This is a genomic window from Bradyrhizobium sp. WSM1253 (assembly GCF_000244935.1).
Taxonomy (GTDB): domain Bacteria; phylum Pseudomonadota; class Alphaproteobacteria; order Rhizobiales; family Xanthobacteraceae; genus Bradyrhizobium; species Bradyrhizobium canariense.
The window spans coordinates 4,809,933-4,865,353 of record NZ_JH600073.1 but is presented as its reverse complement, the minus strand read 5'-3'; the positions used below and the strand labels follow the sequence as shown (position 1 = coordinate 4,865,353).

The following is a 55,421-nucleotide window of genomic DNA, read 5'->3' as shown; positions in this document are numbered from 1 at the left end:
TCCTCCTCGCTCGGCACCACCGGGCGCAGCTTCAGGATCGGCGTCGCCACCTCGCCCGGCATCAGGCAACAGGCGCGCAAGCCGTTGACGCATTCGTCCATGTTGAAGGAATGGGTCAGCGCCAGCACCGCATGCTTGGTCGTGGTGTAGGCCGGGCCCGGCATTTTCGAGACGTGGCGGCCGGCCCAGGACGAGACGTTGATGATGGAGCCGTCCTGTTGCTTGCGCATCGTCGGTAGCACCGCGCGCATGCAATAGAGCACGCCGTTGAGATTGACCTGGACCAGCTTATCCCAGCCCTCCAGTTCCATGTCCTTCCAGCTGCGCTTGGGGACATTGATGCCGGCATTGTTGACCAGCAGGTCGATGCGGCCGTGCTTCGCGACGATTTGATCGGCAGCCTTCTGGGCGGCGGCGGCGACCGACACGTCCAGCGCGATGGCCTCGGCGGCGCCGCCCGCCCCGGTGATCTTCGCGACTACGGTATCCAGGGCGTCCTTGCGCCGGCCCGAGACCACCACCGTCCAGCCGTCAGCCGCCAGCGCCTCGGCGCCGGCCTCCCCGATCCCACTGCCCCCGCCTGTCACCCAGGCCACGCGTTTCCCGTTTTTGGTCATGCAAACTGTCTCCGTTGCTTCATCGGGGCGGTTTTTGCTAATCCAGCCCTCGGTTTTGACCGGCCTTGTCTGACGAGCCTTGTGGTCAAGCCTTGCGGTCGAGGAAATCTTGCATGAACCAAGCAGCCAACGCCAATCTGTTTTCCCGCCTGTTCGATGGCCTCGACGATCCGAAGCGCCTCGCGATCGAGACGCACGACGGAGGACGCATCAGCTATGGCGATCTGATCGCCCGGGCCGGGCAAATGGCCAATGTGCTGGTCGCGCGCGGCGTGAAGCCCGGCGACCGCGTTGCGGTTCAGGTCGAGAAATCCGTGGCCAACATCGTGCTGTATCTGGCCACGGTGCGGGCCGGCGCGGTCTACCTGCCGCTCAACACCGCCTATACGCTGAATGAGCTCGATTACTTCATCGGCGATGCCGAGCCCTCGCTGGTGGTCTGCGATCCCGCCAAGGCGGAGGGCCTCGCCCCCATCGCCGCCAAGGTGAAGGCGAAAGTCGAGACACTCGGGGCTGACGGCAAGGGCTCGCTGACGGACGCCGCCGACAAGGCGAGCAGCGAATTCGCCACGGTCCCGCGCTCAAACGACGATCTCGCCGCGATCCTCTACACGTCCGGCACCACCGGCCGCTCCAAGGGCGCGATGTTGACCCACGACAATCTGGCGTCGAACTCGCTCTCGCTGGTCAGCTTCTGGCGCTTCACCGACAAGGACGTGCTGATCCACGCGCTGCCGATCTACCACACCCACGGCCTGTTCGTGGCGACCAACGTGACGCTGTTCGCGCGCGCGTCGATGATCTTCCTGCCGAAGCTCGACCCTGATCTGATCATCAAGCTGATGGCGCGCGCCACGGTGCTGATGGGCGTGCCGACGTTCTATACCCGGCTGCTCCAGAACGCCGTGCTATCGCGCGAAACCACACAACACATGCGGCTGTTCATCTCGGGCTCGGCGCCGCTGCTCGCCGAAACCCATCGCGAATGGTCGGCGCGCACGGGCCATGCGGTGCTCGAGCGCTACGGCATGACCGAGACCAACATGAACACCTCGAACCCCTATGACGGCGAGCGCGTGCCCGGCGCAGTCGGCTTTCCGCTCCCCGGCGTCTCCGTACGCGTCACAGATCCTGAGACGGGCAAGGAGCTGCCGCGCGACGAGATCGGCATGATCGAGGTCAAGGGCCCGAACGTGTTCAAGGGCTATTGGCGCATGCCGGAGAAGACCAAGGCGGAATTCCGCGACGACGGCTTCTTCATCACCGGCGACCTCGGCAAGATCGACGCCAAGGGTTACGTCCACATTCTCGGCCGCGGCAAGGATCTCGTCATCTCCGGCGGGTTCAATGTCTATCCGAAGGAAATCGAGAGCGAGATCGACGCCATGCCCGGCGTGATCGAATCTGCCGTGATCGGCGTGCCCCACGCCGATTTCGGCGAGGGCGTCACGGCGGTGCTGGTCTGCAACAAGGGCGCCGATGTGACAGAGGCTGCGGTGCTGAAGGCGCTCGACGGCCGGCTGGCGAAGTTCAAGATGCCCAAACGGGTCTTCGTGGTCGACGAGCTGCCGCGCAACACCATGGGCAAGGTGCAGAAAAACGTGCTGCGGGATATTTACAAGGATCTTTACGCGAAGAAATAGGGGCTGTTGTTCGCTGCACTCTCGTCGTCATTGCGAGGAGCCCTTGCGACGAAGCAATCCAGACTACCGCTGCGGAAAGATTCTGGATTGCTTCGCTACGCTCGCAATGACGGATTTTGCGGCGGCTACTGCCCGCCTATCAAGCTCATCACAAACCGGCTGCCGACAATAAACAGATAGCACCCGAACGCGACCTCCAGCGTCCGCTTCGACATCGCATGCGCCGCCTTCACACCGAGCGGTGCTGTTACAAGGCTCATCGGCATCACCAGCACGGCGCCGATCAGGGAGACGTAGCCAAGCGCGAACGGGATTTGCAGGGCTGCAACGGCCGGGTAGCTGGCCGCCGCAGGCCAGCCAGCATAGATGTAGCCGAGCGCGCCGGGGATCGAGATCAGCACTGCGAGCGCCGACGAGGTCGCCACCGCCTGATGGATCGGGCGGCCGTAGAACGTCATCAGCAGGTTCGAGAACAATCCGCCGCCGATGCCCATCAAGGTCGACAAAATGCCGACGCAGAAGCCGTAGATTCGCATCAAGATGCCTTTCGGCAGATCATCGCCGAGTTTCCAGCTCTCGCGCGCGAAGATCAGCCGTACCGCGGCCGACCAGGCGACGGCGACGAACACGATCTTGAACAGCCGCTCCGGCGCGTAGCGCGCGACCACGCTGCCGGCGATGACGCCGATCAGGATCGGCAGCCACCAGACCCGAAGGATCGCAAGATCGACGGCGCCGCGCTTGTAATGCGCCTGGAACGAACGAATCGAGGTCGGAATGATGACGGCGAGCGAAGTGCCGATGCAGAGCGGCATGCGCACCTCCAGCGGCACACCGGCGATGCGGAAGCACTCGTAGAACACCGGCACCAGAATCGCGCCGCCGCCGATGCCGAACACGCCGGCCAAAAATCCGGAGAGCGCGCCGGTTGCGATCAGCAGCAGCGTGAGCTCGAGGATCTCCTTGATATCAAGTCCTGCAATCACCCCTGACCTGCCCCGGCGATGGCTCGCAACTTCTCCGATGCATCGCTCGGACAGCTGCCCGCAATGCTCTAGGCGATCTGATTTGTCGGGTCGACCGCCGCATCGGCGGTCTGGGGTGGGATGCAGGTTGCGCATATCCGCCCGTCTCGCGAAAAATCGGTGCGCTTTGCGGAAATTGAAAATTGCTCGCCGATCATCCCTGCCGGTCCGAACGTCATGAATGACTGGTTCGAACCCTGGTTGGCCTGCGGCGGCTTAGAGCCGTTCCAATAGTAATTTCAATGCGCCGCAGCTCTCCGACAAGGAATGAATTTTTGTTCTGTCTTTAGCCGGTGCGCCATGGCCCTGGTATACCAAGCGCCCGATTGGCCTTGTTACATCAAGGGCCTAGAGCTGAACCCAGGTTCGATTTATGGCGATTTGGTGATTGCGCAGGTGAAATCGACTCCGTAAATAGAGCCGACCTTTCGCGATCCCCGCGCGCCCCATGCTGGGCCGCAATAAAGCAATCGAAGCCCATGACCGCACGGATCGAACGACCGCTTTCGCCACACATGCAAGTCTACCGCTGGACGCTGACGATGGCACTTTCCATCGTCCATCGCGCCACCGGGATTGCCCTCTACGCCGGAACGCTGCTGCTGGCCTGGTGGCTGATTGCGACGGCCTCCGGCCCGGCCGCCTATAGCCACGTCCAGGCCTTCACCGGCAGCATCATCGGCCGGCTGATCGTGTTCGGATTCACCTGGGCGCTGATGCACCACATGCTCAGCGGCATCCGGCATTTCGTCTGGGACCTGGGCTACGGCTTCAAGGCCAATGAGCGCGAAGCGTTGACCTGGGGCGCGTTGATCGGCGGCATCGTGCTCACGGTCCTGGTCTGGATCATCGCCTACGCGATCGGAGGCGGCCGATGAGTTTCGACGAATCCCACGGCGCTCCGAAGGGCTCCTCCATGCGCACCCCGCTCGGCCGCGTGCGCAATCTCGGCGCGGCGCATTCGGGCACGTCCGATTTCTGGCGCCAGCGCATCACCGGCGTCGCCATGACGCTGCTGATGATCCCGGTGATCGTGATCGTGATGATGCTGCTCGGCCGCAACCAGGCCGGCGCCGCACAGATCCTCGGCTCGCTGCCGATCGCGGTGATCCTGCTGCTCTTCATCTTCGCCAGCGCCTGGCACATGAAGATCGGCATGCAGGTCGTGATCGAGGACTACATCCATAACGAGAAGCTGAAGCTCATCTCGATCATGCTCAACAACTTCTTCTCGTTCGCCGTGGCGCTCGCCTCGACCTACGCGATCCTGAAACTTTCCTCCGGAGTCTAACCCATGGCCACAGAGACCAATGGCAAGGGCAACGGCGCTCCCGCCACCAACGGCAAAGCCTATCCGATCGAAGACCACACCTATGATGTGGTCGTGGTCGGCGCCGGCGGCGCGGGCTTGCGCGCCGTGGTCGGCTGCAGCGAAGCCGGCCTCCGCACCGCCTGCATCACCAAAGTGTTTCCGACCCGCTCGCACACCGTCGCGGCGCAGGGCGGCATCTCGGCGTCCCTCGGCAACATGCACAAGGACGACTGGCGCTGGCACATGTACGACACCGTGAAGGGGTCGGACTGGCTGGGCGACCAGGACGCGATCGAATACATGGTGCGCAACGCGCCCGAGGCGGTCTACGAGCTCGAGCATTGGGGCGTGCCGTTCTCGCGCACCGAAGACGGCAAGATCTACCAGCGCCCGTTCGGCGGCATGACGCTGGACTACGGCAAGGGCCAGGCGCAGCGCACCTGCGCCGCCGCCGACCGCACCGGCCACGCCATGCTGCACACGATGTACGGCCAGTCGCTGCGCCACGCGGCCGAGTTTTTCATCGAGTTCTTTGCCATCGACCTGATCATGGACGACCAGGGCACCTGCCGCGGCGTCATCGCGCTCAAGCTCGACGACGGCACGCTGCACCGCTTCCGCGCCCAGTCCGTGATTCTGGCGACCGGCGGCTATGGCCGCGCCTATGCATCCTGCACCTCGGCGCACACCTGCACCGGCGATGGCGGCGGCATGGTGCTGCGCGCCGGCCTGCCGATGCAGGACATGGAGTTCGTGCAGTTCCACCCGACCGGCATCTACGGCTCGGGCTGTCTCGTCACCGAAGGCGCGCGTGGCGAAGGCGGCTATCTCGTCAACTCCGAGGGCGAGCGCTTCATGGAGCGCTATGCGCCCTCCGCCAAGGATCTGGCCTCGCGTGACGTCGTCTCGCGCGCAATGACCATCGAGATCCGGGAGGGGCGCGGCGTCGGCAAGAAGAAGGACCACATCTTCCTTCATCTCGATCATCTCGATCCCGCGGTGCTGGCCGAACGCCTGCCGGGCATCTCGGAATCCGCAAAGATCTTCGCCAATGTCGACGTGACGCGCGAACCGATCCCGATCGTGCCGACCGTGCACTACAACATGGGCGGTATCCCGACGAACTATCACGGCGAAGTGCTGACCAAGAAGGACGGCGACGACAACGCCATCATCCCCGGCCTGATGGCGATCGGCGAAGCCGCCTGCGTCTCCGTGCACGGCGCCAACCGCCTCGGCTCCAACTCGCTGATCGACCTTGTCGTGTTCGGCCGCGCCGCGGCGCTGCGCCTCGCCGAGAAGCTCACGCCGAACGCCAGCCAGCCGGAGCTGCCGGCGAATTCGTCCGACCTGGCGCTCGGCCGGCTCGATCATTATCGCTATGCCTCCGGCGGCACGCCGACCGCGAAGCTGCGCGAAGGCATGCAGCACGTGATGCAGAACAATTGCGCGGTGTTCCGCACCGGCGACATCCTGAGCGAAGGCCAGAACCTGATCGAGAAGGTCCATAGCGGCATCACCGACATCGCCGTGTCCGACCGCTCGCTGGTGTGGAATTCCGACCTGATCGAGACGCTCGAATTCGACAATCTGATCGCGCAGGCGGTGGTGACGATGAACTCGGCCGCCAACCGCACCGAGAGCCGCGGCGCGCATGCCCGCGAGGACTTCTCCGAGCGCGACGACAAGAACTGGATGAAGCACACGCTGGCCTGGCTGGAAGATTCCGGCAAGGTCAAGATCGAGTACCGCCCGGTTCACGACTACACCATGACCAACGACGTCCAGTACATCCCGCCCAAGGCTCGCGTTTACTAAACGGCGCGCATGTACTGAGCGAACAGCGAAAGCTTTATCGAAATGGTTGAATTCGCACTTCCGAAGAACTCCAAGATCAGCGGCGGCAAGACGTGGCCGAAGCCCGCGGGCGCGACCGAGGTCCGTGAATTCCGCGTCTATCGCTGGAATCCGGACGACGGCAAGAATCCGAGCGTCGACACCTATTACGTCGACACCCATGATTGCGGGCCGATGGTGCTGGACGGTCTGATCTGGATCAAGAACAACATCGACCCGTCGCTGACCTTCCGCCGCTCGTGCCGCGAAGGCGTCTGCGGCTCCTGCGCGATGAACATCGACGGCCAGAACACGCTGGCCTGCACCCGCTCGATGCACGACGTGAAGGACGGCGCGGTGAAGATCAATCCGCTTCCGCACCAGCCTGTCGTGAAGGACCTCATCCCCGACCTCACGAATTTCTATGCGCAGTACGCTTCGGTCGAGCCGTGGCTGAAGACGACCTCGCCGACGCCGCAGAAGGAATGGAAGCAGAGCCACGAGGACCGCGAGAAGCTCGACGGCCTCTACGAGTGCATCCTCTGCGCCTGCTGCTCGACCTCGTGCCCGAGCTATTGGTGGAACAGCGAGCGCTATCTCGGTCCCGCCGCGCTGCTCCAGGCCAACCGCTGGGTGTCGGATTCGCGGGATGAAGCGACCGGCGAGCGGCTCGACAATCTCGAGGACCCGTTCCGCCTCTATCGCTGCCACACCATCATGAACTGCGCCAAGGCCTGCCCGAAGGGCCTCAACCCGGCGGAGGCCATCGCGGAGCTCAAGCTCAAGATGGTCGAGCGCCAGATCTAGGCGTCATTCATGCTGCGATCCCCGGCCGGAACGGCCGGGGCATTCTACGGCGGGCGCGTCTTCCAGTAGATTTCGCCTCCGCCCCTGCGCGGGCAAGCCGACGAGTTGCAACCTCTGGTTCCAGCTACAAGCCGCTTCCTTCCCGGCGCGAAATTCAAGTAAGCTCTCCGGCGTGGGACCGGAGCGACCGTGCAGGGCGCACAACGCAATTCGCTGAGATTGCTGCAGTGGATGATGGCTGCGTCCCTGGCGCTGCCGATTGCACTGTTCGCGATCGCCGCCTCGATCTCCTACACCTCGACAAAAGATATTGCCGACCGCGAAATCGAGCGCACCCTCGATGTCGCGCACGAGCATGCGCTCAAGGTGTTCGAGACCATCGACCGCAGCCTCGCCGAGATCAACGAGGTGGTGCGCGACATGCCCGACGAAATCATCCGCTCGCGCGAACCGGCCCTGCACCGCCGCCTGAAGCAACTGACCGATTCGCTGCCGCAGCTCAAATCGGCATGGATCTTCGATGCGGACGGAAAGTCGCTGGTCAACAGCCTGGCATCGCCGCCGCCGGCGCAGAGCTTTGCGGACCGTGATTACTTTGCCGCCCATGTCGACCAGAGCATCGGCAGCTACATCGGCGTTCCCCTGACGCCGCGCCAGCCCTATCAGGGCGCGCGCTTCTTCGGGGTCAGCCGCCGCCGCAGCTCCGACGACGGCAGCTTCATCGGCGTGATCCAGGCCTCCGTCCTGCCGGAATATTTCGAGAGCTTTTATGCCAGGATCGGCTCCGATCCCGGCAGCTTCCTCGCCATGGCACGCACCGACGGTGTGGTGCTGGCGCATCTTCCGCGGCTGGACCGCGACCTCAGGCTCGATCCTAACGGGCCGGTTGGCCGCAGCATCGCAGCTCACCCCGAGCATGGCCTCATCACCATCGCCTGGCCATCGGACGAGGTCGAGCGGCGCATCGGCTACCGACGCATCGCCGAATACCCGATCTATGTCAGCGCGGGGCTGGAGACCTCGGCAATCCGCGCGCGCTGGTTCGCCACCATGGGCCAGCATCTGGTGTTCGGTATTCCCGCCACCGCGCTGCTGTTTCTGCTGCTGGCGTTCGCGTTCCGGCGCACCCAGCATCTTCAGGCCGAGGCCGCCGCGCGGCGCGAAGCCGAGGAGGCGCTCAAGCACAGCCAGCGCCTGGAGGCGCTCGGCCAGCTCACCGGCGGCGTCGCGCACGACTTCAACAACCTCCTGACCGTGATTCGCGCCTCTGTCGACCTGCTGAACCGGCCGCAGCTGAGCGAGGAGCGGCGCCAGCGCTACATCACCGCCATCGCGGACGCGGTCGGGCGCGCGGCCAAGCTGACCTCGCAGCTGCTCGCCTTTGCGCGGCGCCAGACCTTGAAGCCGGAAGTGTTCGACGTCGGCGCGCGGCTGCAGTCGCTGCACGACATGCTCGCGACGCTGCTCGGACCCGCGATCGAAATTGCGATGCGGCTGCCGGCCGAGCCCTGTCTCGTCAATGCCGATGCGAGCCAGTTCGAGACGGCGTTGATCAACATGGCGACCAATGCGCGCGATGCCATGCACGGCAAGGGCAGGATCGTTTTCGAGGTCGAGGCCGCGGCGACGATTGCGGACACGCGGGCTCCCGTCTCAGCCAACCCTGAGCTTTCAGGCAACCCTGAGCTTTCCGGCAAACATGAGCTTGCTGACAAACATGGCTTCGTCGGCATTGCCGTCAGCGACACCGGCATCGGCATTCCGGCTGCGAGGCTCGAGCGCATCTTCGAGCCGTTCTTCACCACCAAGCAGGTCGGCCACGGCACCGGTCTCGGCCTGTCGCAGGTGTTCGGCTTCGCCCGGCAGTCCGGCGGCGAGGTGACAGTCACCAGCGAAGTGGGCCACGGCAGCACCTTCTCGCTCTATCTGCCGCGCGTGGCGCCGCACCTGCTGCCGCAGCGGCAGGCACCGAACACGGCCCCGGCTGTGGCCGGTAGCGGCATGTCGGTGCTGCTGGTCGAGGACAATATCGAGCTCGCCAATTTCGCGGCCGACGGCCTCACCGAGCTCGGCTACAGCATCACGCTGATCGACAATGCAACTGATGCGCTCGCCGAGCTGGTCATGGAGCCCGATCGCTTCGATGTCGTTTTCTCCGACATCGTGATGCCCGGCATGACCGGGCTCGATCTCGCGCAGGCAGTCCGCGAGCGCGGCATCGGCGTGCCGGTCGTGCTGACCACCGGCTACAGCGAGGCGCTGTCCCAGGACGGCAAGGTCGATTTCGAGCTCGTGCAGAAGCCCTATGCGATCGATCAGCTATCGCGCGTGCTGCACCGGCTCGCGCGACGCCGGGTGCGCGACGGCGCCGCCGAATGATCCGACACTCGGAACCGAGTGGAACCTTTTGATTTAGCTTGCGTTATCCGGCCATGCAAAAGCCGGCCAGAAAGCGCGAATCGGGCAAGAAGCCGCCCATCGTCGAAATCGTCGGCGAGACCGGCGAGGAAGAGGCTCCGCCGCCGCCCGAGCTGGTCGAGCCCGACCCGGAGCAATCGCCCGAAGAGGCCGAGCAGGCCCGCAAGGACTACCTCCTCACCCGCTTCTGGATCAGCGCGCGCGGCTTCTGGGGCCGCAACGGCGACCGGCTGGCGTGGCCGTTTTCGATCGGCCTCGGCGTGCTGATCGTCCTGACGGTCGGCTTCCAATACGGCATCAACGTCTGGAATCGGGCGATCTTCGACGCGATCGAAAAACGCGAGGCGTCCACCGTCTTCCATCTCACCGCGGTGTTCTTCCCGCTCGCGATCGGCAGCATCGTGCTCGGCGTGGCGCAAGTGTTCGCACGCATGGGCATCCAGCGGCGCTGGCGGGCGTGGCTGACGGCCAGCGTGCTGACGCGCTGGCTCGGCAACGGCCGCTATTACCAGCTCAATCTCGTCAGCGGCGACCACAAGAATCCGGAATACCGGATCGCGGAGGATCTGCGCGTCGCGACCGATTCGCCGGTGGATTTCCTCGCCGGCGTGACGTCCGCGCTGCTGTCGGCCGCGACCTTCATCGTCGTGCTCTGGACCATCGGCGGCGCGCTCACCGTCACGCTCGCGGGATGGTCGGTGACCATTCCCGGCTTCCTGGTGATCGCCGCGATGCTTTATGCGGGAATCGCATCGGGCTCGATCCTGGTGATCGGCCGCCAATTCGTGCAGGTCTCCGAGGACAAGAACCAGGCCGAGGCCGATTTCCGCTACACGCTGACGCGCGTGCGCGAGAATGGCGAGAGCATCGCGCTGCTCGGCGGCGAGGAGGAAGAGCGCGACGGCATCGACCGCAACTTCACGAATGTACTGCGGCAATGGGCGCGACTGGCGGGCCAGCACATGCGCACCACGCTGGTGTCGCAGGGATCGAGTCTTGTTGCTCCCGTGGTCCCTCTCCTGCTCTGCGCGCCAAAATTCCTCGACGGCAGCATGACGTTGGGGCAGGTGATGCAGGCGGCTTCCGCCTTCACCATCGTGCAGAGCGCGTTCGGCTGGCTGGTCGACAATTATCCGCGGCTCGCCGACTGGAATGCCTGCGCTCGCCGCATCGCCTCGCTGATGATGTCGCTCGACGGCCTCGAGCGCGCCGAGCAGGGCGACGGAATCGGTCGCATCAAGCGTGGGGAGACCAGCAACGACGCCATGCTGGAGCTGAACGACCTCTCCGTCACGCTTGATGACGGTACCGCCGTGGTCGGCGAGACCGAGGTGGTGATCGAGGCTGGCGAGCGGCTCCTGGTGGCCGGCGAATCCGGCACCGGCAAGAGCACGCTGGTACGCGCCATCGCCGGGCTCTGGCCATGGGGTGGCGGCAGCGTCAATTTCCATCCCGACCGGCGGCTGTTCATGCTGCCGCAGCGACCCTACGTGCCATCAGGCTCCTTGCGCCGCGCGGTCGCCTATCCCGGCGCGGAAGATGACTGGACCGTCGAGGAGATCGGCGAGGCCTTGCACAAGGTCGGTCTCGACCATCTCAAGGACAAGATCGAGGAAGAAGCACCGTGGGACCAGACGCTGTCTGGCGGCGAGAAGCAGCGTCTCGCTTTTGCGCGGCTGTTGCTGCACAGCCCTGATATCGTCGTGCTCGACGAGGCCACCTCGGCGCTCGACGAGAAGAGCCAGGACAAGATGATGAAGATGGTCACCGACGAGCTGCCGAAGGCCACCATCGTCAGCGTCGCGCATCGTGTCGAGCTGGAGGCCTTTCACAGCCGCAAGATCGTGCTGGAGCGCCGCAAGGGCGGTGCAAAACTCGTCAGCGATATCGACCTGATCCCGCGCAAGGGCAAGCGCAAGCTGCTCGGGCGATTCCTGGGCCAGCGCAAGGCGCCGAAAAAGGCGGCGTGAGGCTAGCAGCTGTAGCCCGGATGGAGCGCAGCGCAATCCGGGACAGTCCATCGAGAGGCGAAACCCGGATTGCGCTGCGCTCCATCCGGGCTACCGACCCCTCGTGAACGATTGGAGTCCCCGGCAAAACCGGCTATGCATGCGCCGCTTGCAACGAGGACTTTGACTTGGCGACCGACAATGCCCCTTCGTCCGCGCCGTTCGGCGCGTTTGCGCCGAATGCGGCGCAGGCCGCGATCATTCGCCTCGCGACACAGTCGCGGCTGAAGCGCGGAGCGTTCCGGCCGTGGCTTTCGCGATTGGTGAACCTGCTGCGCAGTGGTCCCGTCGACGTGCAATACCAGGGCGCATCGTTCCGCTTCTATCACCAGGGCAGCGCGACCGAGCGCGGCGCGCTGTTCAATCCCGATTACAATCTCGACGAGCTCGACTTCCTGCGCCAGCACACCCCGGACGGCGGCGTGTTCGTCGATGTCGGTGCCAATGTCGGCACCTTTGCGCTGGTGATGGCGCGACAGGTCGGGCCATCAGGCAAAGTGGTCGCCATCGAGCCGCATCCGATGACGTTTGGACGGCTCTCGTTCAACCAGGCCGCATCGAAAGCGACGCAGGTGCGCCTGGTGCAGGCGGCCGCCGGCGACAGCGACGGCGAGCTGATGATCGAGAGCGGCGGCGGCAATCTCGGCGCCACGCATGTCGTCACCGGCACGGCCAGCGCGGAGGCGATCAAAGTACCCTCGCTGCGGTTGACGCGCATTCTCGACGAGGCCGGCATCACCAAGGTGGACGCATTGAAGATTGACGTCGAGGGCTTCGAGGATCGCGTGCTGATCGGCTTCTTCCGCGACGCGCCGCAATCGCTATGGCCGCGCGCGGTGGTGATCGAGCATTTGTCACAAAAGGAATGGCGGGACGATTGTATCGCTGACATGGTCGCGCGCGGCTTTGTGGTTGCGCGCAAGACGCGGAGCAATACGTTCCTGTCGCGCTGACGACGAACGACGGAGGTTGCGATGATCGACCATATGGGCTTCCCGGTCTCCGACTATGAGCGCGCCAAGGCGTTCTACGCCAAGGCATTGGCGCCGCTCGGCTACAGCCTGATCATGGAGGTCACGCAGGAGCAGACCGGACACGATCCGGCCGCCGGCTTCGGCGCCGACGGCAAGCCGGATTTCTGGATCGGCGGCGAGGGCGCGCTGAACAAGCCGGTGCATGTCGCGATTCTGGCGAAAGACCGCGCCACGGTGGATGCGTTCTACAAGGCGGCGATCGCGGCGGGCGGGCGCGACAACGGGCCGCCCGGGATCCGGGCGCATTATCATCCAACCTATTACGGCGCCTTCGTGCTCGATCCCGACGGACACAACATCGAGGCGGTTTGCCACGCGCCGGAATAGATAAAGTTCCTTCTTGCGGCCGGAACCTCGTTCCGCGCCCGCCGTTGTCGTCCCTTGCAAGAAGGAGCACGACATGGCCAACGACAATGCTCGCGACGTCGATCGCGATTTGGATCGCGTGTGGGATCTGATGAAGTCGATCGGATTCGCGATGCTGGTGACGCGCGATGGCGACAAGCTCCGCGCGCGGCCGATGAGCGCCTATCTCGATCGCAACGCGGACACGATCTATTTCCTCACCGACGCGCGGCGTCACAAGGACGATGAGATCGCGCGCAATCCGTCCATCAACCTGTCGTTCGCGGATGCGGGCAGCCAAAAATACGTGTCGCTGACGGGCACTGCCGTGGTCTCCAATGACCGTGCGAAGATCAAGGAGCTGTTCGCGACGCCGGCCAAGGCGTGGTGGGACTCTGCGGAAGATCCCAACATTCGCGTGCTCAAGGTCACGCCTGACGATGCCGAGTTCTGGGATTCGCCCGGCACGGTGATCTCCTATGTGAAGATGGCGGCCGCGGCGGTGACGAACACGCGGCCCGATCTCGGCGACAACCGCAAGGTCTCGATGTAATGCCGATCGAGCCGCCCGAGATTCCGCCGTCGACGCCGGGCACGCCCACCGAGCCGCCGCCGGGGATTCCGCCGGGCAATCCGCAGCCTGAAATCGCGCCGCCGGTGCGCGAGCCCGGCGCGCCGACGCCACCCGACGAACTGCCGGGCCGCATGCCTGAAGAGATTCCATCGCGCGGGCCGAACGGGCCGCTCACGCCGAATCCTGCGACGGATGCAAGTCCGCCGCGGGATCGCGCATGAGGCGAGGTATCACATCGGAGGCAATTGCAACCTGCGTCTGAATGCGCAATGAACGTCACTATAGTGAGGTGATTTGCGTGCAGAAATAAATCGCGCCGCGTCGGCTTCGTCCGCCACAATCCGGCCTAACGCGTAGCTGTTCATCCCAACACTTCGTCAAAGAACCTTCCGGGGAAGTTCACCATCATGACTAATCTTCGTTTCGTGCTGCTTGCCACCACGGCTCTGACCGCGATGCAGTTCGCAAGCTCCGCATCACATGCGCAAGGCGCGCCGCCGCTCGTGATCGCGCAGGCGCAGCCACAAGAGACCGGCCCTGACGGAAAACCGAAGGAGCCGCCGAAGGGAGCGCCCGCGCGCCCGGCTACACCGCCGCCTGCGGCGCCCGCGCGTCCGACCGCACCGCCGCCCGCAGCTGCACCGCCCCATCCGCCCGCGCCGCCTCCGCCGGCGGCCGCTCCGCAGCGCCCAGCAGCACCGCCGCCGCCTCCGCCGCCACCTGCGGCTCGTCCGGCACCGCCGCCGCCCCCACCGCCGCCTGCCGCCCCGAAGCCGCCTGCGCCGCCCCCGGCTGCGGCTCCGCAACAGCATGCGCCGCCTCCTGCACCGCCCGCGGCACGCCCGGCTCCCACGCCTCCAGCGCCGCCGCCCGCCGCGGCTCCGCAGCAGCACGCACCCACGCCTCCGCCGCCTGCGGCTCACCCGACACCACCGCCGCCACCGGCAGCAACTCCTCAAGGCCATCCCGCGCCGGCGCCCACGGGGACACCGTCGCCTGCGCCCGCGCCGACGGTGCGACCGGGCGCGCCCGCTCCGGCCGCCACACCTGCACCGACAAGTACACCTTCACCGACCGCGACTCCTGCGCCGACCGCGACGCCGGCTCCGGGCAGTAACGCCGCCGACTGGCCGTCCCGGTGCGCCGACCCCCGGCGGACGTGCGCCCTCGGCGGCGGGATCACCAACACCGGCTCCAGGCGCCACGCCCGCTCCAACGACGACACCGGCGCCAGGGGCCACCCCGACGCCGTCCGGCCGTCCGGGTCCCGCGCCGAGCGCAACGCCGGCACCGGGCGCAACGCCCGCGCCCGGCGCAACCCCTGCCCCGACAACGACGCCGGCCCCCGGTGGCGCCGTGACATCGCCCCCGGGACGCCAGGGTGGTGCACCCGCTGCTGGCGCGCCCGCTGCCGGAGCTCCGCCGACCCAGCCGCAGACAGCTGCCCCGCCCCGGCCGCCGGCTCCCCCCGCCGGCGCCGCAGCACCGAGCACCGTCCCGGGCTCGGCGGCTGCGACCCCGCCGCCCAACAGGGCGCAATACGCGACGCCCACGGTTGCGCCGGCCTTCCGCGCCGCGCCCACGACGACCACGCCCCTGCCGCCACCGCCGCGTCCGCCGCAGCGTGACCTGACACCGCTCGCGATCGGTGCAGGTGTCGTTGCCGGTGCCGTGATCGGCGCCACCATCGCCGACTACCGCAACCAGCGCCGCGAAAGCATCGAAGGCGGCCGCACCGTCTACACCGAGCCGGACCGCATCATCATCCGCGATCCGGGTGGGCAGACATACGTCCGCGGCAACGATCTCTATCGCTTCCGCTATGGCGCCCGCGACATCCGCACCGAGACTGTCGGCGCCGATACCCGCACCGTGGTGATCCGTCCCGACGGCAGCGAGATCGTTACTGTTGTCGGTCCGGACGGTCGGCTGCTGCGGCGAATCCGCAGGGACCCGGCCGGGCGCGAGCTCGTCATCATCGATAACAGCTACCGCGATCCGCAGTCGGTCGGCGGTTTCTATGTCGACGCTCCGCCGCCCGTCGTGAACATTCCCTACGATCGCTATATCGTCGATGCCGAGGAGGCGTCGCCGGACGTGATCTATCAGACGATGGTGGCGCCGCCGGTGCAGCGGATCAACCGTCGCTACACACTCGACGAGATCCGCTACAGCCCCAATGTTCGCATGCAGATGCCGAGCATCGACCTCAACACGATCAACTTCGAGACGGGATCGTGGACCATCCCACCAGACCAGGCGGCGAAGCTGCAGTCGATCGCCGACGGTCTTAACCGTGCGATCCAGGCCAACCCGCGCGTGGTGTTCTTGATCGAAGGTCACACCGACGCGGTCGGCAACGACGTCGACAATTTGTCATTGTCGGATCGTCGTGCGCAGGCCGCGGCCGAATTGCTGACCCAGCAATTCGGTGTGCCGTCCGAGAACCTGACGTCGCAGGGCTATGGCGAGCAGTACCTGAAGGAGCAGACGCAAGGACCGAGCGCGATCAACCGCCGCGTCACCGTCCGCAACATCACGCCGTTGCTCAACGGCGGCCAGGCTTCGCTGCCGCCGCCCCCGCCCGGCACCGCGCCGCCGCGGTAACGGCACGCACAAACGCAAATGGCCGGGAGCAATCCCGGCCATTTTTGTTTTGCTTGTAGGGTGGGTTAGCCGAAGGCGTAACCCGCCACTGTTCGTATCCGCAGAGACAGAAGAGGTGGGTTACGCTGCGCTAACCCACCCTACGCTTCAGCCCTTGTCGTTCTCCAGCCGGAAGATCTGCGAGCCTTCACTGCCCGACAGCAGGCCCGTGTCGCTGTAGAGCTTCAGCTTGGCGCGGGTATCGTTGATGTCGAGGTTGCGCATGGTGAGCTGACCGATGCGATCGGCCGGCGTGAACGCCGCGTCCTCGACCTTTTCCATGCTAAGCCGCTCCGGCGCATAGGTCAGGTTCGGGCTTTCCGTGTTGAGGATCGAGTAGTCGTTGCCGCGGCGCAGCTCCAGCGAGACCTCGCCGGTGACGGCGCGGGCGACCCAGCGCTGCGCGGTCTCGCGCAACATCAGGGCCTGCGAATCGAACCAGCGGCCCTGATAGAGCAGACGTCCCAGGCGCATGCCGCTGATGCGGTACTGCTCGATGGTGTCTTCGTTGTGGATGCCGGTGACGAGGCGCTCATAGGCGATGTGCAGCAGCGCCATGCCGGGCGCTTCATAGATGCCGCGGCTCTTGGCCTCGATGATGCGGTTCTCGATCTGGTCGCTCATGCCGAGGCCGTGGCGGCCGCCGATCGCGTTGGCTTCGAGGAACAGCGCGACGGGATCAGAGAAGGTCTGGCCGTTCAGCGCGACCGGCTGGCCTTCCTCGAATCGCACCACGACCTTCTCGGCCTTGACGTTGCAGTCGTCACGCCAGAACGGCACGCCCATGATCGGGTTGACGATCTTGATGCCGCTGTCGAGGCTTTCGAGATCCTTGGCCTCGTGCGTCGCGCCGAGCAGATTGCTGTCGGTCGAATATGCCTTCTCGGCGCTCATCTTGTAGGCAAAGCCCTGCGCCGTCATGAACGCCGACATCTCGGCGCGGCCGCCGAGCTCGTCGATGAACTGCTGGTCGAGCCAGGGCTTGTAGATGCGCAGGCCCGGATTGGTCAGCAGGCCGTAGCGATAGAAGCGCTCGATGTCGTTGCCCTTGAAGGTCGAGCCGTCGCCCCAGATGTTGACGCCGTCCTCCTTCATCGCCGCGACCAGCATCGTGCCGGTGACGGCGCGCCCCAATGGCGTGGTGTTGAAATAGGTGATGCCGCCGGTGGAGATATGAAAGGCGCCGGACTGGATCGCGGCGATGCCTTCATGGACGAGCTGCGTGCGGCAATCGACCAGCAGCGCTTTCTCCGCGCCGAACTCCATCGCCTTGCGCGGAATCTCGTTGTAGTCGGCCTCATCGGGCTGGCCGAGATTGGCGGTATAGGCGTAGCAGCGCGCGCCCTTCTGCTTCATCCAGAGCAGCGCCGCTGACGTGTCGAGGCCGCCCGAAAAAGCGATGCCGACTTTCTCACCCTTGGGCAGGCTTTTCAGGATCGTGGTCATGGGGCTTCCAATCGGTCTCGAAGGGCGGATGTCGTTTCACGGGTTGACCGCGCGAATATCAAATTTCGCGGGGCTCGGCACCCCTTTAATGGCTCAAACTGACGGCTCGGGCCCCGTCTTGCGGCCGAACAGGCGCTGGCGCAGCCGGTAGGCAGGCATGTTCAGGCGGGTCAAGGCGGCATCGACCGCCTCGTCCGAAAACCGGGTCCGCGGCCAGCGGTAAATCAGCGCGTAGGCAAACCAGATCACGACGAAGGTGACGAGGCCGGCGATCGACACGTCGGTGAAGAAGTGGCCGCCAAATGCCATCCGCAGGCCGCTGGTCACGAGGCCGAACACCACGGCTCCGGCATAAGCGAGCGGGCGCCACGGCGGCGGTGCCAATGCGGCCGGCGCCAGCGTCCAGAACGCGGTCGCGCCCTCGCCCGAGAAGAACGAGCAGTTGCGCGCGCAACCGCCGCGTGGGTCCCACCACGGCACGAATTGCTGGTCGCCGGCAAACTGCGTCACCACCACCGGACGCGGCCGGCCCCAATAGGACTTGAAGGCGAAATTGGTGAGGATGCCGGCCGACACGATGATCGTGACCAGCAGGAAGACGATCGCGCGCCCCGAGACCATCAGCGGCCGGTCGGGCTTGAACATCTTGACCACAAGCGCGACCAGCGCAGGCAGCACGAACGCCCAGGCAACCCACATCGCGGCGTCCCGCGCAAAGCTGGCCCAGCCGTTCAGCTTGAGCGGAAATGTCTTGGTCTCAGGGTCGAAGAACAGCGCGGCGAGCTTGAGATCAAGCTCGGGATAAAGGCCGAAAACGACGCCGATCACGAGCCACAGCGCCAGGGCAATGAAGAGTCCGGTCCGGTTCATGGCGCGCGGTTTAGCCGAGTGGGAAGGGGATGAAAACCCCGGAATCCGTCATTCCGAGCGAAGCGAAGCAATCCAGAATCCATCCGCGGCGATAGTCTGGATTGCTTCGTCGCTTCGCTCCTCGCAATGACGGCACCTCAATCCGGCCTTGAATTCGAGGGCAGCGGCGGAGGCGGCTTACGCGGCAGCGGCGGATTGCGCCAGGCACCGGCATTGCGACCGGCGATCAGCCAGTAGACGACACCGGCGACGATGCCGGCGCCGGTCATGATCTCGAGATGGCGGCGCACGATGCCTTCGAACTGCAAGGTGTCGGAGTGAAAGGGAATGAGGCCGAGATAGCAGGCGAGGCCGACGAGGCCGCCGCCGACGGCATAGGTGAGAGCACTGCGGATGTAGAGCGCCTCGGTGATCGCGACGATCACCGCCGCCGGCACAAGCGCAAAGCCAGAGACGAAGATGAAACCGAACCCGAGCAGGATGTCGATCGTGCCCTGATCGACGGGACCGGCGCCGAGATCGGCGAACTCCGGAAACAACAGCGCGATGACGACGATCATGCCGCCGACGAAGCAGGCGGCGAGAAAGCCGATGAAGATGACGATGAGGCGGCCGATCAAGGACATGCAGAGGAAGCCAACGTTACCGTCATTGCGAGCGACGCGAAGCAATCCAGAATGCGTCTGCGGAGGCAGTCTGGATTGCCTCGTCGCTGCACTCCTCGCAATGACGGGGAAGCAACACAGTGCACCTACCAAGCTAGTCTGTCATCGCCATGGCGCGCAGCGTCTGGCGTTCCCTGGCGGAGAGTTTTTCGGTCTCCGACTTCAGCTGGCCGCAGGCGGCGAGAATGTCGCGGCCGCGCGGGGTGCGCACCGGCGAGGAATAGCCCGCGTTGAAGACGTATTCGGAGAACTTTTCGATCTGGTCCCAGTCCGAGCATTCATAGGCGGTGCCGGGCCAGGGGTTGAACGGGATCAGATTGATCTTGGCGTGAATGCCCTTGAGCATCTTCACCAGCAGCTTGGCGTCATCGAGCGAATCGTTGACGCCCTTGAGCATCACATATTCGAAGGTGATGCGACGCGCGTTCGAGGCGCCGGGATAGTCGCGACAGGCCTGCAGCAATTCCTTGATCGGATATTTGCGGTTGAGCGGCACCAGCTCGTTGCGCAGCTCGTCGCGCACCGCATGCAGCGAGATCGCGAGCATGACGCCGATCTCCTCGCCCGCGCGCACGATGTTCGGCACCACGCCCGAAGTCGACAGCGTGATGCGGCGGCGGGAGATGCCGATGCCTTCGTTGTCGCCGACGATGAGCAGGGCGTCACGCACCGCTTCGAAATTGTAGAGCGGCTCGCCCATGCCCATCATCACGATGTTGGTGACGCGACGCGTACCGTCTTCGCGATCGGCCCAGTCGTTCAGACGATCGCGTGCGACCATCACCTGTCCCACGATCTCGCCGGCGGTGAGGTTGCGCACCAGGCGCTGCGTGCCGGTGTGGCAGAAGGAGCAGTTCAGCGTGCAGCCGACCTGGGAGGACACACACAGCGTGCCGCGATCGGTTTCGGGGATGTAGACGCACTCGACTTCATGCGCCCGCTCGACATTGTCGCCGCTCGGCAGCCGCAGCAGCCATTTGCGGGTGCCGTCGTTGGAGATCTGCTCGGCCACGACTTCGGGCCGGTCGACGGTGAAATGTTGCGCGAGCTCGGCGCGAATGCCCTTCGAGACCGAGGTCATCTCTTCGAAGTTCTGGGCGCCACGGAAATACATCCAGTGCCACAGCTGCTGCACACGCATCTTGCGCTGCGCCGGTGCAACGCCGATCTCGCCGAGGCGATCGGCAAGCTCGGTGCGCGACAGGCCGATCAGCGAGGGCCTCGCCGGCGGCACATAGGTTTCGAGCGGAGTCTTCTCCACCAGCGTTGCGTTGTGCGGCTCGGTCATCGGTTGCATTGAATGGCCTGATTAGGTGGTCGTTCCGGGATGGTCCGAAGGACCAGACCCGGAACCTCGAGATTCTCAGGTGCGCAATTGCGCACCATAGTTCGCGCTTCGCGCGCCCCGGAATGACGGGAGAAAGTCTAGTCCGCCCTATATAGCAACCGGAACCGCCGATTGCGACCTTATCGACCGCAGGCTTAACGCCTGCAATCCTGCGCGATCTTGTCGAGCGCCTGGGCGAGGCCCTTCAGCGAGAACGTGTCGGTGGTCTCGGTCCCCTTGGACGAGACGCCCTTGACCACGAGATCGGCGGATTTGCGCATGGCCTCGACCATCCGCTCTTCCTCGGCCGCATTCTTGATCCAGAGACCGTCGCCCTGCGAGTACATGGCGAAAGCGGCGCCACCGACCTCGACCGACGATTCAGAGCCCGGCTTCAGTGCGTAGCCGATCATGACCGAGACTTCGTTGTTGACCTTCTCCGCCGGGCGGGTGGAGACGAAGGCATAGGCAGGATCGCGCGGCCGATTCGGCGGGTTGGTCTTCGACGACGACGGCTTGGCCAGCGCGAAGCAGACCTTTTTGCCGTTGGGCGCGGCCGAATAGGCGCCCCAGGTGCCGAACTGACCAATCAGGGTTGGCTCTGCGCCGCCCGCAACCGCCGCGTGCGGAGCCACTGGCTTGCTCTCGGGCTTTGCAGCCGTCTTTCCAGTCGTATTGGTCGCCGGCGCAGCCGATTTCGGCGCGGCCTCTTTCGGTGCAGTTTTGGGCGCGGGCTGCGCCGTCTGCGCCCGCGCGGAATCGACGATTCCACAGGCCGCCACGCCCGTCATCAAAGCTAAAATCAGCACCCGCCACATGCTGGAGTGGTTCCCTCAATATTGTGACTGGAAGATGGCCCGGTCGCGCATTGTCCCCGCGGCAGGGATAGCCGGGAAAGTCCAATTTGGGAAGGCAGTTAGCGAAGGTCGAGGCGACTAGGCCCGGGATCGCGCCGCGCGTTGCTCCGCCCATTGCGCATCGGTCCAGCGCAACAAATCCTCGGCGCCTGAGCTGCGCAAATGCGCGCCACCGTCGATCACCACCATCTCGCCGTTGATGTAGCCGGCACGGTCGGAGACCAGGAAGCTGGCGAGGTCGGCAAGCTCGCGGTGCTCGCCGGCGCGTCCCATCGGGTTGCGCGCGGCCCACCCTTCGTCGCGACCCTCGGGGCGGAGCTGACCCGAGGCGCCCGCGGTCGGGAACGGTCCCGGCGCGATCGCGACGGTGCGGATGCCCTTCGGGCCCCATTCCACGGCGAGACTTTTGGTCATCGCCAGCACGGCCGACTTCGCCATCGCCGATGGCACGGTGAAGGCGCGGCCGGTGATGGTCGAGGTCGAGAGGATCGAGAGCACGACGCCGCCATGCTTGCCGTCGATCCAGCGCTTGCCGGCGGCAAGCGTGCAATACATCGCACCATGCAGCGTCGGCGCGAGGATCGCATCCGCGGCGCGGAATGAGAGATGCTCGCTCTGCGCAATGAAAGTCGCAGCCGCGTTATTGACGAGAATATCGAGCGGCGCCTCGCGCCAGATGGCGTCCATCATGCTCTCGACGGCGGTGCCATCGCGGATATCGCAGGCGATCGTCGCGACCTTGCCGCCGATCTCTTCGCGCATCTCGCTCGCCGCCGCCTCGAGCCGATCGACCTTGCGGCCGCAGATCACGAGTTCAGCGCCGAGCGCGAGGAAGCGGCGCGCCATCGCAGCACCGAGACCTGAACCGCCACCGGTGACGAGGATGCGCTTGTCCTTGAGCAGGCCTGTTTCAAACATGGTTTGAATCCTCCCTTTCTGTCTTCCCGTCATTGCGAGCGCAGCGAAGCAATCCAGGCTATTTCCGCGGCACGGATTCTGGATTGCTTCGCTGCGCTCGCAATGACGAGAGGATAGGCCGGTGCGGTCTAATAGACAAAGAAACCGGATTGTCGCCCGCACCTAAATCCGGCAGAAACGGGCAAACTATAAATCCACTCGAAACGCCCAGTACTTCACTTCTCAAGAAGGTGCCGCCATGAAAGCCATCCTCTGCTCGCAATATTGCCAGCCCGACGATCTCGTTCTGGCCGACGTGCCGGATCCGGTGGCCGGTCCCGGCGAAGCCGTGATCGCGATCAAGGCTGCGGCGCTGAACTTCTTCGATATCCTGATGATCCAGGGCAAGTACCAGATCAAGCCGCCGTTCCCGTTCTCGCCGGCCGCCGAAGTCGCGGGCGTGATCGAGAGCATCGGCCCCGGCGTAACCGATCTGAAGGTCGGCGATCGCGTCGTCGCCTCCTGCGGCCACAATGGCGCGCGCGAAAAGATCGCGCTGCCTGCGGCATCGATCGTGAAGATCCCCGACAATCTCGATTATGACCGCGCGGCCGGCATCATCATCATCTACGGCACCGCGCTGCATGCGCTGGAAGATCGCGCGAGCCCGAAGCCGGGCGAGACGCTCGCGGTGCTCGGCGCCGCCGGCGGCACCGGACTTGCCGCGTGCGAGCTCGGCAAGCTGATGGGCCTGAAGGTGATCGCCTGCGCGTCGTCGGACGAGAAGCTCGAATTCGCGAAGGCGCACGGCGCAGAACTCACGCTCAATTACGGCAAGGAAGATTTGAAGGAAGGCTTGCGAAAGCTCACCGGCGGCAAGGGCGTCGACATCATCTTCGATCCCGTGGGCGGCACCTATGCCGAGCAGGCGCTACGCTCGATTGCCTGGGAAGGCCGCTTCCTCGTGATCGGATTTGCCGCCGGCGACATTCCGAAGATGCCGCTGAACCTCGCGCTGCTGAAGGGCTGCGACATCCGCGGCGTGTTCTGGGGCGCGTGGACCCGACTTAACCCGGAAAAGAACCGCGCCAATCTCGAGAAGCTCGTGAAGTGGACAGCGGAGGGGAAGATCTCCTCGCATGTCGATCGCGTCTTCCCGCTGGCACAGACTGCGGATGCGCTGAAGGTGCTGGCGGGACGTCAGGCCATGGGCAAGGTGATCCTGCATCCGTGAGGCTATGCGGCGTGGCGTGTGTCGGTACGGCCGCTCGCCACGAGCTCAACTGTCATCGCCCGGCTTGACCGGGCGATCCAGTACTCCGAGACGTCAGTCATTGAATCGAGAAGCCGCGGCGTACTGGATTCCCGCCTTCGGGGAGAATGACAGCGAGCGCGGGACAGGCAGTGTCCGCGCCGCCGCCGGATCAATCCCCCTCAACCATTACCGACAAAATTGCGGGGCATTCCTTCGCCTCGCCCCAATCAAACCCAAATATCTCCCGATTCGCGCAAGCCGCCGACTTTTTTTGGGCTGATTCAGACGGCGATTTACCGGCTCCAGTTTGCGGGGCATTTCTGGACAACAACAAAAAGACTGAAGCCGGGATGCCCCAGCGTTGCGTTAGTAAGGGGGAGCATCACCATGGAGACGACGGCGTACCGCCCGTCCAGGGAATCGAGATCGGTCGATTCCGATCAAACTGCATCACATCCGGCCGTCGCGTCCTATATCCGTGCGCGCGCCGCGCGGGTCGATCTGTCACCGGAAGATCCAATTCCACTGTTCCTGTCCGATCCGCTCGGTGTGCCGGATTCAGCCGAATATACGGCGCGGGCGTTGAGTCCCCGGCTCAGATTTGTCCCGCCTGTTCTCGCGGCGGTTCTCGTCGCATCCACGCTGGCCGTTGCGGCCGCGCTGTTTCAGCCCAGTCTCCGCAATCTCTTCGCCGCCGACGCTGCCAGCCCGACGGGTGCCGAGCTGGACCAGGCCATGGCGTCGGCCGACGTGCCGGACAGGCCTCAGACCGCGTACAAGGACCCGGCGCGCTTGGGCAACACGAGGCTGGCGAGCGCTGACGCGCAGGATCTCCCCGCAGCCTCAGCTCCGAGCCGCGAAGCGATTGCGACTGCCTATCAAACCGCGCTGCAAGCCCAGGCGCCCGGGCCAGTCGCCGCGCCGCCTGCGCCCCCACCGCCCGCCAAGACGCTCGATGCCGACACACTGGCTGGGCTGATGGCGCGCGCGAACGGTCTGTTGGCGGTCGGCGACATTGCCGCGGCGCGCCTGCTGCTCGAACGCGCCGCCAATGCACAGGATGCAACGGCTGCATTTCTGCTCGCGCAAACCTATGACCCGGCGGTGCTGGGCACGAGCGACGCGCGGCGCGTTGCTGCCGACGCGACCGCCGCGCGCGACTGGTACCAAAAGGCCGCAGGCCTTGGATCGGCGGAGGCGCGGCAACGCCTCGCCCAGCTTCAGAACTAGAACTCTTTAGGGGATATCATGCGTAACGCTTTGAGAATGGCGCTTGCCGCCATCATGACGATCTGTGCCTTCGCGGCACGCGCCGAGCAGACCGAATATGATCCGGCCAAGGTCTCTGACAGCCTGAAAGCCATCTTCCAGTTCGGTTCGAGCTCGACCAAGCAGTCGCTGAACGCCAACACCGTGACGTTGATCACCGGCACGATCGGCGGCACCTATGTGCAATTCGGCGCCGACCTCGCCTCCGTGCTCGACGACGGCAACAGGATTCGTGTGTTGCCAATCGTCGGCCGAGGCTCGGTGCAGAGCGTTGCCGACATCCTGTTCCTGCAAGGCGTCGATCTCGGAATCGTGCGCGCGGATACGCTCGACTATCTCGAGCGCAAAGGTTTTGCCAAGGACATCAAGAAGCAATTCACCTATGTGACGAAGCTCTACAACGAGGAGATGCAGGTGATCGCGCCAAAAGCGGTCGCGACACTCAAGGATCTGGAAGGCAAAACTGTAAGCGTCGATCTGCCGAACGGCGGCACCTTCGTCACCGCGCTCACCGTGTTCGAGCGGCTCGGGATCAAGGCGAAATTCGTTTATGTCGAGCAGCGCATCGCGATGGAGAAACTGAAGGCCGGCGAGATCGACGCCGTCATCGTGGTCGGCGGCAAACCGTACAAGTCCGTTTCGACCTTCGGCAATGACGGCCGCTTCCACCTTGCGACCGTGGACTATGCAAAGCCCCTCCAGAGCGACTATCTGCCGGCGACGCTGACCGCCAAGGACTATCCGAACCTAGTCAAGGAGGGCGAGAGCGTGGACACCATCGCGGTGCCGGCGGTGCTCGCGGCCTACAACTGGGCGCCCAACACCGAGCGCTACCGCAAGCTTGCATTGTACGTGGACGCGTTCTTCACGAAGTTCCCGACGCTGCAGAACCCGCCTTTCCATCCCAAGTGGAAGGAGGTCTCGCTCGCGGCGCCCTTGGCGGGCTGGAACAGATTGCCGGTGGCGCAGCAATGGCTCAACCGCCACGGCGTCGAACCGGTGACGCGGCAACGCTTCGAGGCGTTCCTGCAACAGAGCCCCTCGGCCGCAAAAGTGTCCGACGCGGATAAGGAAACGCTGTTCAAGCAATTCCAGGCGTGGGACGCGGAAAAGGCGCAGGCGCAGGCGGAAAAGAAGTAGCGAGCAGTCATCCACAGCTGTCATCGCCCGCGAAGGCGGGCGATGACAGCATTCCGAGACGGTTATGGTTCAATCGGAAGGCGGCCGCGGCGTACTGGATTCCCCGCCTTCGCGGGGAATGACAGCGGAGTATGCGGCGACAGCTACTGCGCGGCTTCCACGTCCACCTCATCCACCCCGCGCTTCAGCGCGGCGCGGGCGGCTTCGCGATGCTCGTTCGTGATGTGGCTGGCGACCATGCGGATCGCAGTGGCGAGCACGGCGGCGTCATCGGTGAAGCCGAGGATCGGCATCACGTCGGGGACGAAATCGAACGGCAGGATGAAATAAGCGATCGCCCCGAGCAGCGACGCCTGGACATGGCGCGGCGTCTGCCGGTCGAAGGCGCAGTAATAGGCGGCGAGCAGATCCTCCGCGAACGGTAGTTGCGCGGCGACACGCTTCAGCTTGCGCCAGAAGCGGCGCCGCACGCTCTCACGATCTTCCGCGAGCCGGTCGGCCGGCTCGAAACCGACGCTGTGTTCGGCGGCCATTTTCGGCAAACTCCCCGTTCCAGCCTGGGGCGGCAGATCGCCGCATCCCGTGCTGATCACAAGATGGGGACGCGGCCGGGCCCTGCAAGACGTCAGCCTGGTGTCAGCTTGGCGATGGCGTTCATCGCCTTGGCGAGCGCGATGTCGAGCGCGGTGACGCCGCCGGCGTCGTGGGTCGACAGCACCACCTCCACCGTCTTGTAGACATTGCGCCATTCGGGGTGGTGGTCCATCTTCTCGGCGACCAGCGCCGCGCGCGTCATGAAGCCGAACGCCTCGTTGAAATCCTTGAAGACAAAGGTTTTCCCGATCGCGTCGCGTCCTTGAACCTCGGTCCAATCAGGTAGTCCGCCCAGCGCCTGCCTGCGCGCCTCCGCCGAGAGCCGTTCTGCCATCATCGCCTCCGTCCTTCAGGGGAACTTTACCTTAACACCGCACCGACGCCCCGGGTTCATACGGGATTAGACCCCATCCGCTAACCATGACGGAGATGTAACCCTGCCGGACAAGAAATTTGCTACACTTGCGGGCGTAAATCGCCGGCCAAGATGAAACTGAGCCTCAAGCGACCGTTCGGGAGATCGATGACCGGGGGATTGGACCTGGCCGAAGCGCCCACCCCGCCCTCGCCGCGATCATCGGCGCGGAAGACGGCGCTCGTGACTCTCGCGCTGGTGCTCGCGATCGTTGGCGCGCTCGCCGGCGGCTACTATTTTGCCATGCGGCCGGTGACGCTGAAGATCGCGGTCGGCCCCGCCAATAGCGATGACGTCAAGGTCGTGCAGGCACTGACCCAGGCCTTCGCGCAGCACAAGAGTTCTGTGCGGCTGCGCCCGATCCAGACCGACGGCGCCACCGCCAGCGCCAATCTGCTCGCGGAAGGCAAGGCCGACCTCGCCATCGTGCGCGGCGACGTCGACGTACCGAAGAACGCGCAAGCGGTTGCGACCCTGCGCAAGAACGTCGTGGTGCTGTGGTCCGTGTCCGGCAAGGGCAAGAAGAAGGGTCCGAAGATCACCAAGATCGCGCAGCTCGCCGGACATCGGGTCGGCGTGGTCGGCCGCACCCAGGCCAACGTCAATTTGCTCAAGGTGATCCTGCAGCAATACGGCGTCGATCCCGCCAAGGTCGAGATCGTGCAATACCCGGCAAGCGAAGCCGTCGAGGCGATCAAGGCCCAGAGGGCTGATGCCTATCTCGCGGCCGGTCCCGTCAACAGCAAGATCACGTCCGAGGCGATCGCCGCCTCCACCAAGGATTTCGGCACGCCAACCTTTCTCGCGATCGATTCCGCGGATGCGATCGCGCAAAATCATCCGGTCTATGAAGCGGCCGAAATTCCCGCGGGCACTTACGGCGGCTCGCCCGATCGCCCCGACGACGAGGTCAAGACCATCAGCTTCTCGCACCACATCGTGGCGCGCAAAACTGTGTCCGAAACCACCATCGCGGCGTTCACGCGCCAGCTGTTCTCCGTGCGCCAGCAATTGGTGACGGAATTCCCGCTGGCGGCGAAGATCGAAACGCCCGACACCGACAAGGATGCGGTGATTCCCGTGCATCCCGGCGCCGCCGCTTTCGTCGACGGCGAGGAAAAGACCTTCCTCGACAGATACAGCGATTACATCTGGTGGACCCTGATGGCGCTCTCGGCCATGGGCTCGATCGGCGCCTGGTTTGCAGGCTATCTGAAGAAGGACGAGCGCGACAACAACAGCCATCTGCGCGAGCGGCTGCTCGACATGATCACCGCCGCTCGAAAGAGCGAAACGACCGAAGATCTCGATCAGATGCAGACCGAGGCCGACGAGATCCTGCGCGACACGCTGCGCTGCTACGACCACGGCGCGATCGAGGAAGGCGCGCTCACCGCCTTCAACATTGCGCTCGACCAGTTCCATGCGGCGGTTGCCGACCGCAAGGCGGTGCTGTTCAGCCTGCCACAGAACCTGCAGCGCACCGGCGCGCAATTCCGGGCCGCGGGCAACGCGTAAGCGCTTGCACCCGTTATCGCTGCGTCACATTGTCTCAATATAGCGTCGGGCTTCACCGTGGCGGCCGCCCTGGACGGCCGCCTCACGCGATATCGAGACCGTCCCATGAACATCAAATTCTCCCGCCGCAATTTCCTGACGACCAGTGCCGGCGCGCTCGGCGCGGTCGCAATGCCCCATCTCTCTCGCGCGGCCGACCGGCCGGCGGTGACCCATGGCGTGCAGTCGGGCGACGTCACCGTCGACGGCGGGGTGGTCTGGGCGCGTACCGACCGGCCCGCACAGATGCTGGTCGACGTGGCGACGACGGAGTCGTTCAGGGATGCCCGCGCACTGCCGCCGATCGCGGCGCTGCCCGAGAGCGACTTCACCGCAAAGATGCTGATCGAAAACCTGCCGGGCGGACAGGACATTTTCTATCGCGTCCGCTTCCGCGATCTTTCGCACACCGCGGTGGAGGGCGAGCCGGTGACCGGCCGCTTCCGCACCGCGCCCGCCGACCGCCGTGACGTCAGCTTCGTCTGGGGCGGCGACGTCGCAGGACAAGGCTGGGGCATCAACCCCGATGACGGCGGCATGTTCACCTTCTCGGCGATGCGCAAGCACCGTCCGGATTTCTTCCTGCACTCCGGTGACACCATCTATGCCGACGGCCCTATCCAGTCCGAGGTGAAGCTCGCCGATGGCAAGATTTGGAAGAACGTCACGATTCCCGAGAAGGCCAAGGTCGCCGAGACGCTGGACGAGTACCGCGCCGCGCACAAATACAATTTCACCGACGACAATCTTCGCGCCTTCAATGCCGAAGTGCCGATCTTCGTGCAGTGGGACGACCATGAGGTGACCAACAACTGGTCGCTGTCGAAGGAGCTGCCCGCGACCTACAAGGAGCGCGACATCGCGCTGCTTGCGGCCCGCGCAGGCCGTGCCTTCCACGAGATGTATCCGATGCGCGAAAGCATCGTCGAGCCCGGCCGGGTCTATCGGCAGATCTCCTATGGTCCCCATCTCGACGTGTTCGTGCTCGACGAGCGTAGCTATCGCGGCCCGAATGGCCCCAACCTCGAAACCGCTTACGACCCGGCCAGCTATTTCCTCGGCCCGGACCAGACCGCCTGGCTCAAGCGCGGCCTGTTGAATTCGCGCGCGACCTGGAAAGTGATCGCCTCCGACATGCCGCTCAGCCTCGTCGTGTCGGACACGCCGAAGGGTGGATCGGAAGCCATTGCGCAGGGCGACGGCCCGGTGCGCGGCCGCGAGTTCGAGATCGCCGACATCCTGCGCTTCATCAAGATGGCGCCGGTCAGCAACACCGTGTGGCTGACGGCGGACGTGCATTACGCTGCCGCGCATTATTACGATCCCAACAAGGCGCAATTCCAGGATTTCGAGCCGTTCTGGGAGTTCGTGTCGGGCCCGCTTCACGCGGGCACGTTCGGTCCGAACGCACTCGACAATACGTTTGGACCGGAGGTGCGTTTCGTCAAGGCGCCGGGGAAAGACAACCAGAACCTGCCGCCGTCCGCCGGCATGCAGTTCTTCGGTCACGTCAAGATCGATGGCGCTTCAGGACAGATGACGGTGACCTTGCGCGACCGCGCCGACGTCGCGCTATGGTCGACCACGCTCGATCCGAAGCAGGCCTGACGCCGTATCGCTAGTCCGCCGCGCGGACCTGGAGCGCCGCCTCCAGCGCGTCGCTCGAACACGGCTTCTGCAGACGCGGCTGGCCGGCGAATTCCGGCGGGATGCGCGCGTCGGCGCCATAGCCGGTGACGAAGACGAACGGAATTTTCAGCGCCGCGAGCCGTTCGGCCACCGCAAAGCTGTTCTCGCGACTCAATCCGACGTCGAGCAAGGCGAATCCGGGGACGCGCGCCGCGATCGCGGCCAGCGCCTGCGCCACTGAACCTACCGTGCGCACGCTCTTCACGCCAAATCCGAGCAGGCGATCCTCGAAGTCGATCGCGATGATCGGATCGTCCTCGACGATGAGAACATCGGCAGGACAATTTGAACTATCGGAAACGGCGGGTGCCATCATCGTAACTTGGAGCATGAGGTTTCTCTGACTGGGATCCCGGTCACGACGCCTGCACCCAGCGCGGAGGGTTCCCGGAACGAAACCCACCACATTACAGTTATTAGGTCTGTCCACTTGTGCACACAGGACCTCGACGGAACTCGCTAAGGTGGAGGCGGATGGGAGTTTGAGATGGACGCGCGGACCAGCAACGCCACCGAGATCGACAGCCGGCCGACCAACAATCTGCTGCGGCGCTTGAGCCCGGCCGACTTCGCCCTGCTTGCGCCACATGTCATGCTCGAAAGCGCCGCGGCGAATGAATTGCTCTACAACCCCGGCGATGACGTCCAGGTCGTCCACTTTCCCTGCGGACCATCGCTTGCGACCTTCCTCGTTCCCAATGAGGACGGCCGCGATGTCGAGACCATCCTGGTCGGCCGCGAAGGCGCGGTGGGCGGCATCGTCAGCGAAGGATTTTTACCGGCCTACACCCGGATCTGCGTGAAATTCGGCGGGCCGTTTGCGCGCATTCACGTCGGCAAGCTGGAGGCCGCCAAGCAGCGCTCGCCCTCGTTGCGCCATGTCTTCGCTCGCTACGCCGACTGCATGCTGGCGCAGATTTTCCAGTCCACCGCCTGCAACGCCATTCACTCGATCGAGCAGCGCACCGCCAAATGGATGCTGGCGGCGATGGAGCGGACCGGCGATGAGAGCAGCGTGCCTCTGACGCACGAACAGCTCGCGACGCTGCTCGGCGTCGGCCGCAGCTATGCCAGCCGCGTGCTCCAGTCGTTCAAGGCAGAAGGCGTGCTCGACACGCGGCGCGGATCGATCCTGGTCCGCAACCGCGAGGGCCTGCGCCTGCGCGCCTGCATGTGCAACGAGGCCGTGAAGTTGCACTTCGAAGAGGTGCTGCGCGGGGTCTATCCGACCGAAGAGCGGCAAGCCGGCTAGCCACCTGCCTCGCTCCTCTTCGGGGATAAGAAGCGGCCGCACTATCCCGCCGGGCGGGAACCTGGGCTAATGTCCCCCGCATGAGCGGGGCTTTCCTTCACACTCTCTTCGACATCGCAGCATGGATGGCTGCGGCCGTGGCACTCTACTGGCTGTCGCGACAGGGCTTGCGGTTTCCGGCGCAATCCTTCGAGCGGTCCTACCTCGCCGCTTTGGTGTTCGGTGCGGGCCTCGGCGCCTATCTGTTCGGCTCCGCCAATCTGTGGCTGTCGGGCCAGAGCGGCATTGCGCGCTCGGTCGAGGGCGCGCTCGCCGGGGGCATCGCGGCGATCGAGCTCTACAAATGGTCCGCAGGAATCACGGTGCGAACCGGCGCCCGTTTTGCGCTGCCGCTGGCGCTCGGCATCGCGATCGGCCGGCTCGGCTGCTATTTCGCGGGCCTTGACGATTTCACCTACGGCACGCCGGCGGCATGGCCCTGGGGCCATGATTTCGGCGACGGCATCCTTCGGCATCCCGTGCAGCTGTACGAAAGCGCCGCGATGGGTGTATTCGCGCTGCTCTACGTGCTGGCGGTCTTGAACCGGAGCGGGTTTGTGATCACCAATGGTTTCTACCTCGTCCTCGTCTACTATGGCGCACAGCGCTTTCTGTGGGAATTCCTCAAGCCCTACGGCACGCTGATCGGCCCCTTCACGCTGTTTCACCTGCTGTCGCTGTCCATCCTGCTCTACGCCGTCGTCATGCTGGCGACAGCGCCCAAAGCGAGACCCATGCATGAACGCGCCGTTGCGTAAGTCGCGCCCCTATATCTTCTGGGGCCAGACTCAATCTCTCTGCGAGACCTGCCTGAAGCTGGTGCCGGCCAAGATCCAGATCCTCGACAACGAGGTCTGGTACGAGAAGCGCTGCAAGGAGCATGGCGTCCAGTCCACGCTGGTCTCGACGGACGCAGCCTATTGGCGCCTGTGCAAGGATTTCATCAAGCCCGGCGACCGGCCGCTAGCCTTTCAACGGCATACCGAATTCGGCTGCCCCTACGATTGCGGCCTATGTCCCGACCACGAGCAGCATTCCTGCCTGGCCCTGATCGAGATCACCGAGCATTGCAATCTGACCTGCCCGGTGTGCTTTGCCGATTCCTCGCCGGCGCGGACCAGCTTCACGCCGCTGGCCAAGATCGAGCGAATGCTGGATGCGCTGGTCGCGAGCGAGGGCGAGCCTGATTTGGTGCAGATCTCCGGCGGCGAGCCGACGCTGCATCCGGATTTCTTCGCGATCCTCGATGCGGTGCGCGCCCGCCCGATCCGCCATGTCATGATCAACACCAACGGCCTGCGTATCGCCCGCGAAAAGGATTTCGTGGCGCGGCTCGCCGAGAACAAGCGCGGGCTCGAGGTCTATCTCCAGTTCGACTCGCTCGAACGCGACGCGCTGATCAATCTGCGCGGCGCCGATTTGCGCAAGATCCGTCAGCAGGCGCTGGAAAATCTCGAGCATTACGGCGTATCGACCACGCTGGTGGCGACCATCAAGCGCGGCGTCAACGATGCCGAGATCGGCGACATCGTTCGCCACGCGCTGACCTGGAAGTGCGTTCGCGGCGTCACGCTGCAGCCGGTGCAGGATGCCGGCCGCAACGAGAATTTCGACAAGAACACCGACCGCATCATGCTGTCGGAGATCCGCAAGCGCGTGGTCGAAACCGGCGTGTTCGGCGACAAGGACATGATCCCGCTGCCCTGCAACCCCGAAAGCATCTCGATCGGGTACGGCCTGCGCAACGGCGACAAAGTGCTGCCGCTGACCTCGCTGATCCCGCAGGAGCAACTCGTCGCATTGTTGCCCAATACGATAAGCCCGGAGAAGCATCCGGCGCTGAGGGAGAAATTCATCGATCTGTTTTCGCTGTCCTCGGGGCCGCTGAACACCAGCGAGCGCGTCTGCGAATTGTTGTGCTGCCTGCCGAGCTTCGAGGTACCGCAGGGCATCACGTACGAGAACGTATTCCGCGTCACCATCGTGCAGTTTCTCGACCGCTTCAATTTCTGCGTCGGCAACGTCAAGCGCAGCTGCATCCATTTCGTCACCGAGAGCGGCGCGATCATTCCGTTCGACACCTACAATCTGTTCTACCGGAACGGAAAGATCGACGGCATCCGCGCCGAACTGGCGGCGCAGTCAACCGAAGGAGTCCTGCAGGCATGAGCATCAGCGACACGCCGCCAGCCCCTCCGGGACCGCCTCCTGCCCCGCCGAACAAGCGCAGCGGCTGCCTGACCGCGCTCATGGCGATCTTCGGGATCATCCTGCTGCTGCCCGGCGCCTGTGCACTCCTGTTCGGCGGAATCTCCATATCCGACAGAGGCCGGATCGATTCCGACGTCGCGCCCCTGGTGTTCCTGGGCCTGGTCGTGGGGCTGGGCGGGGTCGCCCTGATCTGGGCCGCCATCAAGGGCCGGCGCGGCTGAGGGCGGCTTTTCGCCTAACCCCCGGGAATCCCCGGACAAAATTCAATCAACCAACGGCCAAAGAACACATTGTTTTTTGGCCGTTTTTGCCTATATTGCGCCGCAACGCGTAGGGTGCCCGGTCGATATGCCGGGCTTTCCCTTTTGGGCGGAAAGCGCCCCGTTTCCAGTCTTCAAGCGTTGTTTCGAGAAGAGGTCCCGGTCTGACCGGCGAGATCGCGCTTAACCCATTGTCCGACCGCAAAGAAGCTCACTCATGAACCTTCGCAACATCGCCATCATCGCCCACGTCGACCACGGCAAGACGACTCTGGTCGACCGCCTCCTCCAGCAATCCGGCACCTATCGCGAGAACCAGAAGGTGACCGAGCGCGCCATGGACTCCAACGATCTGGAGCGCGAGCGCGGCATCACCATCCTGGCCAAGGCGGCCTCGGTGCAGTGGAAGGACACCCGCATCAACATCGTCGACACCCCCGGCCACGCCGATTTCGGCGGCGAGGTCGAGCGCATTCTCAACATGGTGGACGGCGCGCTGGTGCTGGTCGACGCCGCCGAGGGCCCGCTGCCGCAGACCAAATTCGTGGTCTCCAAGGCGCTCAAGGTCGGTTTGAAGCCGATCGTCGTGATCAACAAGGTTGACCGTCCCGACGCGCGGGCGACCGAAGTCATCAACGAGGTGTTCGATCTGTTCGCGGCGCTCGACGCCAGCGAGGAGCAGCTCGACTTCCCGATCCTCTACGGGTCGGCCAAGCAAGGCTGGATGGCCGAGAGCCCGGACGGGTCGCACGAAGCCGGCATGCAGCCGCTGTTCGACCTGATCGTGCGTCATGTCGCGCCGCCGACCGTCGAGGAAGGCCCGTTCCGCATGATCGGCACCATTCTGGAGGCCAACCCCTATCTCGGCCGCATCATCACCGGCCGTATCTCCTCAGGCTCGATCAAGCCGAACCAGGCCGTGAAGGTGCTGGGCGCCGACGGCAAGACCATCGAGACCGGCCGCATCACCAAGATCCTCGCCTTCCGCGGCATTGAGCGCACTCCTCTCGACGAAGCCGAGGCAGGCGACATCGTCGCGATCGCCGGCCTGACCAAGGGCACAGTCGCCGATACCTTCTGCGATCCGTCGGTCGACACCCCGCTGGTGGCGCAGCCGATCGATCCGCCGACCGTCTCGATGTCCTTCATCGTCAACAACTCGCCGCTCGCGGGCACCGAAGGCGACAAGGTGACCAGCCGCATGATCCGCGACCGCCTGCTGCGCGAGTCCGAAGGAAACGTCGCGCTGCGGGTCGTCGAAGCCTCGGACAAGGACGCGATGGAAGTCTCGGGCCGCGGTGAATTGCAGCTCGCGATCCTGATCGAGACCATGCGCCGCGAGGGCTTCGAGCTTTCGGTGTCGCGTCCGCGCGTCGTGCTGCAGAAAGACGAGGCCACCGGCGCCACGCTGGAGCCGATCGAGGAAGTCGTCATCGACGTCGATGAAGAGCATTCCGGCGTCGTCGTGCAGAAGATGAGCGAGCGCAAGTCCGAGCTGATCGAGATGAAGCCGTCCGGCGGCAACCGCCTGCGGCTGGTGTTCTACGCGCCGACGCGCGGCCTGATCGGCTACCAGGGCGAACTGCTCACCGATACCCGCGGCACCGCGATCATGAACCGTTTGTTCCATGGCTACGCGCCGTACAAGGGCGAGATCCAGGGCCGCCGCAATGGCGTGCTGATCTCCAACGACCAGGGCGAAGCGGTGGCTTACGCCATGTTCAAGCTGGAAGATCGCGGCCCGATGATGATCGAGCCGGGCTGGAAGGTCTACAAGGGCATGATCGTCGGCGAGCATACCCGCGACAACGACCTCGAGATCAACGTGCTCAAGGGCAAGCAGCTCACCAACATCCGAACCACGTCGAAGGATGAAGCGGTGCGCCTGACCCCGCCGATCCGCATGACCCTGGAAAAGGCGCTGGCCTATATCGAGGACGACGAGTTGGTCGAGATCACGCCGAAGTCGATCCGCCTGCGTAAGCGGCACCTCGACCCGAACGAGCGCAAGCGCGCGGAAAAATCCAAGGAAGCGGTGGCTTAAGCTACCGCCCTCGTGCCCCGGACGCAGCGCAGCACGCAGTGATGCGCTGCTGAGCCGGGGCCCAGTTACTCTCACAACCTCCACATCACCTTGGGTCCCGGCTCTGCGGAGCGGCGTTACACGCCGCACCGCGTCCGGGACACGTGAGCTGTGTGTCCGCCCGGCTTCAGCACTCTTTGCGAACGTGCTAGAGCCCGCCCATGAGCTCCCTTCCCTCCTCCGTTGACGTCGCGATCATCGGTGCGGGCGCCGCCGGCCTCGGCGCGGCGCATGCGCTGGCAGGCTCCGGCCTCTCCGTGATCGTGCTCGAGGCGCGCGACCGGCTTGGTGGCCGAGCCTGGACGGTGCAGGCCTCGCCCGAGGTGACCTTCGACGTCGGCTGCGGCTGGCTGCATTCGGCGGACCAGAACTCCTTTGCCGCGATCGCAAATCAGCTCGGTTTCGAGGTCAACAAGGACCTGCCGCCGTGGCGCGAGCGCGCCTATGGCAACGCGTTTCCGCAGAGCCAGCGCGACGAGTTCATGCGCGCGATGGACGCATTCTACGAGCGGCTCTGGCAGGCCGCGCAGAAAGGCAAGGACGAGCCGGCCAGCCTGAGCCTGGAGCCTGGCAATCGCTGGAATCCCATGATCGACGCGATCTCGACTTATATCAACGGCTGCGAACTGAAGGACATGTCCACACTGGACTGGGACGCCTATGAGGACAGCGACCTCAATTGGCGCGTCCGCCGCGGCTACGGCGCTCTGATCGCGGCCTATGGCGCGCCCTGCCCGGTGGCGCTGAACTGCAACGTCACGGTGATCGATCATTCCGGCCAACGCATCCGCGTCGAAACCTCCCGGGGCACGCTGATCGCCGACAAGGTGATCGTCACCGTGCCGACCAATCTCATCGCCAATGAGGCCATCCGGTTCTCGCCACCTTCCCCCGCCAAGGTCGATGCCGCAGCCGGCCTGCCGCTCGGGGTCGACGACAAGGTGACGCTGGCGCTCGACGATGCCGAGGCCTTCCCGAAGGAAGGCAATTTGCGCGGCGCCACAATGCGCACCGACATGGGCACCTATCATATCCGCCCATTCGGCCAGCCCTGCATCGAAGGCTGCATCGAAGGCTTTTTCGGCGGCAGCTTTGCACGCGGACTGGAAGACGCCGGCGAAGGCGCGATTGCCGCGCAGGGCATCGACGAGATCGCAGGCCTTCTCGGCAACGATATCAGGCGAAAGCTGAAGCCGCTCTACGAGTCGCGCTGGGCCCACGACCCCTTCGCGAGAGGCTCCTACTCGCACGCGCTGCCGGGCCACGCCGGTGACCGCGCCGTGCTGGCGGCACCTGTGGATGGGCGGCTGTTCTTTGCAGGAGAAGCGACGTCGCCGAATTTTTTCTCGACGGCGCACGGGGCAAGGGACAGCGGCGAACGGGCGGCACAGGAAGCGCTAGGAGTTCTGGGCAAACCGTAACCACACACTCGTATCGCGAGCGCAGCGAAGCAATCCAGAATCTTTCCGCAGCGGCAGCCTGGATCGCTTCGCTGCGCTCGCAATGACGAATTACTCGATCACCCGCGCCCGCAAATCGGCATCCGGTACGAAGCACGAATCATACTTGCCAAAGATGCGGTAGCGGTTGCGCGCGACGAGATTGTAGAGCGGGTCCCGTAGCGGCTTGGGCACGGCGAACAACGCGCGCACCCAACCCCAGCCGGGGAGCTGCGACAGCACCGTCAGCGCGGCGTCCGACTTCATGAACACCTCGCCGCCGTGAACCACGGCGTTGGTGTCGCGATCAGCGGGATCGATGCCGAACGTGCGCGCGAGCCGGGCGCCATAGTCAGACTGGATCGGCGTGAAGCGAAATCGCTTCGCCGTGTCACGTTTGGCGACGAAGCGGACCCAGCGCGAGCAGAAAATGCAGACCCCATCGAACAGGATGACGTCATCGTCAGGCCATTTGGGCATCAGCGATTATCCAATATCAGGAAATGCAGCGTCATGGCTTTTTGCCAGCCGCCGGCTTCAGAGCGCGATCGAGTTCGGCACTCGCGGATTTGACGCCGGCCTCGCTCTCGATCATCCAGTGCCCTTCGCTGCCCACGCCCGGCAGCGCACGGAACTCGACCTTGCCGCCGCTGCGCCGAAACGCGTCGACCAACGCAAGCGAAAATGACGGTGCAAAGTAGCTGTCATTGACGGCAACGAGCCACGTGACGGGGATGCGCGCGGCCTTGCCGAATTCCGCCGCCGCCGCGAGAAGCGTATGCGGCGCGCAGATCCGGTTCGGCTCGTCATTGGCATGGCCACCGCGGCCCGGCGCAAGGGCGATGATGGCGGAGATCGCCTTCGGATCGGCATTCGCGAGCGCCAGCGCGCCCCAACCGCCGGCGGAATGGCCGATCACGATCGCAGCGTCCTTGCGGATAAAATCCTGCTTTCGCACATCGTCCAGCGCGAGCGCGATTTCGTCGGCCGTTAAACGGCCCGAGCGCACATAGTCCGCCTCGTCGCAGCCACCCTGGTCCTCGATATAGCGCCCGCCCGTTGTGCCATGGCCGAGCCGTTCCGGCACCAGCACGGCGAAGCCGCGCGCGATGAGGAATGCCGTGAGTGCGCGGTATTCCGGCTGGGGCATTTGCGCGCGTCGCAAGGCATTTTGCGTCGATGCGTGCGCGATCACCGCAAGCCGGAACGGGCCGGCACCCGGCGGGCGAAACAGCAGGGCATGAGCGGCGATGTCGGTATCCGGCGATGGCACGCGCCATTGCTGCCGGCGAAACGGATCGCCCTCCGCTCCGGACGAACCAAAAGTGACCTGAGCGCACACAGGCGACGCAGTCAGCAAGGCCAACAAAGGCAGAAGCACGAAGATATTGAGGAGCCGCATGAATTGCCGGAGGCGAGAACTGCGACGGTCACACTAGTAGGAACGAATCAATATCGGCAGACTTTCTGCGTTGCCATTGCCGTCCATTCGTTGCCGCAAAGCGGTTTTGCACCGGCGCAGAGCACCCCGGTGCCATTCGAATCGGCGTCTTGTCTTTTTTCGGTACAACATGGTTCAAATACTGATGCAGAAAGTCCACACGTTAACCGATAATTAACGATAGGTCTTGCCGCCGGCGCGGCGACTTGGTTTGATCACGTCCATGAGCACAACCCTGATCGAGGTCCGGCCGGCCAAAGCCGCAGATGCAACTGCGGTGGCGTCCACCCATGACGAAGCCTGGCGCTCCGCCTATCAGGGCATCATTCCCGGCGCCGAACTGGAGAAGCTGATCAACCGCCGCGGTCCGCAATGGTGGGACAGTGCGATCCGCAAGGGCAGCCGCGTCAGCGTGCTGGTGTTCGGCGACAAGATCGCAGGCTACGCCAATTACGGCCGCAACCGCGCCCGCAGCCTGCATTTCGACGGCGAGGTCTACGAGCTCTATCTGCGTCCCGAATTCCAGGGCCTGGGCTTTGGTCGCCGCCTATTCACCGCGGCCCGCCGCGACCTGATGCAGAGCGGCCTGAAGAGCATGGTGGTGTGGGCGCTCTCGGACAACGATCCGGCCACCGAGTTCTACCGCGCCCTGGGCGGCCGCATGGTGGCGCGCTCCTCGGAGCGTTTCGGGCCGAAGTCGCTCGACAAGGTTGCCTTCGCTTGGACCAATTGAGCTGCTGAAGTCCCGCCGGCAGCGCTTTCCTTCCGTCGATACCGCTGTCTTGAGCCGGTGATCGCCGGATTCATTATTTCCCAAAAACGCGATGGATCGGCGGGCCAAGCCCGCGTATGACAGCGCCAAAATCGCTGCCGGGTGCGATTTAACCTCGGCAACAACGGAGCCTTGAATGCGTATCGATGCGGTCTCGATCGGGAAAAACGTACCCAACGACGTCAACGTCATCATCGAAGTCCCCGTGGGCGGCGAACCGATCAAATACGAGATGGACAAGGAAGCCGGCACGCTGGTGGTCGACCGCTTCCTCTACACTCCGATGCGTTACCCCGGAAACTACGGCTTCATCCCGCACACGCTGTCCGATGACGGCGATCCCTGCGACGTCCTCATCATCAACACCCGCGCCATCATCCCCGGCGCGGTCATGAGCGTGCGTCCGGTCGGCGTGCTGTTCATGGAAGACGAGGCCGGCGGCGACGAGAAGATTTTGGCGGTGCCCTCGTCCAAGCTCACCCAGCGCTATGACAAGGTGAAGTCGTATTCCGACCTGCCGGATATCACGCTCCAGCAGATCCAGCACTTCTTCGAACACTACAAGGATCTCGAACCCGGCAAGTGGGTGAAGATCCTGCGCTGGGGCGGCCCGGAGGATGCGCACAAGCTGATCCTCGAAGGCATCGATCGCGAGAAGAAGAAGAACGCCTGAGCTCTGCTCCCTCGCCCCGCAAGCGGGGCGAGGTGAACTACACCGCCGGTTTCGGCAGCCCTGCGATCGCGCAGGCCGCGCGCAAGGTGTTCACGAGCAGGCACGCGACCGTCATCTGACCGACGCCGCCCGGCACCGGCGTGATGGCGCCAGCCACGGCGAGCGCTTCCTGATAGGCAACATCGCCAACGAGACGCGTTTTGCCGTCGTCCTTCGGGATCCGGTTGATGCCGACGTCGATCACGGTCGCCCCCGGCTTCAGCCAGTCGCCGCGCACCATCTCGGACTTTCCGACCGCGGCGTAGACGAGGTCTGCGCGCCTCACGAGCCCGGGCAGGTCACGCGAGCGCGAATGCGCGATGGTCACCGTGGCGTTCTCGTTCAGCAACAGCTGCACCAGCGGGCGGCCGACGAGGTTGGAGCGGCCGATGACGATGGCGTTCATGCCTTCGAGCGAGGCATGCACGCTCTTGGTCAAAATGATGCAGCCGAGCGGCGTGCAGGGCGACAGCGCCTCGAAGCCGCCGGCGAGGCGGCCGGCATTGTTCGGATGCAGCCCATCGACATCCTTAGCGGGATCAATGGCATTGACGACGGCCTCGGTGTTGAGGCCCTTGGGCAGCGGCAATTGCACCAGAATACCGTGCACGGCGGGATCGCGGTTAAGTTTTGCGACGAGCGCCAGGAGATCTGCTTGCGAGACGTCGGCCGGCAGCTTGTGCTCGAACGAGGCCATACCGGCGGCCTGGGTCTGGGTGTGTTTCGAGCGCACATAGACCTCGCTGGCCGGGTCGCTTCCGACCAGAACGACCGCAAGGCCCGGTACCAGATTGTGCTCGCGCTTGACGCGTGCGACCTCGTCGGCGACGCGGGCGCGAAGTTCCGCGGCGATGACTTTTCCGTCGATGATCTTGGCGGTCATGTCAGTTCCCTCAGTCCGTCGATTTGGCTGATGCGAGCAGGCGCAGCGCTTCGCCGAGCCGCGCCGGATCGCCGTCGACCGCGATCTGCTTCAGCCGCGAGGTCGCTCCCGACAGGAGTTTGACGCTGGCCTTCGGCACGCCCAGCGATTTCGCCAGCAGCACCAGAACGGCCTTATTGGCCTCGCCGCCATCCGCGATAGCGCGCACACGCACCTTGAGCACGCTGCGGCCATCGGAGAGCTGCTCGATCCCGTCGATATCGTCGCGGCCGCCGCGCGGCGTCACCCGCAGCGCGATGCTGATACCTGCGGCCCCGTAACGCCAAGGTTCCTTGATGACAAGGTTCTTTGGCAACCCAGGGCGCTCCAGCCTGCTTAGATCACGTTCGGGTAGATGTAATACAGGATCACCCGCTCGATGAACATGATGAGCAGGATCAGGATGATCGGCGAGATGTCGAGGCCGCCGAGGCTGGGCAGGAAATTGCGAATCGGCGCCAGGACCGGCTCCGTGATCCGGTACAGGAACTCCGCCACTGCCGACACGAACTGGTTGCGGGTGTTCACGACGTTGAAGGCGATCAGCCAGGACAGGATCGCGGACGCGATCAGCAGCCAGACGTAGAGGTCGAGCACGATGATGACGATGTCGAGAACGGCACGCATGGCTTTTAAAAACTCTGGCTTCGGTCGGGATTGACGTCTTTTGCTAGATATCGGTTCCCCCCGGTCCAAACAAGGGAAGTCGGTGCCGGGATGGCTAAAACCGGGTTACAGCCGTCCTTGACTTGACCTTGGCGGGGACTTAAATGGCGCCCGGTTGTCGGCCGCATTGACCAGAGCGGCCTACAAAAGGGGCCATAGCTCAGCTGGGAGAGCGCGTCGTTCGCAATGACGAGGTCGGCGGTTCGATCCCGCCTGGCTCCACCAGCCTTCGCTCGCTTCGCGAGCTACGGCTCGGCAAGCCCGGACAGTCCCTCGTAGCGAAACGAGCGAAGGCTGCCGCGGCGTAGCCCGCAGGGCGAAGACGGACTGCCGACGAATCCTTCCTACTTCCCCGTAAACCTCGGCGGCCGCTTCTCCATGAAGCTCGCGACTCCCTCCCGGAAATCGCTGCCGTTCAGCGCTACCATCATGTCCCGATTGGCTTCGATCGTCGCCTCCGCCAGCGTCTGGAACGGCACCTCGTAGAGCTGCCGCTTGATCACGGCCATCGCGCTCGGCGAGACGAAATCGGCGAGGTCGCGCGCATAGGCGTAAGTCTCCTCGCGCAGCTTCTCGGGCGAGCAGAGCCGGTTCACCAGCCCGATCCGCAGCGCCTCGTCACTCGAAACACGGCGTGCCGAGAGCAACAGATCCATCGCATTGGCGTGGCCGACGATTCGCGGCAGCATCCAGCTGATGCCGTGCTCGGCGATCAGGCCGCGCCGCGCGAAGGCGGTGGTGAACACGGTGTTGTCGGCGGCAAAGCGCAGGTCGCAATAGAGCGCGTGGACGAGGCCGATGCCGGCGGTTGCGCCGTTGAGCATGGCGATGACAGGCTTTCCGATCGACGGGTAGAAGCCATAGCGCGTCTGCCAGTCGGGCCGCCGGTTCATGTCGAAGGGCGGCAGGTTCGACGCGCGCCTGACATCATCGGGGTCGAGCCCCTTCAGCGCGTCCATGTCGGCACCGGCGCAGAAAGCGCGGCCCGCGCCGGTGATGACGATGACGCGGACGTTGTCATCGGCGCTCGATGCTTCCATCGCATGGCGCACGTCGCGCTCCATGATGGGCGTCCACGCATTCATGCGGTCGGGACGGTTGAGCGTGATGGTCGCGACCTTGTCGCTGACCTCATAGAGAATGTGTTCGTAGCCCATGGCGCTCTCCCTTTGTTTGCCGGCGCAGTTACGCGCGCGCACGTTGGCAACGAGCCTACCATACAAGGGGATGAGAAGAGCTTGTGCTAAGGCGCGATCACTCGGCCGCCTGCGCCAGCAACGGCCGGCGCGTCAGCCAGCCGTCGACGAAATGATCGAGCCAGGCGCGTTCCGCGGCATCGTAGATCGCACGGTCCGCGAAATGATGATGCCGCTGTCGCGCGCCGGGCGCGCTGAGACCGTCATAGCCCCGGGTGGTCCAGCGATGCATCATCGCGTAGGTCACGTCGGGATGGAACTGCACGCCGAAAGCGTTGCCGGTGCGGAATGCCTGCACCGGAAAATCATCGCCTTCGGCAAGCAGTTCAGCGCCAACCGGCAACTCGAAGCCTTCGCGATGCCAATGATAGACCCGCGCCGGCCAATTCGGGCAGAGCCCGTGTCCCGCTGCTGTCGGGCGAATCGGATAGTAGCCGATCTGGGTCAGCGCGTCGGCATGCGGCGCGACGCGGGCCCCCAACTGCTTCGCCAGCATCTGCGCGCCGAGGCAGATGCCGAGGAACGGCCGCTGTTCGCGGAGCGGAATTTCGATCCAGTCGATCTCGCGGCGGATGTAGTCGTCGGGATCGTTCGCGCTCATGGGACCGCCGAAGACCACAGCGCCGGCATGCTGGTCGAGGGTCTCGGGCAGCGGATCGCCGAACCGGGGACGGCGGATGTCGAGACGATGGCCGAGCGCGCGCAGCGCATTACCGACGCGGCCAGGCGTTGAGGATTCCTGATGCAGGATGATCAGAACCGGCAACCGGGTTTCGGAGGCGGCGACGTCCGGCGTCCTTCTGGGGAAGGGCACCACTTCTGCGCCACCAAACCTGTTCGTCCGGAACGACATGGTCTCTGCGAGTGCTATCGGTTCAGACCGCCAGCATAACTAAGCGATCGTTAATTTCGTGTGAGTTTGCGCACACACCCACCCGATAGAAAGCAAGCTCCGGGCCATGACCGACCGAGAGCTCGCTTTAGTGTCTTTGCCTCTGAAACCAGCTGGTGGCAGACAGAATGAAGCCGCGCGGGAAGAAGCGCAGCGCGAATGGCACGATCTTGATGCCCAGACCGGGGAGCACTGCCCGCTTGTTGGCCATCAGGCCGCGATAGGCCTGCCGTGCGACCTCGGCGGCAGGAACATTGAGAAGGGCCGTATCATGTCCGGAGCCAACGCGGGCGCGGGCCTGGAATTCGGTGGGCACCGGGCCCGGGCAAAGGACGGTGACGCGAACGCCGCGCGGTGCAAGCTCCGCCCGCAAGGCCTCGGTGAAGGAAATGACATAAGCCTTGGACGCGTAATAGACGGCCATGCCGGGGCCGGGCAGAAAGCCGGCGACCGACCCGACGTTGAGAAGACCGCCCTTGTTCCTGATCAGCTGATCGGCAAAGCGAAGCGACAGATCCGTCAGAGCCCGGACATTGACGTCCACGATGCCGACCTGCTCGACGCGGTCGCGCTCAACTGCGTCACCGAATACGCCAAAGCCGGCATTGTTGACGAGATTGTCGAGCTCGACGCCTTCGGCAGCGAGTGCGGCGGCGATCTTCTCGCCGGCATCCGCGTCCTGGAGATCGCAGGCGATCACGATCGGCTTCTTGCCGCCGTTGGCGGCGAGCTCGTTCGCGAGCGCCTCGAGCCGGTCCGCGCGTCGCGCCGTCAGCGCAAGACGGTGTCCGTTCGCGGCGAACACACGCGCCAGCTCCGTGCCGATGCCCGCCGAGGCACCGGTGATCAACGTTACCCGCTCAGTCACGATCGAGATCTCTTGAATTGAAGTTTTTGGCCCCGGAATGCTGGAACGAGAGCATAGGCCGAGCGCGACAGGCAAGCGGCGCCGCCGCATAGCCACTTGAGCGGGAAACGGGGGAAGCAGGCAAACCACGGATTTACAGGAGAAATCCGGAACCCGGACAGCCCGAGGCTACATTAAAGTTTCGTCATGTGACCTGCACAACCGTCAATTGGCGGTGTTGGCACGGATCACCCACCGACCGCGTCGTCCTTGACCTGGCCGCCGGCACGATCTGCGACCGCGTGCTTCAGGTCGATCCGGTCGCGTTGCGAAATCCCGAGCAGGTCGGAAGCGCGCCAGACCACATTATCCTCGAACTCGGTAACCTGGCCGTCGGCGTAGACCAGCTCCCACATCATCTGGACGACGCGCTTGCGGCCCTCTTCGTCGAGCGAGCGCATCATGATGCTGGTGAAGTGATAGAGGTCGACCGCCTCGCCCTCGACCTCCGTCGCATCCGCGATCAGGCGATCCGCGGTGCCGCGATCGAGCCCGAAGTGGCTTTCGATCAGACTGTGCAACTTGCGCTGCTCGGCAGCAGTCGGCTGGCCGTCCAGCGAGATCACGTGAACGAGCAGCGCGGTCGCCGCCAGCCGGTAATCACTGTCACCGAATGCGCGGTCCTGGGCATGGGGAGCAACAATGTCGGCGATGAATTGGCGCAGGCCGTCGAGCATAAGGTCCTACCGAAATCGATGAAGCCGCGGAGCGCGACTGCTACCAGCATTATATGAGCAGGAAACCCAACCGGCGCAACGTGCGTCAGTTCCGCGCGCCGCATTACGTTTCGGCAATCTGGGAGCGTTGGTTTCTGGAGGGCGGCTAAATCGTCTCTCCGACGTCGTCCTGGCGAAGGGCCAGGACCCATTACCCCAGGGTGTAGTTTGGCGAAGACTGGTTGTGGTCCGGTACGCCGACCATCCGCAATCGATAGATTCCGCGGTATGGGTCCTGGCCTTCGCCAGGACGATGTGGGGGGCAACACCTCACGGTATCTCGTACACCACCATCTTGTCGGCGATGCCGCGCAGGGCGGCCTGCTTCTGGATCGGCCTGATTTCGCGCTGCTTGAGGACTTCGGCGACTGCCGGTGCATCGAGCACCGGGCCGGTGATGTGGATCTCCTGCGCGGTCGAGAGGCTCTGCACGCGGGCGGCGATGTTGACGGTCTGGCCGAAATAATCTTGCCGCTCGTTCAGCATCACCGCGAGGCACGGACCCTCGTGGATGCCGATCTTGACGATGAGATCGGCGGTGCCGCGCTTTTTGTTGAGCTCGTCCATCGCCGCGCGCATCCGCAAACCCGCCGCGATCGCATGCTCGGGACGGACGAAGGTCGCCATCACGGCGTCGCCAATGGTCTTCACCACCGCGCCTTTCTCCGACGAGATGATCTCGAGCAGTGCATGGAAATGCGCGCGCACGAGGTCGAAGGCGGCGAGATCGCCGACGCGCTCATAGAGTGCGGTCGATCCCTTCAGATCGGTGAACAGGAAGGTCAGCGAGGTGATCTGGAGCCGCTGGTCGAGACTGAGATTGTCCGCCTTGAACACGTCGCGAAACGTCTGGTTCGACAGCATCCGCTTGGCGGTCAGGAACGGCTTGCGCTTGCCGATGAGGTGATGGAGTGCCTCGGCCGCGATGAAGACCGACGGCAGCACGCGTACGCCGGCCTGGTTCTCCAGCGACAGCCGCAGCGGGCCCGGCCGCATGGTCGTGGTTCCCGTCGGCGCCTGCACCCTGTTGTACATGATGGCGAGCTGCTGACGGTCCTTGGTCGGCTCGCCCTGCACGTCGATGAAATGGGCCGCGTGAGTCACCGGTTCGAAGATGATGATGAAATCGTTCGGCAGTTGCAGCGACATGGTCGCCTTCTCGCCGGCCGGCAGCTCCATCGTATCCAGCGTCACCTCGTTGGCGAGCGTCGCGAACGATTCCTTGTTGAAGTCGACGCCGGAACTCCAGAACACCTGCTTGAAGTACTCCCACACCGGAAGCGTATCAGGATCATGCGCCGCAATGCGCCGGACACGTGAATTGACGGTGAAGGAGACTTCGACCTGATCATCGACGGAGGCCTTGTAGCCGCAGGCGCACAGCGCACAATGATAATCATCGGGCTTGAGCGCCTTCAGGGTCGAGTGCGCACCCAACACGCCGCCGCAGCCCGGGCACAGCACATTCCAACCCAGATCGAACAGGCCGAGCCGCGCCGAATGCAGGAATGCCGAGATCGCGTGCTCTTCATCGAGACCGTGCTGCTTCGCGAAATCGAGGGCATTGACGCGGTTGAGCTCGTGATCTTCGCCGTCCTCGATGAGGCGCGCGATCGCGTCGACCACTTTCGCATCGGCGGTCTGCTTCAGAACGGAAAACTGGGCCTGGATATCGCTCATGGCGCAACTCTATCTGGTGTGGATCACGCCGTCCGCCAGGCGAACGCCTGTCACCGACGCGTGATGCGGAACAGCGGCGAACGGTCCGGCTGGGTCGTGACGACGCCGAGCGGAATGACAGGGCTGGTATCGGCAAGCTCGACACGGAACGCACCGATCAGCCGGGCCAGCGCCAGCACGGATTCGGCTTGCGCGAATGGTGCGCCGACGCAGACGCGCGGACCCGCGCCAAAGGGCAGATAGGCAAACCGATCGGGTGCTTCCGTCGACATGAAGCGTTTTGGAATGAACGCGTTCGGCTGATCCCACAGCTTCTCGTGCCGGTGCAGCAGCCACGGCGCGATCATGATGATGTCGCCCTTGCCGATGGCGACGCCGGCCGCGTTGTCCTTCTCGCGCGCGGCCCGGGCGATCAGGAAGGCCGGCGGATAAAGCCGCATGGTCTCCTCGATCGCGGCGCGGGTGAACTTCTGGCGATCGATGTCGGCCATGCTGTCGAGATGTTCGCCTCGCGTCTCGGAGGCGATCTCCTCCTGCGTATCGGGATCGAGCGCGAGCAGATAGAGCGCCCAGAATAGCGCGGTCGCCGTGGTCTCGTGACCCGCGAGGATCATGGTTGCGACTTCGTCGACGAGTTGCTCGTCCGAAAAGCCTTTGCCGGTTTCGGGGTCCCGCGCCTCGTCCATGAGATCGAACAGATCGCGCGGCGGCGCACCGTCCTTCTTGCCCATCTCCCGCCGCTCGGCGATCAGTATCGCGACGAATTCAGTCCAGCGCTTGCGGAAACGGGCGCGGGCAAAATCCATCGGGCTCGGCCAGGACAGCGGCAGCACCATGTCGAGCAAGTACGGCCGTCCGAGCCGGGCTCCATACTCCATGACGAAGTTGCGCAAGGTCGGACCATGCCGGTCCATGCCGAACGAGAACATGGTGCGTCCGGCGATCTCCAACGTCATACGCTGCATGATCTCGCGCAGATCGACCGGCTCGCTCGTCCGTCCGTCGAGCTTCGCGATGGTCTCGTCGAGCACCGCCGTCATGTGCGGAACGAGATTTGCCGTCGCACGCGGCGTGAACGCCGGCGCGAGAGTGCGGCGCTGAAACGTCCACGAATGGCCCTCCGCAATCAGAAGACCGTCGCCGAGCACGGGACGAAGCATGCGGATGCCCGCCGGGGTACGCGAATAATTCTCGTAATTGCTGAGCAGGACATGCCGGATCGCATCCGGCTGGTTCAGGATGAAACTGTTGCGGAAGAAGAAGCGGCCCTCGATGACGTCTTCCTCGTAGGCGCGCTGGCCCCAGGTCGCGATCATGTTCCGCTTGATCACGGCTAGCCGGCCGAGGAACGACATGTCGTCGGGCGCACGCGGCGGGGTCGGAGGGACGATGGGCCGACGCACGCTGGCGATGTTCATGGCTCGCTCCCGCAGAGGTGACGCAGGCAATTAGCTAGTAAGTCAGCTCGGCAATCGCAATCCTGTTCTCGGAGGCAGGCCAGGCGCGTGCCACAATTCGTTCTTCGCCAAATTGGGCCACGATGTTACGCCCCACCTCGCCGGCCGGAAGGCGCAGTGTTGCTGTCGAATCTGTGGGCACACCCGATTTGACGTCCGCCGGCTCCTTGCCGTCGAGCAGCACCACATCCCGCGGCAGGCCGAAATAGCCGCGCGGACGCGACATGATCACCACAGCCCCGGCGTCCTTGTCCGCGGGCCCGAGCGGACGCGCGGCGCGCAGATGCACGACGTCCGACGAGCGCGGGAAGGGTGAGCGGTAGATATGCGTCGTCGGCGCATCCGGCGATGCGACGACGAATTCGAGCGACCAGGAAGGCTCGACCTGCGCCGGTCCCCAGCGGCCGTCGGCACCGGTCTTCGCACTGTGGACGGCGTTGCCCTTGCGCTCACCGGTTTCAGGATCGACCCGAAACACGTCGACGCTTGCGCCGGCCACCGGCCGGTTGGTCGACACGCCGCCGGGCGCGCCGGTAACAAGCCCACTCAGCTTCACGCTCTGCTCCGGGACAATCGCGATTCGCGCGGGCTCGCGGGCGGCGATGAATTTGTAGATCTCGCGGAAGGCCCGGGGGTGGAACGCCACCTCGCGATGATCGAGCGCGCCGAGCACGAGGTTGGCCGCCCCCTTCAACTCCGGACCTTCGACGTTGACGCCGGTCGGCGTGCCGGGCTTGCCGATGAAACGGCCATCGGCCTGCGCGTATTTGTCCATGCCGTCGCTGCGCAAGGTGAGGAAGGCAACACCCGGTGTCACCTCGCTCTCGCCCTCGTTCAAGCCGCGCAGGAACGCGCCGCGGCCGTTGAACTCGCTGTTGAGCTGGTCGTCGGTCGCGAACACGCCGTGATTGGGCGTGCCGCACAGCACGGCATGGCTGACACCGCCGGGGCCGCCGTTCTTGATGACGTTGCGGATGGCATAGCCGCCGCGCGAGCTGCCGACCAGCGCCACGCGGGACCCACCCGTGCGACGCTTCAAATCGGCTATGGCGGCGGCGAGCTCGCGGCGCTGGTCCTCGGTCGAGGAGCGACCCGCCTGCTCGACCTTGTCGTCACTTCGTGCATTGGGATCGGTGAAATTGATCGCCATCATGCGGTCGCGCGCGATGCCGTTGGATTCCATCCGCCACAAGGTCGTCATCCAGAGCGCGTCGTATTCGCCATTGCCGTGGACGAACAGGATCGGCGGCACCTCGCTCGGCGCAGCGGGCGCGGGTTGAGCCAACGCGCCCGTCCGCAAGCTCGCAATTGCGAAGGGCAAGCTGCCGGCCCCTAGCATGATCATTCGTCGTGACAGCTTCATCTGTTCCTCCGCCGCAAAACCATCTCTGTGCACCGCTTATACCGGCCTAACCACTGGACAGCGAAGGACTTTCGCAGGCATCACTGAACTTGCCGGAATCGCCCAAAGACCACTCCAAGACGACTTCAAGACTACTTCTGCCAGCCCATCTGGAAGGGGATATGACCGAGCAGACGAACCGCCAGAAAATTGCGACCGACGGCATCATGGCGCCGCTGCGGTACACCGTGTTCCGGCGCATCTGGCTCGCCAGCCTCCTCTCCAATCTCGGCCTACTGATCCAGGGCGTGGGCGCCGCCTGGGCGATGACGCAGATGGCGGCCTCGGCGGACAAGGTGGCGCTGGTGCAGACCGCTTTGATGCTGCCGATCATGCTGATCTCGATGCCGGCCGGCGCCATCGCCGACATGTATGATCGCCGCGTCGTCACCCTGATCGCGCTCATGATCGCGCTGACTGGCGCGACCGCGCTCACGGTCCTGGCCTGGTTCAACTACATTTCTCCGGAAACGCTGCTCGCGTTCTGCTTCGTGGTCGGCAGCGGCAACGCGCTGTTCGGCCCGGCCTGGCAATCCTCGGTCAGCGAGCAGGTGCCGCCCGATGCCCTGCCGTCGGCCGTCGCGCTGAACGGCATCAGCTACAACATCGCGCGCAGCTTCGGTCCGGCGGTCGGCGGTGTCATCGTCGCCGCGCTCGGTGCGGTGGCGGCGTTTGCGTGTAACGCGATCCTCTATTTGCCGTTGCTGGTGGTGCTGCTGCTCTGGCGGCGCAACACCGAGCCCTCGCGGCTGCCGCGGGAGAAGCTCAACCGCGCCATGGTGTCGGGCTTCCGCTACATCACCAATTCGCCGCCGATCAAGATCGTGCTGTTGCGCACGCTGGTGATGGGCCTGATCGGCGGCGCCATCATGGCGCTGATGCCGCTGGTCGCGCGCGATCTGCTGCATGGCGGCGCGCAGACCTACGGTATCATGCTCGGCGCCTTCGGGATGGGGGCCGTGGTCGGTGCGCTCAACATCCACGAGTTACGCAAGCGCATGAGCGGCGAAGCCGCGATCCGCGCCTGCACCATTTCGATGGCGTTTGCGATGGCTGCGCTCGCCGTGAGCACCGAGCCGGTGCTGACCGCGGCTGCCCTGGTGCTCGCCGGCGCGGTCTGGATGGCCGCCGTCGCACTGTTTAATATCGGCGTGCAGCTCTCGGCGCCGCGCTGGGTCGCCGGCCGCTCGCTCGCGGCGTTCCAGGCCTCGATTTCGGGCGGCATCGCGGTCGGCGCCTGGGGCTGGGGCCATCTCACCGACTATGCCGGCGTCGAGGTCGCGCTGCTGACGGCTGCCGGCCTGATGCTGATCTCGCCGGTGCTGGGGATCTGGCTCACGATGCCGCGCGTCGGCGCCCGTAACGAAGACGCCGATTTGCTAGCGGATCCGGAAGTCAAACTGTCGCTCACGGCACGCAGCGGGCCGCTGGTGGTCGAGATCGAATACCGCGTCGCCCAAGACAACGCCCGCGCCTTTCACAACGTGATGCAGGACGTGCAGCTCTCTCGTCAGCGCAACGGTGCTTACGGCTGGTCGATCGCGCGCGACATCGCCGATCCCGAATTGTGGACCGAGCGTTACCACTGTCCGACCTGGCTCGACTATCTACGCCAGCGCAACCGCTCGACCCAGTCCGAACGCGCTCTGCATCAGGAGGCGATCGATTTCCACATCGGCCCCGATCCGGTGCGGATCCGCCGCATGCTCGAGCGTCCGTTCGGCTCGGTGCGCTGGAAAGAGGAGACGCCGGACCAGGCAGCAAGTGAGGTGCTGCCCGTGGTCGCCACTGCGGCGGGAAGCAGCACGTAGGGTTTCGCGAGTCCGTAGCGACGTCTTACTGCCCGTGATCCGTCAGCACCTTCTCGCAGCCTTTGGTGAGCCGCGTACGGTTTTGCTTGAGGCAGGCGAGCACAACCTGATCGCCATTGTTCATCACCGGGCGGCAGAAGCGCGTCACATCGCGCGCACAGGCGTCGTGACCGGGCTGCTGCGCGGACGCAGCCGATGCAAACAGGATCAATGGAATGATGAAAAGAAATCTGGTCATCGCGTAATGCCTCTTACCCGGAAGATGTGCGGGCGAAGCTAGAGCGACGATCCCGAAGCCGCAACGGCTTTATTGGCAGGCGGGCTTGCGCTGCCGCGTGGCCCCGGCTTGACGCCGGGGCACATCGCGAGGGGAGCTAACCGACGCAACGACGCTATCGTTACTGTTACTGAGCGTCCTGGGCGTCAGCGACCTTGCGTGACGCGCCGCCCTTGGCGAGGTCCTTGTCCATCACCGCACGGCAACCGGCGCTCAGATCCGAACGATGCTTCATCATGCACGCCGTGATCTTCGGGATGTTCGGGATTTCCGACGAGCACAGGCGGAAAGCGTCGCCGGTGCACTGCTGCTGGGCTTCGGACGAGAAGGCGAAGCTGGAGCCGGTCGAGGCGATCGAGAGGATGGCGGCAAAGCCCAGAGCCAGGCTGGTGTCGCGGATCTTGCTACTCAAGGACTTGGTGTTCAGAGACTTGGTGTTCAGCGAGTTGGTCATTTGAAGCTCCCATTGGCACCGCTGGAAGCGGGCCCGTTGTTGATGGGATCGACCATGCTCCAGCAAAACAGTTTCCACTGTGATGACGGTCACGGGAGGCCCACCCTCTGTGACTATGGTCACGTTGGCGCACCTCGCTGAAATTCCTTCATATCCGCTGTCGTGTTGGTGTCACGTTAACTGTTCCTTCGCATTAATGGCTCGTCGAGCGGGAAATTCCGCCGGTTTGGTTGCGTAATTGGAAAGAATGGCGATGCGTAATGCGTTGGGCCTGATGCTGGCCAGTGTAGTTGCGGCGGTCGTGATTGCCGCCGGCGGTTGGTTTTATTATTCCTCGCGCGCCGACCAGGCCGCTCCCAAGACGATTGCCGCCCGTGCCGCCGATCAATTGCCGGCACAGGCGAAGCTCGCCGCCAAGGACGACGTCACGACCACGGCGGCGATTGCGGCCAAACCGGCGGCAGCCGCCCCGGCCGCCGCACCCGCGCCGATGCCGGTTCAGCAGAAATCGACCTGCGCCAATCCCAACGCGCTCGGCGTCTCCCGCGTGGTCGAGATCGACACCACCGGCGGTCCGGGCTTCGGCTTCGATCATTTCAAGCAGTTCGACTTCCTCACCGACAAGGAGGTCGTGCTGACGTTCGACGACGGTCCCTGGCCGGTCAACACGCCCGCCGTGCTGAAGGCGCTCGCGGATGAATGCACCAAGGGCCTGTTCTTCTCGGTCGGCAAGCATGCGACCTACCATCCGGAAATCCTTCGCCAGGTGCTGGCGCAGGGCCACACGGTCGGCACTCACACCTGGTCGCACGTCAACCTGAACGGCAAGAAGATGACCGAGCAGATGGCCAAGGACGAGGTCGAGAAGGGTGTTAGCGCCGTGAAATACGCGCTCGGCACCAACCCGGCACCGTTCTTCCGCTTCCCGCAGCTGCAGCACAATCCGGCGATCGTGAGCTATTTCGGCACCCGCAACGTCGCGATGTTCTCGACCGACATCGACTCCTTCGACTTCAGGAAGGGCGCGACGCCGGAGAAGATCATCGAGACCGTGATGACCAGGCTCGACAAGCTCGGCAAGGGCATCATCCTGATGCACGACTTCCAGAAGCATACCGGCGAAGCCATGCCTGCACTGCTCGCGCGGCTCAAGGCCGGCGGCTACAAGGTCGTGCAGATGAAGGCCAAGACGACGCTCGAGTCGCTGCCAGAATATGACGAGGCATTGCTGAAGGACCTGAAGGTGCCGACCTCGAGCGCACGTCCGATCGGGAGCGTGGTGCAGACGGTTTCGCAGTAGCGCGTCCAGTCCGATCCAAATCTCTTGCGTCATGGCCGGGCTTGTCCCGGCCATATGCTTTTTGAGAGCGAGCGCCTTACCAGTAGATGCCGTGACGATGCAGCTCGCTGATGATGCGGCCTTCGGTCCAGCTGCGCTTGTGCTTCGGCTTGTCTGCCTTGGCCGTCGTCTTCGCGGCGGGTTGGATCGTCGTCGCGGGCGCTGAGGTCGTCGTGGTGGTCGGTGCAGCGGCCGCCGCAGGCGCCGTAAGCGAAACCGCCGGCGGCCGATCGAGATATTTCGGAGCTTCGGCGGCTGGCGCTGCTTCGCTCACCTGCGTCGGCGCGGCAGCAAGCGCTGGCGCCGTTTGCTGAACCGAAGCCGGCTCGCTCACCGCGGACAGCGACAGGCTGCGCGGGCCTCCGGCCTGGGCAGAGGCAGAGACCAGCACCATAGCGGCCACCAGAATGATCTTGCGCATATGAAATCTCCCCGTGTTTGGCGTGAGCTGGACACTAGGGGAGCTGATCGCGAGTTTATGTGATCACGATCACTCAGACTGCCGTGCGATATTGAATCCTCCGACGGTGATGCCACGGCGATGCAATGCTGTGCTCGACCGGACTCATCTGCGCAGCGCGCGCATGGTGACCAAATGCGCCGGTCACAACGCCTGGCTTGCGGAGATCAAATGAGCTGAGTTCGTACCGGACACATGGGTTACACTTTCCGCTTTTGTTCTGCGGGAGGTGTAGATGCCGTGGAAAGCGAGTTCGGTAATGGAAGAGCGCCTTCGCTTTGTCGCCCGGCTGTTGGACGGGGAAGCCATGACGGATGTGTGCCGGGAGTTCGGCATCTCCCGCAAGACCGGCTACAAGATTTTCGATCGTTACAAGGAACACGGGCTCGAGGCGCTGAACGACCGCTCCCGACGGCCGGTTCGCTACGCCAACCAATTGCCGGCCCAGATCGAGACCCTGATTGTCCAGTTCAAGGCCGAGAAGCCGCATTGGGGTGCGCGCAAGATCCGCGAGTTGCTGGTGCGCCGGCTCGATGGCGATGTTCGCGTGCCGGCCAAAAGCACCATTCATGCGGTGCTCGATCGCCACGGCCTGGTCAAACGCGGCGGCGGACCGCGCCACCGTGCGCGCGGCACGCCGCTGTCGCAAGGGACGGCCCCCAATGATCTCTGGTGCGCCGACTTCAAGGGCGAGTTCAAGCTCGGCAATGGCCGCTACTGCTTTCCCTTGACGGTCAGCGATAACGCCTCGCGCTTCCTGTTGCTGAGCGAGGCGCTCGACTCGAC

General features: G+C 64.5%; 55 protein-coding genes and 1 tRNA gene (1 of these 56 only partly in view). 29 read left to right on the top strand and 27 right to left on the bottom strand.

Annotated elements, in window-relative coordinates; genetic code table 11:
- On the bottom strand, window positions 1-617 hold the 5' portion of the coding sequence (locus BRA1253DRAFT_RS24485) for an SDR family oxidoreductase (RefSeq protein WP_007598784.1). Its footprint begins 145 nt before the window's first position; the window shows 617 of its 762 coding nt (coding positions 1-617); its start codon is at window positions 615-617; the stop codon falls past the left edge of the window.
- Between the two features lie 113 nt (window positions 618-730).
- On the opposite strand from BRA1253DRAFT_RS24485, the gene BRA1253DRAFT_RS24480 reads away from it, so the two are divergent.
- On the top strand, window positions 731-2,260 hold the full coding sequence (locus BRA1253DRAFT_RS24480) for a malonyl-CoA synthase (RefSeq protein ID WP_007598782.1): 1,530 nt from the start codon (window positions 731-733) through the stop codon (window positions 2,258-2,260).
- A 125-nt stretch (window positions 2,261-2,385) separates the two neighbouring features.
- On the opposite strand, the gene BRA1253DRAFT_RS24475 is transcribed toward BRA1253DRAFT_RS24480, so the two are convergent.
- Window positions 2,386-3,246 carry a sulfite exporter TauE/SafE family protein gene (locus BRA1253DRAFT_RS24475; protein ID WP_035993891.1) on the bottom strand — a complete coding sequence of 287 codons (861 nt, stop codon included), beginning with the start codon at window positions 3,244-3,246 and terminating at the stop codon, window positions 2,386-2,388.
- 518 nt (window positions 3,247-3,764) lie between these two features.
- On the opposite strand from BRA1253DRAFT_RS24475, the gene sdhC reads away from it, so the two are divergent.
- The 10 genes from sdhC (at window position 3,765) to BRA1253DRAFT_RS24425 (ending at window position 13,841) form a co-directional block, all read left to right on the top strand.
- Window positions 3,765-4,163: a succinate dehydrogenase, cytochrome b556 subunit gene (sdhC, locus tag BRA1253DRAFT_RS24470; RefSeq protein ID WP_007598778.1), complete on the top strand. Its 399-nt coding sequence runs from the start codon at window positions 3,765-3,767 to the stop codon at window positions 4,161-4,163.
- Complete coding sequence (gene sdhD / locus BRA1253DRAFT_RS24465; protein ID WP_007598776.1) at window positions 4,160-4,576, top strand: succinate dehydrogenase, hydrophobic membrane anchor protein; 417 nt, start codon at window positions 4,160-4,162, stop codon at window positions 4,574-4,576. The genes sdhC and sdhD overlap by 4 nt, the downstream gene beginning before the upstream one ends.
- A gap of 3 nt (window positions 4,577-4,579) precedes the next feature.
- Complete coding sequence (gene sdhA, locus BRA1253DRAFT_RS24460) at window positions 4,580-6,415, top strand: succinate dehydrogenase flavoprotein subunit (RefSeq protein WP_007598775.1); 1,836 nt, start codon at window positions 4,580-4,582, stop codon at window positions 6,413-6,415.
- A gap of 42 nt (window positions 6,416-6,457) precedes the next feature.
- The gene (locus BRA1253DRAFT_RS24455) at window positions 6,458-7,240 is read left to right on the top strand and encodes a succinate dehydrogenase iron-sulfur subunit (RefSeq protein ID WP_007598774.1); all 783 of its coding nucleotides are present in this window, start codon (window positions 6,458-6,460) and stop codon (window positions 7,238-7,240) included.
- Between the two features lie 189 nt (window positions 7,241-7,429).
- Window positions 7,430-9,619 (top strand): hybrid sensor histidine kinase/response regulator, encoded by a 2,190-nt coding sequence (locus BRA1253DRAFT_RS24450; RefSeq protein WP_007598773.1) that lies wholly within the window; start codon window positions 7,430-7,432, stop codon window positions 9,617-9,619.
- 53 nt (window positions 9,620-9,672) lie between these two features.
- Window positions 9,673-11,628, top strand: coding sequence for an ABC transporter ATP-binding protein/permease (locus tag BRA1253DRAFT_RS24445; RefSeq protein WP_007598772.1), 1,956 nt, complete (start codon window positions 9,673-9,675; stop codon window positions 11,626-11,628).
- A gap of 167 nt (window positions 11,629-11,795) precedes the next feature.
- On the top strand, window positions 11,796-12,620 hold the full coding sequence (locus tag BRA1253DRAFT_RS24440; protein WP_007598771.1) for an FkbM family methyltransferase: 825 nt from the start codon (window positions 11,796-11,798) through the stop codon (window positions 12,618-12,620).
- Window positions 12,621-12,641: 21 nt separating this feature from the next.
- Window positions 12,642-13,028 (top strand): VOC family protein, encoded by a 387-nt coding sequence (locus BRA1253DRAFT_RS24435; RefSeq protein ID WP_007598770.1) that lies wholly within the window; start codon window positions 12,642-12,644, stop codon window positions 13,026-13,028.
- Between the two features lie 73 nt (window positions 13,029-13,101).
- Window positions 13,102-13,599, top strand: coding sequence for a pyridoxamine 5'-phosphate oxidase family protein (locus tag BRA1253DRAFT_RS24430; protein ID WP_007598769.1), 498 nt, complete (start codon window positions 13,102-13,104; stop codon window positions 13,597-13,599).
- On the top strand, window positions 13,599-13,841 hold the full coding sequence (locus BRA1253DRAFT_RS24425) for a hypothetical protein (RefSeq protein ID WP_007598768.1): 243 nt from the start codon (window positions 13,599-13,601) through the stop codon (window positions 13,839-13,841). The genes BRA1253DRAFT_RS24430 and BRA1253DRAFT_RS24425 overlap by 1 nt, the downstream gene beginning before the upstream one ends.
- Before the next feature lie 364 nt (window positions 13,842-14,205).
- On the opposite strand, the gene BRA1253DRAFT_RS46240 is transcribed toward BRA1253DRAFT_RS24425, so the two are convergent.
- Window positions 14,206-14,691: a hypothetical protein gene (locus BRA1253DRAFT_RS46240; protein WP_007598767.1), complete on the bottom strand. Its 486-nt coding sequence runs from the start codon at window positions 14,689-14,691 to the stop codon at window positions 14,206-14,208.
- A 285-nt stretch (window positions 14,692-14,976) separates the two neighbouring features.
- Between BRA1253DRAFT_RS46240 and BRA1253DRAFT_RS46235 the strand changes: the two genes are divergently transcribed.
- The gene (locus BRA1253DRAFT_RS46235; RefSeq protein WP_007598766.1) at window positions 14,977-16,227 is read left to right on the top strand and encodes an OmpA family protein; all 1,251 of its coding nucleotides are present in this window, start codon (window positions 14,977-14,979) and stop codon (window positions 16,225-16,227) included.
- 147 nt (window positions 16,228-16,374) lie between these two features.
- On the opposite strand, the gene argG is transcribed toward BRA1253DRAFT_RS46235, so the two are convergent.
- From argG to BRA1253DRAFT_RS24380, 6 genes are all read right to left on the bottom strand, one after another.
- The gene (argG, locus tag BRA1253DRAFT_RS24405) at window positions 16,375-17,712 is read right to left on the bottom strand and encodes an argininosuccinate synthase (RefSeq protein WP_007598765.1); all 1,338 of its coding nucleotides are present in this window, start codon (window positions 17,710-17,712) and stop codon (window positions 16,375-16,377) included.
- Between the two features lie 93 nt (window positions 17,713-17,805).
- A complete protein-coding gene (locus tag BRA1253DRAFT_RS24400; RefSeq protein WP_007598763.1) occupies window positions 17,806-18,582 on the bottom strand; it encodes a phosphatase PAP2 family protein in 777 nt (258 codons plus the stop codon).
- Window positions 18,583-18,719: 137 nt separating this feature from the next.
- Window positions 18,720-19,208: a hypothetical protein gene (locus BRA1253DRAFT_RS24395; protein WP_007598761.1), complete on the bottom strand. Its 489-nt coding sequence runs from the start codon at window positions 19,206-19,208 to the stop codon at window positions 18,720-18,722.
- A 133-nt stretch (window positions 19,209-19,341) separates the two neighbouring features.
- Entirely contained in the window at window positions 19,342-20,544 is a 1,203-nt protein-coding gene (gene rlmN, locus BRA1253DRAFT_RS24390) for a 23S rRNA (adenine(2503)-C(2))-methyltransferase RlmN (protein ID WP_007598759.1), read from the bottom strand.
- A gap of 185 nt (window positions 20,545-20,729) precedes the next feature.
- Window positions 20,730-21,392, bottom strand: a complete 663-nt coding sequence (locus tag BRA1253DRAFT_RS24385) for an invasion associated locus B family protein (RefSeq protein ID WP_007598757.1) — start codon at window positions 21,390-21,392, stop codon at window positions 20,730-20,732.
- Window positions 21,393-21,509: 117 nt separating this feature from the next.
- A complete protein-coding gene (locus BRA1253DRAFT_RS24380) occupies window positions 21,510-22,349 on the bottom strand; it encodes an SDR family oxidoreductase (protein WP_007598756.1) in 840 nt (279 codons plus the stop codon).
- A gap of 238 nt (window positions 22,350-22,587) precedes the next feature.
- On the opposite strand from BRA1253DRAFT_RS24380, the gene BRA1253DRAFT_RS24375 reads away from it, so the two are divergent.
- From BRA1253DRAFT_RS24375 to BRA1253DRAFT_RS24365, 3 genes are all read left to right on the top strand, one after another.
- Window positions 22,588-23,562 (top strand): NADPH:quinone oxidoreductase family protein, encoded by a 975-nt coding sequence (locus BRA1253DRAFT_RS24375; protein WP_007598751.1) that lies wholly within the window; start codon window positions 22,588-22,590, stop codon window positions 23,560-23,562.
- Window positions 23,563-23,781: 219 nt separating this feature from the next.
- A complete protein-coding gene (locus tag BRA1253DRAFT_RS24370; RefSeq protein ID WP_245285958.1) occupies window positions 23,782-24,813 on the top strand; it encodes a hypothetical protein in 1,032 nt (343 codons plus the stop codon).
- Window positions 24,814-24,831: 18 nt separating this feature from the next.
- Window positions 24,832-25,992, top strand: a complete 1,161-nt coding sequence (locus BRA1253DRAFT_RS24365) for a TAXI family TRAP transporter solute-binding subunit (protein ID WP_007598749.1) — start codon at window positions 24,832-24,834, stop codon at window positions 25,990-25,992.
- Between the two features lie 143 nt (window positions 25,993-26,135).
- On the opposite strand, the gene BRA1253DRAFT_RS24360 is transcribed toward BRA1253DRAFT_RS24365, so the two are convergent.
- Both BRA1253DRAFT_RS24360 and BRA1253DRAFT_RS24355 read right to left on the bottom strand, forming a co-directional pair.
- The gene (locus BRA1253DRAFT_RS24360; RefSeq protein ID WP_007598747.1) at window positions 26,136-26,525 is read right to left on the bottom strand and encodes a YkvA family protein; all 390 of its coding nucleotides are present in this window, start codon (window positions 26,523-26,525) and stop codon (window positions 26,136-26,138) included.
- A gap of 92 nt (window positions 26,526-26,617) precedes the next feature.
- Window positions 26,618-26,920: a 4a-hydroxytetrahydrobiopterin dehydratase gene (locus BRA1253DRAFT_RS24355; protein ID WP_007598746.1), complete on the bottom strand. Its 303-nt coding sequence runs from the start codon at window positions 26,918-26,920 to the stop codon at window positions 26,618-26,620.
- A gap of 153 nt (window positions 26,921-27,073) precedes the next feature.
- Here BRA1253DRAFT_RS24355 and BRA1253DRAFT_RS24350 point away from each other — a divergent pair, with 153 nt between their 5' ends.
- Together BRA1253DRAFT_RS24350 and BRA1253DRAFT_RS24345 are read left to right on the top strand one after the other, a co-directional pair.
- The gene (locus tag BRA1253DRAFT_RS24350) at window positions 27,074-28,519 is read left to right on the top strand and encodes a TAXI family TRAP transporter solute-binding subunit (protein WP_051058441.1); all 1,446 of its coding nucleotides are present in this window, start codon (window positions 27,074-27,076) and stop codon (window positions 28,517-28,519) included.
- Between the two features lie 105 nt (window positions 28,520-28,624).
- A complete protein-coding gene (locus BRA1253DRAFT_RS24345; protein ID WP_007598742.1) occupies window positions 28,625-30,166 on the top strand; it encodes an alkaline phosphatase in 1,542 nt (513 codons plus the stop codon).
- Between the two features lie 10 nt (window positions 30,167-30,176).
- Here the strand turns inward: BRA1253DRAFT_RS24345 and BRA1253DRAFT_RS24340 are convergent, their stop codons facing one another.
- Window positions 30,177-30,578 carry a response regulator gene (locus tag BRA1253DRAFT_RS24340; protein WP_007598740.1) on the bottom strand — a complete coding sequence of 134 codons (402 nt, stop codon included), beginning with the start codon at window positions 30,576-30,578 and terminating at the stop codon, window positions 30,177-30,179.
- 156 nt (window positions 30,579-30,734) lie between these two features.
- Here BRA1253DRAFT_RS24340 and BRA1253DRAFT_RS24335 point away from each other — a divergent pair, with 156 nt between their 5' ends.
- The 6 genes from BRA1253DRAFT_RS24335 to BRA1253DRAFT_RS24310 all read left to right on the top strand — a co-directional run bounded on the left by BRA1253DRAFT_RS24335 (window position 30,735) and on the right by BRA1253DRAFT_RS24310 (window position 37,513).
- Window positions 30,735-31,499 (top strand): Crp/Fnr family transcriptional regulator, encoded by a 765-nt coding sequence (locus BRA1253DRAFT_RS24335; protein ID WP_007598738.1) that lies wholly within the window; start codon window positions 30,735-30,737, stop codon window positions 31,497-31,499.
- Between the two features lie 80 nt (window positions 31,500-31,579).
- A complete protein-coding gene (locus BRA1253DRAFT_RS24330; RefSeq protein WP_007598736.1) occupies window positions 31,580-32,296 on the top strand; it encodes a prolipoprotein diacylglyceryl transferase family protein in 717 nt (238 codons plus the stop codon).
- A complete protein-coding gene (locus BRA1253DRAFT_RS24325) occupies window positions 32,277-33,707 on the top strand; it encodes a radical SAM protein (RefSeq protein WP_007598734.1) in 1,431 nt (476 codons plus the stop codon). The genes BRA1253DRAFT_RS24330 and BRA1253DRAFT_RS24325 overlap by 20 nt, the downstream gene beginning before the upstream one ends.
- Window positions 33,704-33,970 (top strand): hypothetical protein, encoded by a 267-nt coding sequence (locus tag BRA1253DRAFT_RS24320; RefSeq protein ID WP_007598732.1) that lies wholly within the window; start codon window positions 33,704-33,706, stop codon window positions 33,968-33,970. Before BRA1253DRAFT_RS24325 ends, BRA1253DRAFT_RS24320 begins: the two co-directional genes overlap by 4 nt.
- Before the next feature lie 256 nt (window positions 33,971-34,226).
- Window positions 34,227-36,053: a translational GTPase TypA gene (typA, locus tag BRA1253DRAFT_RS24315; RefSeq protein WP_007598731.1), complete on the top strand. Its 1,827-nt coding sequence runs from the start codon at window positions 34,227-34,229 to the stop codon at window positions 36,051-36,053.
- A 200-nt stretch (window positions 36,054-36,253) separates the two neighbouring features.
- Window positions 36,254-37,513: an NAD(P)/FAD-dependent oxidoreductase gene (locus tag BRA1253DRAFT_RS24310; protein ID WP_007598730.1), complete on the top strand. Its 1,260-nt coding sequence runs from the start codon at window positions 36,254-36,256 to the stop codon at window positions 37,511-37,513.
- A gap of 90 nt (window positions 37,514-37,603) precedes the next feature.
- On the opposite strand, the gene BRA1253DRAFT_RS24305 is transcribed toward BRA1253DRAFT_RS24310, so the two are convergent.
- Together BRA1253DRAFT_RS24305 and BRA1253DRAFT_RS24300 are read right to left on the bottom strand one after the other, a co-directional pair.
- Window positions 37,604-38,011, bottom strand: coding sequence for a thiol-disulfide oxidoreductase DCC family protein (locus BRA1253DRAFT_RS24305; RefSeq protein WP_007598729.1), 408 nt, complete (start codon window positions 38,009-38,011; stop codon window positions 37,604-37,606).
- Window positions 38,012-38,042: 31 nt separating this feature from the next.
- On the bottom strand, window positions 38,043-38,933 hold the full coding sequence (locus tag BRA1253DRAFT_RS24300; RefSeq protein ID WP_007598727.1) for a S9 family peptidase: 891 nt from the start codon (window positions 38,931-38,933) through the stop codon (window positions 38,043-38,045).
- Window positions 38,934-39,195: 262 nt separating this feature from the next.
- Here BRA1253DRAFT_RS24300 and BRA1253DRAFT_RS24295 point away from each other — a divergent pair, with 262 nt between their 5' ends.
- Entirely contained in the window at window positions 39,196-39,705 is a 510-nt protein-coding gene (locus BRA1253DRAFT_RS24295) for a GNAT family N-acetyltransferase (protein WP_007598725.1), read from the top strand.
- A gap of 175 nt (window positions 39,706-39,880) precedes the next feature.
- Window positions 39,881-40,417 carry an inorganic diphosphatase gene (gene ppa / locus BRA1253DRAFT_RS24290; protein WP_007598724.1) on the top strand — a complete coding sequence of 179 codons (537 nt, stop codon included), beginning with the start codon at window positions 39,881-39,883 and terminating at the stop codon, window positions 40,415-40,417.
- Between the two features lie 37 nt (window positions 40,418-40,454).
- Here the strand turns inward: ppa and folD are convergent, their stop codons facing one another.
- From folD to BRA1253DRAFT_RS24275, 3 genes are read right to left on the bottom strand one after another with little or no spacing between them, the layout of a single operon-like run.
- On the bottom strand, window positions 40,455-41,339 hold the full coding sequence (folD, locus tag BRA1253DRAFT_RS24285; protein WP_007598723.1) for a bifunctional methylenetetrahydrofolate dehydrogenase/methenyltetrahydrofolate cyclohydrolase FolD: 885 nt from the start codon (window positions 41,337-41,339) through the stop codon (window positions 40,455-40,457).
- Window positions 41,340-41,349: 10 nt separating this feature from the next.
- Window positions 41,350-41,694: a DUF167 domain-containing protein gene (locus BRA1253DRAFT_RS24280; protein WP_007598722.1), complete on the bottom strand. Its 345-nt coding sequence runs from the start codon at window positions 41,692-41,694 to the stop codon at window positions 41,350-41,352.
- Between the two features lie 20 nt (window positions 41,695-41,714).
- The gene (locus BRA1253DRAFT_RS24275; protein WP_007598721.1) at window positions 41,715-42,005 is read right to left on the bottom strand and encodes a YggT family protein; all 291 of its coding nucleotides are present in this window, start codon (window positions 42,003-42,005) and stop codon (window positions 41,715-41,717) included.
- Window positions 42,006-42,193: 188 nt separating this feature from the next.
- On the opposite strand from BRA1253DRAFT_RS24275, the gene BRA1253DRAFT_RS24270 reads away from it, so the two are divergent.
- Window positions 42,194-42,269, top strand: a tRNA-Ala gene (locus tag BRA1253DRAFT_RS24270).
- A 119-nt stretch (window positions 42,270-42,388) separates the two neighbouring features.
- Here the strand turns inward: BRA1253DRAFT_RS24270 and BRA1253DRAFT_RS24265 are convergent.
- From BRA1253DRAFT_RS24265 to BRA1253DRAFT_RS24235, 7 genes are all read right to left on the bottom strand, one after another.
- Complete coding sequence (locus BRA1253DRAFT_RS24265; protein ID WP_007598716.1) at window positions 42,389-43,201, bottom strand: enoyl-CoA hydratase; 813 nt, start codon at window positions 43,199-43,201, stop codon at window positions 42,389-42,391.
- A 97-nt stretch (window positions 43,202-43,298) separates the two neighbouring features.
- Window positions 43,299-44,093, bottom strand: coding sequence for a glutamine amidotransferase (locus tag BRA1253DRAFT_RS24260; protein WP_007598714.1), 795 nt, complete (start codon window positions 44,091-44,093; stop codon window positions 43,299-43,301).
- A 127-nt stretch (window positions 44,094-44,220) separates the two neighbouring features.
- Window positions 44,221-45,000 carry an SDR family oxidoreductase gene (locus BRA1253DRAFT_RS24255; protein WP_007598712.1) on the bottom strand — a complete coding sequence of 260 codons (780 nt, stop codon included), beginning with the start codon at window positions 44,998-45,000 and terminating at the stop codon, window positions 44,221-44,223.
- A gap of 227 nt (window positions 45,001-45,227) precedes the next feature.
- Window positions 45,228-45,716 (bottom strand): TerB family tellurite resistance protein, encoded by a 489-nt coding sequence (locus BRA1253DRAFT_RS24250; RefSeq protein ID WP_007598711.1) that lies wholly within the window; start codon window positions 45,714-45,716, stop codon window positions 45,228-45,230.
- 309 nt (window positions 45,717-46,025) lie between these two features.
- Entirely contained in the window at window positions 46,026-47,435 is a 1,410-nt protein-coding gene (locus BRA1253DRAFT_RS24245) for an adenylate/guanylate cyclase domain-containing protein (protein WP_007598710.1), read from the bottom strand.
- A gap of 50 nt (window positions 47,436-47,485) precedes the next feature.
- A complete protein-coding gene (locus tag BRA1253DRAFT_RS24240; RefSeq protein WP_007598709.1) occupies window positions 47,486-48,853 on the bottom strand; it encodes a cytochrome P450 in 1,368 nt (455 codons plus the stop codon).
- Between the two features lie 34 nt (window positions 48,854-48,887).
- Entirely contained in the window at window positions 48,888-50,255 is a 1,368-nt protein-coding gene (locus tag BRA1253DRAFT_RS24235; RefSeq protein WP_007598708.1) for a hypothetical protein, read from the bottom strand.
- A gap of 161 nt (window positions 50,256-50,416) precedes the next feature.
- On the opposite strand from BRA1253DRAFT_RS24235, the gene BRA1253DRAFT_RS24230 reads away from it, so the two are divergent.
- Window positions 50,417-52,105 (top strand): MFS transporter, encoded by a 1,689-nt coding sequence (locus BRA1253DRAFT_RS24230; protein WP_007598707.1) that lies wholly within the window; start codon window positions 50,417-50,419, stop codon window positions 52,103-52,105.
- Between the two features lie 25 nt (window positions 52,106-52,130).
- Here the strand turns inward: BRA1253DRAFT_RS24230 and BRA1253DRAFT_RS24225 are convergent, their stop codons facing one another.
- Together BRA1253DRAFT_RS24225 and BRA1253DRAFT_RS24220 are read right to left on the bottom strand one after the other, a co-directional pair.
- A complete protein-coding gene (locus BRA1253DRAFT_RS24225; protein ID WP_007598706.1) occupies window positions 52,131-52,343 on the bottom strand; it encodes a hypothetical protein in 213 nt (70 codons plus the stop codon).
- A 166-nt stretch (window positions 52,344-52,509) separates the two neighbouring features.
- Window positions 52,510-52,836, bottom strand: a complete 327-nt coding sequence (locus BRA1253DRAFT_RS24220) for a hypothetical protein (RefSeq protein ID WP_007598705.1) — start codon at window positions 52,834-52,836, stop codon at window positions 52,510-52,512.
- A gap of 253 nt (window positions 52,837-53,089) precedes the next feature.
- Here BRA1253DRAFT_RS24220 and BRA1253DRAFT_RS24215 point away from each other — a divergent pair, with 253 nt between their 5' ends.
- Window positions 53,090-54,136 carry a polysaccharide deacetylase family protein gene (locus BRA1253DRAFT_RS24215; RefSeq protein ID WP_007598702.1) on the top strand — a complete coding sequence of 349 codons (1,047 nt, stop codon included), beginning with the start codon at window positions 53,090-53,092 and terminating at the stop codon, window positions 54,134-54,136.
- Between the two features lie 76 nt (window positions 54,137-54,212).
- Here the strand turns inward: BRA1253DRAFT_RS24215 and BRA1253DRAFT_RS24210 are convergent, their stop codons facing one another.
- Window positions 54,213-54,596, bottom strand: coding sequence for a hypothetical protein (locus BRA1253DRAFT_RS24210; RefSeq protein ID WP_007598700.1), 384 nt, complete (start codon window positions 54,594-54,596; stop codon window positions 54,213-54,215).
- A 274-nt stretch (window positions 54,597-54,870) separates the two neighbouring features.
- Here BRA1253DRAFT_RS24210 and BRA1253DRAFT_RS24205 point away from each other — a divergent pair.
- Window positions 54,871-55,421: helix-turn-helix domain-containing protein (locus BRA1253DRAFT_RS24205; protein ID WP_007598697.1), on the top strand; the 551-nt coding region annotated here is incomplete at its 3' end.

Coding starts and splice junctions, on each gene's coding strand:
- BRA1253DRAFT_RS24330 (WP_007598736.1), top strand. CDS start 31,580: ATGAGCGGGGCTTTCCTTCACACTCTCTTCGACATCGCAGCATGGATG.
- sdhD (WP_007598776.1), top strand. CDS start 4,160: ATGAGTTTCGACGAATCCCACGGCGCTCCGAAGGGCTCCTCCATGCGC.
- BRA1253DRAFT_RS24325 (WP_007598734.1), top strand. CDS start 32,277: ATGAACGCGCCGTTGCGTAAGTCGCGCCCCTATATCTTCTGGGGCCAG.
- BRA1253DRAFT_RS24275 (WP_007598721.1), bottom strand. CDS start 42,005: ATGCGTGCCGTTCTCGACATCGTCATCATCGTGCTCGACCTCTACGTC.
- BRA1253DRAFT_RS24230 (WP_007598707.1), top strand. CDS start 50,417: ATGACCGAGCAGACGAACCGCCAGAAAATTGCGACCGACGGCATCATG.
- BRA1253DRAFT_RS24480 (WP_007598782.1), top strand. CDS start 731: ATGAACCAAGCAGCCAACGCCAATCTGTTTTCCCGCCTGTTCGATGGC.
- BRA1253DRAFT_RS24225 (WP_007598706.1), bottom strand. CDS start 52,343: ATGACCAGATTTCTTTTCATCATTCCATTGATCCTGTTTGCATCGGCT.
- BRA1253DRAFT_RS24350 (WP_051058441.1), top strand. CDS start 27,074: ATGAAACTGAGCCTCAAGCGACCGTTCGGGAGATCGATGACCGGGGGA.
- BRA1253DRAFT_RS24365 (WP_007598749.1), top strand. CDS start 24,832: ATGCGTAACGCTTTGAGAATGGCGCTTGCCGCCATCATGACGATCTGT.
- typA (WP_007598731.1), top strand. CDS start 34,227: ATGAACCTTCGCAACATCGCCATCATCGCCCACGTCGACCACGGCAAG.
- BRA1253DRAFT_RS24310 (WP_007598730.1), top strand. CDS start 36,254: ATGAGCTCCCTTCCCTCCTCCGTTGACGTCGCGATCATCGGTGCGGGC.
- BRA1253DRAFT_RS24220 (WP_007598705.1), bottom strand. CDS start 52,836: ATGACCAACTCGCTGAACACCAAGTCTCTGAACACCAAGTCCTTGAGT.
- BRA1253DRAFT_RS24430 (WP_007598769.1), top strand. CDS start 13,102: ATGGCCAACGACAATGCTCGCGACGTCGATCGCGATTTGGATCGCGTG.
- BRA1253DRAFT_RS24215 (WP_007598702.1), top strand. CDS start 53,090: ATGCGTAATGCGTTGGGCCTGATGCTGGCCAGTGTAGTTGCGGCGGTC.
- BRA1253DRAFT_RS24380 (WP_007598756.1), bottom strand. CDS start 22,349: ATGTTTGAAACAGGCCTGCTCAAGGACAAGCGCATCCTCGTCACCGGT.
- BRA1253DRAFT_RS24320 (WP_007598732.1), top strand. CDS start 33,704: ATGAGCATCAGCGACACGCCGCCAGCCCCTCCGGGACCGCCTCCTGCC.
- BRA1253DRAFT_RS24240 (WP_007598709.1), bottom strand. CDS start 48,853: ATGAACATCGCCAGCGTGCGTCGGCCCATCGTCCCTCCGACCCCGCCG.
- BRA1253DRAFT_RS24235 (WP_007598708.1), bottom strand. CDS start 50,255: ATGAAGCTGTCACGACGAATGATCATGCTAGGGGCCGGCAGCTTGCCC.
- BRA1253DRAFT_RS24305 (WP_007598729.1), bottom strand. CDS start 38,011: ATGCCCAAATGGCCTGACGATGACGTCATCCTGTTCGATGGGGTCTGC.
- BRA1253DRAFT_RS24400 (WP_007598763.1), bottom strand. CDS start 18,582: ATGAACCGGACCGGACTCTTCATTGCCCTGGCGCTGTGGCTCGTGATC.
- BRA1253DRAFT_RS24265 (WP_007598716.1), bottom strand. CDS start 43,201: ATGGGCTACGAACACATTCTCTATGAGGTCAGCGACAAGGTCGCGACC.
- BRA1253DRAFT_RS24260 (WP_007598714.1), bottom strand. CDS start 44,093: ATGTCGTTCCGGACGAACAGGTTTGGTGGCGCAGAAGTGGTGCCCTTC.
- BRA1253DRAFT_RS24385 (WP_007598757.1), bottom strand. CDS start 21,392: ATGTGGCGGGTGCTGATTTTAGCTTTGATGACGGGCGTGGCGGCCTGT.
- BRA1253DRAFT_RS24345 (WP_007598742.1), top strand. CDS start 28,625: ATGAACATCAAATTCTCCCGCCGCAATTTCCTGACGACCAGTGCCGGC.
- ppa (WP_007598724.1), top strand. CDS start 39,881: ATGCGTATCGATGCGGTCTCGATCGGGAAAAACGTACCCAACGACGTC.
- BRA1253DRAFT_RS24375 (WP_007598751.1), top strand. CDS start 22,588: ATGAAAGCCATCCTCTGCTCGCAATATTGCCAGCCCGACGATCTCGTT.
- folD (WP_007598723.1), bottom strand. CDS start 41,339: ATGACCGCCAAGATCATCGACGGAAAAGTCATCGCCGCGGAACTTCGC.
- sdhC (WP_007598778.1), top strand. CDS start 3,765: ATGACCGCACGGATCGAACGACCGCTTTCGCCACACATGCAAGTCTAC.
- BRA1253DRAFT_RS24245 (WP_007598710.1), bottom strand. CDS start 47,435: ATGAGCGATATCCAGGCCCAGTTTTCCGTTCTGAAGCAGACCGCCGAT.
- BRA1253DRAFT_RS24210 (WP_007598700.1), bottom strand. CDS start 54,596: ATGCGCAAGATCATTCTGGTGGCCGCTATGGTGCTGGTCTCTGCCTCT.
- BRA1253DRAFT_RS24360 (WP_007598747.1), bottom strand. CDS start 26,525: ATGGCCGCCGAACACAGCGTCGGTTTCGAGCCGGCCGACCGGCTCGCG.
- BRA1253DRAFT_RS24425 (WP_007598768.1), top strand. CDS start 13,599: ATGCCGATCGAGCCGCCCGAGATTCCGCCGTCGACGCCGGGCACGCCC.
- BRA1253DRAFT_RS24355 (WP_007598746.1), bottom strand. CDS start 26,920: ATGGCAGAACGGCTCTCGGCGGAGGCGCGCAGGCAGGCGCTGGGCGGA.
- BRA1253DRAFT_RS24335 (WP_007598738.1), top strand. CDS start 30,735: ATGGACGCGCGGACCAGCAACGCCACCGAGATCGACAGCCGGCCGACC.
- BRA1253DRAFT_RS24435 (WP_007598770.1), top strand. CDS start 12,642: ATGATCGACCATATGGGCTTCCCGGTCTCCGACTATGAGCGCGCCAAG.
- BRA1253DRAFT_RS24455 (WP_007598774.1), top strand. CDS start 6,458: ATGGTTGAATTCGCACTTCCGAAGAACTCCAAGATCAGCGGCGGCAAG.
- rlmN (WP_007598759.1), bottom strand. CDS start 20,544: ATGCAACCGATGACCGAGCCGCACAACGCAACGCTGGTGGAGAAGACT.
- BRA1253DRAFT_RS24300 (WP_007598727.1), bottom strand. CDS start 38,933: ATGCGGCTCCTCAATATCTTCGTGCTTCTGCCTTTGTTGGCCTTGCTG.
- sdhA (WP_007598775.1), top strand. CDS start 4,580: ATGGCCACAGAGACCAATGGCAAGGGCAACGGCGCTCCCGCCACCAAC.
- argG (WP_007598765.1), bottom strand. CDS start 17,712: ATGACCACGATCCTGAAAAGCCTGCCCAAGGGTGAGAAAGTCGGCATC.
- BRA1253DRAFT_RS24395 (WP_007598761.1), bottom strand. CDS start 19,208: ATGTCCTTGATCGGCCGCCTCATCGTCATCTTCATCGGCTTTCTCGCC.
- BRA1253DRAFT_RS24250 (WP_007598711.1), bottom strand. CDS start 45,716: ATGCTCGACGGCCTGCGCCAATTCATCGCCGACATTGTTGCTCCCCAT.
- BRA1253DRAFT_RS24340 (WP_007598740.1), bottom strand. CDS start 30,578: ATGCTCCAAGTTACGATGATGGCACCCGCCGTTTCCGATAGTTCAAAT.
- BRA1253DRAFT_RS24295 (WP_007598725.1), top strand. CDS start 39,196: ATGAGCACAACCCTGATCGAGGTCCGGCCGGCCAAAGCCGCAGATGCA.
- BRA1253DRAFT_RS24445 (WP_007598772.1), top strand. CDS start 9,673: ATGCAAAAGCCGGCCAGAAAGCGCGAATCGGGCAAGAAGCCGCCCATC.